The organism is Streptomyces sp. NPDC096324, assembly GCF_044763015.1.
Classification (GTDB): Bacteria; Actinomycetota; Actinomycetes; order Streptomycetales; family Streptomycetaceae; genus Streptomyces.
The window spans coordinates 1-55210 of record NZ_JBIWFK010000021.1; the positions used below are offsets into that span (position 1 = coordinate 1).

Consider the following 55210-nt stretch of genomic DNA (forward strand, 5'->3'; position numbering starts at 1 on the left):
ACAGCTCCCACAAACCGTCCGGCACCATCCGCTCAACAAGCGAAGCAGTCACCACCCCAGACTGCCGCAAGATCACGCCAAACGAAATGGCGTCTTATGCCACGCGTCCTGCCGGGCGTCGAACCGGGCGTCCTCAAGGGCCGCCGCGGCGGCGCCGGCGTCCCACCTTCTTCGCCCGGCGCCGTCGATCCGGCGGCTGCTGCGGGCCGGGTCGACCGGCCCGCGGCTCAGCAGACTCGCTCGACGGCGTTCCCGGTCGCCGCCTACTGCCCGGGGCGGCGCGCGGAGGGATGCCTCAGCGCTGGAAGACCGCTGTCGCCACGGGCACCGCCAGCAGCAGGCTGAGCCCGATCAGGAGCAGGCGGTCCAGCCACAGGACGGCGGCGAACTCGCGCAGGGTCGCGGAGAGCCAGTACGCGGGCGACGTCGGCGCGCCCACGACGTGGACGGGAACGTCGGCGCGACGGGCCAGCAGGGTCGTGCGGTAGACGTGGAAGCCGCTGGTGACCACCGTGGCACGGTGCCCGGAGGCGGTGCGGTCCATGAGGGCGGCGCTGAAGCGGAGGTTCTGCCTGGTGTTCACGGAGCGGTCCTCCCGCACGATCCGGTCGGCGGCCACCCCGTGTGCGCGCAGGTAGTCGGCCATGGCGTCCGCCTCGGAGCGCACCTCGTCGTCGCCCTGGCCGCCCGAGACGACGAACACCACACCGTCTGCGTCCGGTGCGCCGGCGGCGTCGACCGTGAGGGCCCGCTCCAGCCTGCGGCGCAGCAGCGGGCCGGGCCGGCCGCCATTGAGCCCGGCGCCCAGGACGACGACATGGGTGGTCCCCGGCGGCGGGGTGCTGCGGCCCCGGACGAACACGTAGACGGTGAAGATGAGGAAGAGCAGGCTGAGGTATCCGGCGGCCGCGTTCACCGCCGCGATGAGGGCACCCGCCACCTCGCCCCCGGCCGTCTGGACGACCGCGTCGAGGCCGAGCACCGCCAGCAGGGCGCAGCCGGCGGCGCCGGTCGCCAGCAGGGCCGCCTGCGGTCCGTAGCGCCGGACCAGGACGATGCCGTCGACCAGCAGGAGCAGGCCCAGCGCGAGCGTCACGAGCAGGGCGGCAACGGCGAGCACGGTCACGACGGTGGGGTGGGTCTGCGCACTGCGGGCGGCCGCGCCGAGCCCGGCCGACGTCACCGCGAGGCAGAACAGGACAGCGGTGGAGAACCGGTGCGGCGCCAGCACGGCATGGACGATGCCGCCCACGGCGAACACCGCCGCGGCAAGGTACTCCGGCACGTCCCCCACCACTCCGCTCTCCCGCCCACCGGGGCCGACCCCGTCCACCTGTCGCCGCCTGCGCATTCCCCGGCCCGCGCAGCGCTGCGGGGCCTGGTGCGGACGGCTGCCGGACATCCTCGCAGCCCCGTCCGGGCTCACCGTACGCAGGCGGACCCCGACGCGCTCAGTCGGGACCGGCGTACGCCCGTCGCCCGGGTCAGACGCGCCAGGGGCGCAGGACATCGACGACGGCGTGGATGCGCAGCCGGGTGTCGCGGACCTTCCTGACGAGGTCGGGCAGGGCGCCGTACGGCGGGTCGATGTCCTCGCCGGACCGGTCCATGTACTGGGCGGCCACGAAGGCGGTGAACAGGCTGTTGCGGCGGAGAAGCGGCTCCAGGCGGACGATCGTGTGCGGGAGCGCGGCCGCGCGCCAGGCGGTGTCCGGGTCGGACGCCTCCAGCGTCGGCATCCGCGTCTTGTGCCGCGCGACGGCCGCGACCAGCGCGGAGATTGCTCAACCGTGTACGGGCGAATGTGCTCAACCGGTGGACCGTGCGTTGCCGATCCAGCCACCGTGATTGGGCGCTCCTCGGCGACGACGTGAGCGACCACATCGGCGCCTGTGTGGACGCGGCCCCCGAGCCGGAGCCCGGCCCCTGGATCGACGCCCTTCGCCGGATCTTCTCCATCCCGGGCGGCGCGGTCCCGAAAGGTTGGCGATGCGTCGCGGAACCCGCCGCGCGGGAACTCTTCGCTCAAGTTGCCCTCCCTGCTGAGGACATCTGTGAAAGTCTGGTCCGCCAGAGACTCTCTGCCCAGTCCGGGGCAGCGACCCGGGGGTGATGGACGTGTCTGAGGTTCCCCGGTGACCGCTGCCTTGGCAGCTCTGGCAGCGGCAGCAACCTCGGTCGTCGTGACGATGTGCTCAATCTTCCTGAGTGAACGGCAGCAGCGACGCAGGGAAATACACGGACAGCGTCAGGAATTGAATGCAAAGTACCTGAACCCGCTCCGGTTACACCTGGTGGAGAACCACTTCAGGCTGTCGAGAATCCGAAACAGCATCTCGGCCCGTGGAGCAGACACTGGATTGCTGGTCATCGAGGACCCGGCGGAGGTGTCCGCGAAGGACGCCGCTTGGTTCACCGGACCCGGTTGTGCGTTGATGTCGTCGGTTTACCTGACATCCTGCCTGTTCGCCCAGCTCAAGAAGGTTCGGGAGGATTTTCCCTACCTTCGCCTGTCCGCGACCGACGACACCCGCCTCGCCGCGCTGCTGCTGCGCGTACAGCGAGGCTTCCTCGTCAACGGCGGTGTCTACTACGTGACACAGCCAAGCATCGGCGAGTCGGTGTGGATCCGCGGCGACGAGCGCCTCATGACCTACCGCGAGTTCTGCGAGAAACTCCAGGACCCAGCCTGGCGAATCTGGGTCGACCGGCTGATCGTGTTCTACCTGGACACCGCGCGCGGGGACAGGACACAGCGCACGGAACGCCTGCTCGCGGCACTTGCACAACTCTCCGAGTTCCTCGACGAGTGCGTCGGCGGCGGTAAGTCGATCGAAAGCAGAGTGCAGGCTGAGAGCAACTCCCCGCTCTAGTACTCCAGCTGTAGATCGTGATCTTCATGTTTGGGATGCGGCTTGTCGCAGGTAATGGCTGGTGCGTGATTGCTGCTGATGGCGGCGTCGCCAGTCGGACCAGCCGAGTCGGTGAACGATGTCGTGGCGGGGCTGGACGACGAGCGTGATCTACAGTCGCTGGATCTCGTTGCAGGACAGCGGGACCAGCCCGTCCGGGGCGGGGTTGCAGGCGAGTTCGTCGGCGCGGACGACAGCCAGGAAGGCGTGGGCGAGCATCACGAGCGTGACCCAGCGGGTCCAGGAGGGGTAGCGGCGGACTTGGTGCTCATCAAGTCCGGCCAGCCCTTTCCCGGTCTGGAAGGTCTCTTCCACACGCCATCTGGATCCGGCGACCCGCACCAGCTCGGTCAGCGGCACCGGCTGAGGTGAGATGCAGTGGTAGTAGGCGAGTTCGCCGGTCGTGCGGTTGCGGCGGAGCAGGAGCTGGCGCCTGCCCGGCGCTGCCTCGGTGAGATCGATGACGGCCCAGTCATAGAACCGCTGTCCCTTCGCACCGTGTCCAGCCGAGAGCTTCTGCCAGGCCCGCTTCGGCACCTTCTTCGCCAGGGTATCGGCGCGGAAGTGCCCGCTCCGGTGGTCACTTCGGCCGAACAGGCCGCCGCGAGGACATAGCCGATGCCGCGTTCCTCCAGAGCCGTGCGCAGTTTCGGGTTGCCGCCGTAGACCTCGTCACCGGTGACCCAGCCCACGTGGTGTCCGGCGTCCAGGAAGCGTTCGATCATCGTGCGGCCAGTTCCGGCTTGGTCGCGAAGACGGTGTCCTCGCCGAGCCCCGCTGCCCGGCAGCGATCCGGGTCGCATGTCCAGGAGCGCGGGACGTACAGCTCCCGGTCCACCGCCGCGTGTCCCCGGGCGCCGGCGTAGACGAGGTAGACGGCGACCTGAGAGTTCTCGATCCGCCCGGCCGTTCCGGTGTACTGGCGCTGGACCCCGACCGTGTGGGTGCCCTTCTTCACATCGCCGGTCTCGTCGACTACCAGCACCGCTGCCTCGTCGTGAAGGTGCTTGACGACGTATTCGCGCACGTCATCGCGGACGCCCTCGGCATCCCAGGAAGCTCGGCACAGCAGATGCTGCATGCCGTGCGGGCTGGCCTCCCCAGCCCACTCCGCGATCGTCCAGCAGTTTTTGCGCGGCAGGTCCGACAGCATGCCGAGCACCAACCGCCCGGCCCGCAAGCGGGGTTCGTAGCGGCTGAACCGGCCCGCGATCCGGCTCATGGCCACCTCGAACGCCTCCCGCCATCGGGCGGGATCTATTCTGTGGCCTGCGGCCACCGTCTCATCGTTAGTCCAGACAACTCCCGATGATCAACGGTGGCCGCACCCCTGCGGTGTCTCCTGTCAGTCCCGGACGAGACAGAACGGGTGACCTGCCGGATCCGCAAAGATGCGCCAACTCCGCTTCCTGTCCCCCTCGTCGAGCAATGTGGCGCCGCGCTTGAGGACGTCTTCCTGGGCTCGTTCCAGGTCCTTGACCCCCAGGTCGAGGTGGAACTGCTGGGGCCGAGCGGGATCCGGCCACCTTGGTGGTTGATGGTCTTCGACTCGCTGGAAGGCCAGCACGAGCCCACCGTCGATGTGGAGCGTCGCCCAGCCGTCGCCGAGCGACCACCGCGGATCCGGCTGGTTCACTACGCCGCCGAGAAGCGACTGGTAGAACCGGGACAGCTCAACGACATCGGCACAGTCCAACACCACACACTGCAGCTTCGCGATCACGAAGGGCAGCGTCTCACGACGCCGGATCACGATCTACAGCTGGAGTACTAGAACCCGAGTGATGTTGCGATCAATCGAGTACCTGCACAGGGTCATTGGTCCAGATCATCGAGGAGCGAAGGCGGCATCGCGGTGGCCACTCCCGAAACGCCCACTGCTCCGCCCTTAGGGATCTACAGCTCGAACTCCAGGTGCTCGACGTCCGTGAACCGGACCACTTCCAGGCTTCCGGCGCGGCTCCGCCGTCCTGGAAGTACACCTCCCTGAGCGCTTCGCCCGCGATCTCCTGAAGCCCGGTGTCGCGGGCGCCGGGCTCTTGGGCGTCGGACGGGTGAACGTCTCGTGCACCGCGGCGTCCAGGCCGTCTCCGCTCGGCAGCCCGACGCGCGGCAGATGCACCGCCGCCCGCCCTGGCTCGCCCCCTGCTGTCTCCACAGCGGCGACAGCGGCAGCGATGGTTCCGGCGACCGGTGCCGGCCAGCAGGTTTGATGCTCCGTCAGGTGGCGAGGCCGAGGGCCGCGCCGAGGCGGCGTGCCTCGTGGTCGAAGAAGGCGCGGGGGTCGGCGACGATCGCGCTGCGGTGGCCGAAGAGCTCGAAGGAGATGGCGCCGAAGAGGTAGGTCCAGGCCATCAGACTGCTCATGACCAGGTCGGCCGGGGTGTCCGGCGGGAGTCCGGCGAGCAGCGGCGCCAGTGACTGCCGGGCGTCGTCGGGCATCGTGGGCGGGGTGTCGCCGGGGTGGTGGCCGTCCTGGCCGGGAGAGTCGGTGAAGAGGGTGCCGATCAGGTAGGGGACCCGGGTGGCCTGCGCCACGGTGTCCTGGGGGGCGGCGTAGCCGGGCACCGGCGAGCCGTAGATCAGCGCGTACTCGTGCGAATGCGCCAGCGCCCAGTCCCGCACCGCGTGGCAGACGCCGACCCAGTGCTCCAACGCGTCCGCCGGCTCCCCGTCCGCCCCGTCCAGCGCAGTGTAGGCGGCTTCGGCCGCGGCGCCCAAGGATGTGTAGGCGTCCAGGATGAGCGCGGTGAGAAGGGCGTCGCGGCCGGGGAAGTAGCGGTAGAGCGCGGATGCGGAGGCCAGGCCGAGCTCCCTGGCGACGGCGCGCAGTGAGAGCGCGGCGGCGCCGCTCTCGGCGAGCTGTCTGCGGGCCACCGCCTTGATCTCCGCGGTGAACTCGATCCGGGCCCGTTCCCGTGCGGTGAGGGGCTTCTGCGGGGAGGACATGGGTCCATCCTGGCACGGGACGGCGAAAACGAGAACACTGAACGCAAGCGAGAACACCGTTCTTGACAATCTTCCGGCGCTGCGCCAGTCTCTCGGTGTCGGCCAAAGCGAGAACACTGTTCTCTCGCGCTTCGGAGGAAACCGTGAGTAAGCACCTAATCGTCGGCATGGGTCCCATCGGCTCGGCCACCGCGCGGCTGCTCGCCGCCCGCGGCGAGGAGGTCGTCCTGGTCAGCCGCTCCGGTGCCGTGCCCGCCACAGCCGGCCTCGACGACCTGCCGGGCGTACGGTTCGTGCGGCTGGACGCCACCGACGCCGTCGCGCTCGGCGAGCTGGCCGCCGGGGCGGCGGTGCTCTACAACTGCGCCAACCCTGCCTACCACCGCTGGGCCATGGACTGGCCCCCGCTCGCCACCGCCCTGCTCGCCGCCGCCGAGCGCTCCGACGCCGTTCTGGCCACGGTGAGCAACCTCTACGGCTACGGCGCTGTCGCCGCCCCGATGACCGAGGACACCCCGTTCGACCCCAACTCCGCGAAGGGCCGGGTACGTGCCCTGATGTGGGAGGACGCGCTCGCCCTGCACCGGGCCGGACGCGTCAGGGCCACCGAGATCCGCGGCTCCGACTACATCGGCCCGCACGCCGAGAGCCCCCTCGGAGCCCGGGTCGTACCGCGACTGCTGGCCGGCCGCGGAGTCCAGGTGCTGCGCAGCGCCGACACCGCCCACAGCTGGACCTACACCGAGGACGCCGCCCGGCTGCTGGTCACCGTCGGCGGCGAGGAACGGGCCTGGGGCAGGCCCTGGCACGTCCCCAGCAACCCGCCCCGCACCCAGCGCGAGGCCATCGCCGACCTCGCCGAGGCCGCGGGGGTCGCGCCGGTCCGCGTCGGCGAGATCCCGGCCGCCATGCTCGCTGCGCTGGGCCTGGTCAACCCGACCGTGCGGGCCCTGCGCGAGGTCGCCTACCAGCTCGAACGGCCCTTTGTGATGGACTCGGGCGCGGCCACCGCCACCTTCAGCCTCAAGCCCACCCCCTGGACCGAGATACTCAGCGCCACCGCGGACTCCTACCGGCGCTGGTGAACCGGTAGTTCAACCGCCAGCGGACCTACCGCCCGGGAAGCAGCCGAACTGCGGGCGGCCTGCGCGGCCGAGGCGGCAACCCGAAGAGCGTCTTCATGCGAGCGAGCGCTCGGAGCCGATCACCTTCGTCCCGCAGGCTGACACCGATCTGGCGAAGGCCCTTCTGGCTCGAACGCGGCTCGGAACCATCACGCTCGGACATCTGGACGAAGTGGGCAGACTCGGAGGGCACCTGAGGCAACAAAAAGCCGACCGGCGCCGCGTTCCTGCGGGCAGCGGCCTCCTCGCCAGACCGCTTCATCCATGACATCTTGATCCACTGCACCGTGATGTCCACCGCACCTGCCTTTCGCCGAGAGCCTACGGTCAACATTTGTTTGACGTCACCCAGGTTCCGACGCAACTGCCTCCTGCCAGTTCTCAGCAACATTCCAGATGGCTAGAAACGCCTTCGACCGGCGGCGACACCGTCCCAGCCAGGTGAATGTTCGCTCTACCACCAACGACGTGGGACGACTGCGAAGAGGGGGACTGCCGGAGGCGGTTGTTCCGTCCAGGCCCAGGTCGAGCGGAATCCTCCGTCGCGGCGCTGAAGGTGTCCAGGACGTTTTGCGTGAAATTAGCCGCCAGAAACGTACTCTGACCTCCTGCTATGGCGTATCAGGACCTCGGAGGATCCCCAGGCTGCTCGCCGCTCTCTACCCCGGCGTCCTGCCCGTACTGACCATCGCGGAGGCGGTATTCATGGCCCTGGCCCTCTTCCTGAAGCTGTGACCGCCCAGCTGGCAGTCCGCCGGGGGGCCGGCCAGCGTCGCTCCACGCCGGATCCGGCTATACGGCACGACCGTCATCATCACGGCCCAATGGCCGGAGCTCGCCGAGACGCAGGGGGCCCAAGGCAGTGAGGACCAGGCGGCGGTGCGCGGCGTACAGGGCGTGCGTTGGCGAGGCGTGCAAAGCCGCCGTGCAGGCGCCGGGTACCGACGGCGTAGCCGAGCTCATTGAGCTTGGTGAGGAAGTCGGCGATGGCGGCTTGGGCAGTTCTCACGCCAGACGGCGTACGGCCGCCCGCGCCCGGTGGGCGGAAGGCTCTGTTTTGGAGGCGGTCCTCGAACAGCGCTACGAGCGGGCGCCGATGGAGGAGTCCTTCGGCATCAACAACGTGGCACTGGTGGACGGCCGCCGCTCACCTGGCCATGCGCTTCATCCGCTCCAACGACAACTGGCGCAGGCCAAGGAGCGGCTCATCGAGCGCTCTCGCTGTTATGCGGGGACCCGGGACGGAGTCCGAGGCGCTGCGCGTTGGGCCCCGGGCCAACGCGCTACTGGGGTGGGCTGCGTCTGAGAAGCGGAGATTCACTCAACGGGTGTCGGCCTCATGCCGGCCGGCCTGCGGCTGCACGGCCCCGCGGCGGGCGCTGTCCAGAACATGCCGCCACGAGAGGACATCCGGTCTGCGACGCAACAGTGCTCTGCGCTCCCGTTCGGTCATACCGCCCCACACACCGAACTCGATGCGCTGGTCGAGCGCCTCGGCCAGACACTCAGTGCGGACCAAGCACCCCGAACAGACCGCCTTGGCCCGCTTCTGCCGGGCGCTTTGCCCGAACAACTCCTCCGGGTCGATGCTGTGACAGGCCGCCCTGTCGCTCCAGTTGTCCCTCACACCCGTCATGTGTCCCCCTCCCCCGACGCCTACGCCGGCTGGTGCGAGCCTGTTGCGCAGGTCAACACCACTGCGATGCGGGTCATGCCGGGCTTTCGGCTCACGAAAACCGTGAGCCCGAGGATGCTCGTGCGGGTGGTGTTCGTACAGGACAGCAACTGCCACGCCACTCAGGTGAGTAGCATCCTGCGCGACAACACCCGACAGAATCCAGGAGTGTGAGCACGTTGCCCGAGCCCGCCGACCTCCCCATCCAAGACAGGTACGCGCAGCAGCTCGCCACCGACCTCGAGGCCAACCGCGCACAACAAGCCTTGCTCGCCGAACGCCTGCAGCACCTCAGGGCCGACGAGGCGTTCCTGGTCGGGCTGCAGAGCTCGGTACCCGCCCGGCAGGACACACCGGATGTCACCGACACGGCGGCCCCCGTTCCGCCTGCCGCGCAGGACGCAACAGCTGTGCCGAGCCCGCGGATCGCGGCAGCCTCCGCCTCGGACCAGTCGGCGAAGAAGGCAGTACCCAGGCGCGCAGCGAAGAAGACCGCGGTGAAGAAGACCGCCGAAAAGGTGCCGAAGAAGACCGCCGAGAAGGCGCCCCAGCCGACCTCAGGTCAGCCGCCGCTGGGGGCACTTCTGCAGCAGATCCTCGCCGACCAGAGCGAACCGCGTACCGCTGCGGAACTGGTGATCGCGCTGGAACAGGAGCACCCCGAGCGGGTCCGTGACGTCAACACGGTGCGCAACACCGTGGAGCGCCTCGTCGCCAAGAGCTTCGCCGAGCGCTCGAAGCAGGGAAGCACGGTGTACTACACCAGCACGCAAAACGCCGGACGTGGCGCTGCGGAGACAGATGCCGCGCCTTCCTCCGACTCGGAGGGAGCCGACGCGAGCGAGAAGGTCCCGGCGCCGGTGTAACCCGGGCCGTCGAACCGTCTCCCCCAAGCTGGAAAGGCTTGAGGCAGCGACGGGTCTTCACGCCCGTCGCTCTCCCGGCCCCTTATCGCTGCATCGGTGGCGTCACAGGGTGGCCGACCACCGGCCGCGGGAGAGGGTGGTCTCGCCGTCGAAGATGAGCGTGACCGCGGCTCCGTGGACGGGCAGTTCGCCCACCGTGTTGAGACGGTCGCGGATCTCTTCCAGCAGGTTCCACAGGCGGCGCGGTCCACCCTGGTGGCCGTCGGCGATGTTGCGGGGGCCGTCCGCATCTGCGCGCGCCCAGGACCCGTCGGGGTGCCCCATCCACACGGTGCGGCCTGCGCTGTCACTGCGCTGGACGCCGTGCTCGATCCCGGGGGCCGCCAGTTCCAGCATCAAGCGCACCGCCCAGGAGTCCGGTACGCACAGCAGCGGGTACCGGCTGGTGGACACGTCCTCGCCCGTGCCGTCCGCCGCCGCCCACACTGAGGCTTGCGGTGCGGGGTCATCGTAGTCGCCGCCGTGGCGGGTGCTCATGAAGGAGGCCCCGTCGTAGGCGATGTGTCCGCGGGTGCCGCCGTCGGGTGTCTTGTCGGCGATGAGGATCAGTCCGGTGATGGTGGTGACCAGCCAGCCGCCGGGACGCAAGCCGTTCAACCAGGCGGCGGGGACTGGGCGGACCGACACGGCGGAGATGATGCGGTCGAGCTTTCCGGGGAGGGGCTGGCGGGTGAGGTCACAGACGGCGGCCAGTCGGCCGGCCGCGGCCTGCACGAGGTAGGGGTCGACGTCCACGCTCGTCACCAGCTGGGCACCGAGCCGGTGGCAGGCCAGGGCGGTTCCGTATCCGGTGCCGGTCGTCACCAGTGTGCGTGAGCCGTCGGCGAGCAGCGCGTGCCGGGAGATGGTCACCATGAGGGTGGGCAGGGTCGAGGACGAGGTCGGCCTGCGCGAGGCGATCGCGCCCGGTGCGGCGTGGTCGGCGTGCGTGGAGCCGCTCCGGCCCGGCGCGGGACACGCGCGGTCGCCTGCCTCCACCGGTCGCTGGAAAGGACCGTCGCGAGGCTCGTGTCCTGGACGCTGCCCGCGCGAGCTACGACCGCTCGTCCGCATCGCTGGTTGTGCGGCCTCCTGAAACTGGTTCGCTGGTACGACATTTGTCTGGAAGTCTGGCCATCTCTGGCGATCAACACAGCGGTGGGGCGGGGAGCTGGTGAAGAAACTGGGGCGGGGCAGGCGTTGGCGAGCCCGTGAGGAAGTGTCAGGGGTGCGGGATGAGGCCTGGGGCGAGTACCTGCGGCAGTCGCCGCAGGGAACGGAGTTGCTCGCTTGGTGGCAGCAGGCGCGGGACGGAATGAGCCGTACCGACCGGGACGCTTACGGGCAACGGCTGGCATCCCTGCTGTCTGCCGCGTCCGCGCGCGACTGTGCGGCGGCCGGGTTCGGGTGCACACGGCGCATCGATCGTGTCTGCCGCGAACCGTCGGTGTGCCGACTGGACCCTGTTGTGCCAACTCCCGCCGGGGAGGCGCCACGTGGCGAGCGCGAGGGCCCGGTCCAGGGTGCCTGCGGCGGATTCCACAGCTTCCGCGGTGACTTCACGGTCCATGTGTGGTTCAGCGGTGGCAGAGACCGCCATCGTGCGGTGTTCTGGCACGACATGGAGGCGTCGACCGTGCGATTGTGGGTGGACGGCATCCCGGTGGGCACCGGGGCCGACTTGAACCCCTACGGGCACTGGCTCGACGGCAGACTCCTGGTGGTACAGGCAGAGGGGCCGGACGATCACCCCCTGCAGTCGTACGGCCCCGGACTGCCGGTCACCGGGATCGTCTCCGTGCTGATCCACGACACGGCTTACGGCTCCACACAGATACTGATCCCCGGGCCCCACGAGACCTGGACCGAACCGCGAGTCGTCCAAGCCGGTGAGACCCTGCGGGTGTACGCGACCCCAGAAGCCCAGACCGCCGACGTACCCGACCGGATCCTGTCACTCCGGTCGGCGCCGGAGTGATGGCGGGAACTCTCCGCGTCGCCGGCACCTGATACCGACCCTCCAACAGCGAAAGCACGGCGCTCATGACTCACGAACTGCGCCCCGGCCAGGCCGAAATGGTCAGGCTAACCACCACACTACGTATAGATGGCGAGCCGACGTCCGTGGTCTCGATGCAGAGCGGCCACAAACGGCAAGGCATATGGCTCGGATCGGATCCGGCGGGGAGCCGCGATCCTCGACTCCAGGTCGACTTCAGTAGCGGATCGGCCCGGCTGTACGCCGACAAGCCACAGAAGCAGCAGGTGGGCGAGCGCTCGGGGAACACCGTGACACTCTGGTCTCAGGAATACCGCATCCACCGGCAATGGCTCTGGCCCAAACTGATCTTCACGGTTACCGTCGGCGAGCGCACCATTCTGCGAGTGCGTGAACGGTTCAGACGTAGCAGCGGCGCCCGCGTCTTCGATACCCACAGCGACGCCGCACTCGATCCAGTCGTCACCCTCGCTCTGCTCCTGCTGGAGGGGCGCCCCGACAAGATCCGTTTCAGCCGGGACGACTCCACCAGGTTGTGAGCCGCAGTCCCGCTGAACCCCGGCTGGTTTCCCTCCCCAATCCGCAGGCGTCTCGATCAGTTCGGCCACTCGCTGCTGGGGCCAGGCTCGCACGCGATCACCCTGGAGTCCCCCGCCCGCGTCCACGTCTCCGAAGCCCGTGGCCTGACGCCGGGAGCCCAGGAACTGACGCGACGGAGCAGGACTTCCAGCTGATGTGGTGGCCGATCAGGGACGCGCTCCGCCGCGTGCACGAGGGACGTTTCCTCCCGCCCGCCGGGGGTCAGTGCTGTGAAGACACCGATGTGGTGGTGTCGCCGGGTACGCGGCCCGGGGTGGTGCGCCGGGCCACGATCCGGGTCGAGTTGCGGGTGCCGGTGGGAGCGAGAGTAATGAGCGGAAGGAGGGTGAGGGCGGCGGAGACGGTGTCGACCAGGCGCGGTCCGGTCAAGCCGAGGGAAGAGTTCAGGGCCGCTGCGGCGAGGGCGGAGCCGGTGGCGATGCCGGTGTTGTAGGCGGAGGTGGTCAGCGCCGAGGTCAGGGTGGAGGCGTCACCGGCGAAGCGGACGGCCAGGGCGGTGACGACGGGGTTGACGGTGAACCCGGCCAGGGCCATGAGGAAGACCAGAGCGACGGCCGTGATCGGGCCGGTCGACAGCGGGATTAGCAGGAACAGGGCCAGGGCGGTCACGGCGGCAGCGGTGATGGTGGTGGCCATCGGGTCGGACGGTCGGCCGCCAAGCCCACAGGCCTGGACGGTCTCGCCGTCTGCAACCTCGGCCTCGACGCGCCCGGGGCCCCGACATCCGGGACCGGGGCCACGGGCCAGAACCCTGGCGGCACCCAGGACAAAGAAGGTGAAGCCGGACAGCAAGGCAACGGCTCAGAGGCCGCAGGGCAGAGCAATGACGGTCCCTCCACAGCCGACTTCGTGGACATCACCAAGGTGGCCCCGAACGTGCGTCAGGTCCGCAGGCGGGCCGGCGCCTCGACCGGAGTCTTCACCTCCCGATGCGGAGTCAACAAACAGGGACAGCACAACTCGGACAACGACATCGTCGCTCCCGGTGTCAGCAACGGTGCCCACCACGTCCACGACTACGTGGGCAGCAGGAAGGTGGACTTCAATTCGACCAACGAGTCCCTCAGCGCCCAGGGCACCTCCTGCACCAACGGCGACCAGTCCGCGTACTACTGGCCCGTCCTGCGGGACACCACCCGCCAGGGCCCCGACGTCAACGCCCTCGGCGGCGGCGCCGAGGGCAACAAGGGTGCCATCCTGGTACCCACGAACGTCACGATCACCTACCAGGGCAGCCCCACCGGCAAGGTCGTGGCGATGCCACGCTTCCTGCGGATCATCACCGGTGACGCCAAAGCGTTCACCAACGGCACCAAGAACGCCAACGCCCACTGGAGCTGCACCGGCTTCGAGAACGAGGTCCAGCTCACCGACAAGTACCCGATCTGCCCCAACGGCAGCAAGGTGGTGCGCAGTTTCGCCTTCCAGAGCTGTTGGGACGGCAAGAACGTCGACAGCGCCGACCACCGGAGCCACGTCGCCTTCGCCGACGCCAACGGCACATGCGCAAGCGGCTTCAAGGCCATCCCGCGGCTGACGATACGACTCGCCTACAAGGCGCCTGCGGCACCGAACTTCGCCGTCGACGGCTTCCAGGGACAGCAGCACAACGCCATCACCGACCACAACGACTTCATCAACGTGATGACCACCCGGCTCATGAACCATGCGGTCTCCTGCATCAACTCCGGGCGCCGCTGCGGCTGATCCGACCCATGGGGCCGCGACTCCCCCGGCCCCATCGCCTCAAGCAATCGACTGGAGACTCAGTCCCTCACGTGTCTCATGATGGACCTCTGTTCTCGCCTCGCCCCAAGACGGGCGAGGCCAGTGCCGCTTCGGAGGGGGCGCCCCAACAGGGGGCGTCCCAGTGTTTTCCGGCTCCACGCAGAATCTTACGAAGCCCTTACGCCGCCACCTCAAACGACGCAACGCACCTACGATCACGGCGTGTTGACCATTCAAAAGATCACCCTCGTAACCATCGCACCTCTCGTGCTGGCCGCGGCAGGCGTCGCGCACCCGCACGGTCTGTCCAGGGCGACGGCCGCGGACTGGGCGCAGTTGCACATCGCGCTACTGCCAGTCTTCCCGCTGCTCACGCTCGGCCTCCTCGTCCCTCTGTGGCACCGCCCCCGACCAGACCTCACAGGCTTCGCCACGGTAGTGGCCTGGACGAGTGCCTTCGCCTACGCAGCCTTCTACACCGGTCTCGACGCCGTAGCCGGTATAGCGGCGGGAACCGCGGTTGAGCACGCCTCCGGGACAGCGAACATAGGGTTGATCAAGTATCCGCTCTACGACACGGGTGAGTCGCTCGGACAGGTCGGCGCTTACGCCCTCCTCGTCGGGGTGCTGGCGACAGCCGTCGCGCTCTTCCCGGAACACGGCACGCGAGTTCTCCCCGGCACGGTGGTTCTCCTGGTGGCCGGCTGGTCCTTCACCGACAGCCACATCTTCTGGCCCCGCGGCGTGTGGACCATGCTCGGATTCGCACTGGGCTTCGCTTTGCTCGCCGCTGGCACCCGTACAGGCACCGGCACTGGCACTGGCACTGGCACTGGCAGAAGCGAGTCAGTTCCGCGCCTTGGCTGACTGGGCCAGCGGGTCACAGCTGGGGGCCTGCCATGGCTTGGATGTCCGGGCAGGTCCTGGGCTCTGGCCGCGCCCTTCGTGCATCCCCAGGTCGGCGAAGTGAGCGCACGCCGCCGTGCCACGTGGGCTCGGGCACCGTCCACGCTAGGCCGCGAGCGCGGCAGGCTCACCGAGGTGCGCGGCCGCGGTCCTCCACGCGGTGGTCACCGCGGTGCGAGCCCGGGCCGTGCAGACGGCGCTGTCACCGGCCAGAACAATCGGGGTGCCCACGTGGACGTGCAGGTCGGGTCGGCGCAACGGCGCTGTGGCGAGGCCCGCGACCTGCTTGATCACGCGGCCTGAGGTGACACGGCGGGCGCCGGCCTGGCCGACCGGCACGACAGGGGCACCGGTGCGTTCGGCGAGGCGGGCCAGGCCGGTACGGAAGTCGCCGGGGGCCGCCTCCGCGACGTCCTTGCGGCGCGGCAGGCCGCCTTCGGCGTAGATGAGCACCAGCCGTCCCTGCTGCAGGGCCTGTGCCGCCAGGTCGAGCGCGCCGGCGGCCCGCCTGTCGCGCCGGTGGACAGGGATGTGCCCCTCGCGGGTGAGGGATCGACCGAGCAGCGGGATGTGCCACAGCCCCGCGGTGGCCATGATGACCGGTGTGACGCCGAGTCGATGCAAGGCAGCGACTACGACGGCGGGGTCCGCCAGAGAAGTGTGGTTCGCCGCGATGATGCTCCCCGGCGCGAGCTCCGCGCCGGGGTCGCGCGTCACGGACAGCCGTCCAACGGCAGATACCAGGGTGTTGGCGGTACGGCCGAGCATGAACTGGCTCCCGTCATCGACAATGCTGATCTCCATCGTCGATGACGGTCACCGCCCGGGGCATGAGCTGTCCTACTCAACTTCCCAGACGTCCTGCTCCCAGTACTCATACCGCCGCGGCATCACCGGCCCGCGCGAACACGGGCGAGGCGCCGTCCGACCCTCGACCGGCCCTCGGCATCATCTGATCCGATCGGCGGATCGCTTGAACGACGCTGCTCTTGATTGGCACGATCTGGCCATGGGAAACATCTACGACTATTACGCGGCCACCGACGACACACAGGCCCTCGTCCTGTTCGAAGGCGACCGCATGGCCGACCCCTTCGGCACGCTCGGCCTCAAAGGGGCAGACCCCTACCTGATCCTCGGACCCGTCGAAGCCCACCTGACAGGAATGTCCGAGCAGCAGGTGGAAACCGACCCGCGCTTCTGCGAACTGCTCAACGACTCCGATACCGAAGGACCTTGGCTCGTCTCGCTCACGGACTCCCTCCGTGATGCCCTCGCGGCGGCCTCCCCGGAGCGTCTTCTTGAAGCAGCCACCGCATGGACCCACACCGAGGACGGTCGCGGGCAGGACCCGGGACTCATGGCCGACTTCCTCGAACGCCTCGGCGAACTCGCCCGCGACGCCGCACCGGGACGACGTCTGTACTGCGGCATGTCCCTGTAGGGACAGCCACGACGTACGCCGGCCTGAAGCCCACACGTCATCACCATGACGCTCCCCGAGAGCCAAGATCGATTGTCAGTGGTGGGTGAGACAGTGGGGTATCGAGTCGGAACGAGGGGGAGCTGCCGTGGCCGCAAGCCAGAACTACATCAATCACGTTGCTCTTGTGCTGGACGCCAGTTCGTCCATGTCGCACCTGAGCCACAAGGTCGTCGAGGTCGCCGACCAGCAGATTGCGTATCTTGCCCGCCGGTCGCGAGAGTTGGACCAGGAGACCCGTGTCACGGTGTACGTCTTCGCGGACAAGGTGGAGTGCGTCATCTATGACAAGGACGTGCTGCGCATGCCGTCGCTGAAGCAGTTGTACCGGGTCGGAGGAATGACGGCTCTGCTGGCCGCCTCGTTGAAGTCACAGCGAGAGCTGGCGCAGACGGCCCAACTGTACGGCGACCACAGCTTCCTGACGTTCGTGCTGACGGACGGGCAGGAGAACGCAAGCCATCGTTGCCCGGATGCTCCTGTCAAAGATCCGCGTGAACTGATCAAGGCCGTGTCCGACATGATCGCGACGCAGGAGGACAACTGGACGCTGGCCGTCCTCGTGCCGGACCAGATGGGCAAGCGCGAGGCCACGCAGTGCGGATTCCCGAGGGACAACATCGCCATCTGGGACGCCACGAGCACACGTGGTCTTGAGGAGGCCGGGCAGGTCATTCGGGAGGCCACCGAGAAGTTCATGGTCGGCCGCACCCAGGGCATCCGGGGATCGCGGGCGGTGTTCTCCGTGGGCGCGGAGGCGGTCAACAAGGACACCATCAAGGCGGCCGGGCTCGCCGCGGTGGATCCGTCGGGGTACCGGTTGATCCCGGTGACCCGTGACGCGGCGATACGGGACTGGGTCGTCGAATGCGGGCACACCTACCGCACCGGCGGCGCTTTCTACCAGTTGAGCAAGTCCGAGAAGATCCAGGCGCAGAAGCAGATCGCCGTGCTGGAGAAGAAGACGGACCGGATCTACTCGGGACCTCAGGCCCGAGCCCTGCTCGGCCTTCCGAGTACGGAGGTACGCGTCAAGCCCGACCACAACGACGACTTCACGATATTCGTGCAGAGCACCAGCGTGAACCGGAAGCTCGTGTCCAACACGCGACTGCTGCTTATGCTCTGACACGTTGAGGGCTCGGCGGGTCCGGAAGCCTCTTGTGATCTGGGCCCGTCCCACGGCGATCTTCGAGAACAATTCCGCTGCCGTCCACACGGACGGCCTCGACGGCAACGTCGAGTGGCACGGCACGGTCAACGGCGCTCTACGGAACCGCGTACGTCGCTCAGGCGACCATCAGGGCGCCATCCCCGGAGATGTGAGCGATCTTCGCGCCTACGATGCGGACCGTCTGACCCGAGGGGGACGGAGCAGGGCTGAGGACGGTTGCTCGCACCCTGTCACTTCGCGACATTTCCTCGCCCGGACGGGGGAACAGGCCGCTTGACCGTGTACGCCGCCGATGCGGCAGACCATGCCATGAGTGGTGGTCACCGTACGATACGCGCTGCTCCACCCTGGGACGATGAGCTGTCTCTTCACAGCCGATGGTTGAACGGTGCGGCACTGCAGAGAGTCCGCCGCCGATTGCGACCACGCCAATGCGCAGCCATATGGATGGCATTCCTTGTGTGCCCTGCACGCCGTGGCTGTGTGCGCCTTTCGGTGCGTCATTCTTCCGTGTTGCGACAAGCATGAGGCCGTCTGGCAACGCTCGCGAGCGCACGAACTCGTTTCTCCACCGCCATGCCCAGTGGAGACCCGGACTGTGCGGCGGCCGATCCCAACTCTCTGCACCAGGAGTAACACCATGACCGTCCGCAAGGCCCGCCTCGCAGGTGTCGGCGTCGCCACGGCCGCGGCGGCCGCGTTGTTCGCCGCTCCGGCAGCGACCGCGTCCTCCCCCTCCGCTCCGCACAGCCCGGCACACCCCCAGGGTGGAGTGGTGTTCGTCCAGAGCGACAACACCACCGCGAACACCGTCGTCGCCTACCACCGCGCCGCCGACGGCACGCTCCACCGGCGTGGTGTGTTCCCGACAGGGGGACGTGGTGGCGTGCTGGACGGCTCGGTGGTGGACCACCTGGCCTCCCAGGGCTCCCTCGCCTACGACCGCAAGGCAGGGCTGCTCTACGCCGTCAACGCCGGGAGCGACACCCTCACCCTCTTCGCGGTGCACGGCGACCGTCTCGAGCGCCTCCAGGTCCTCCCCACCGGCGGTGACTTCCCGGTCAGTGTCACCTTCCACGGCAACCGGGTCTGGGTGCTCAACGCCCTCGACGGCGGCTCCATCCAGGGCTTCGTCCGCACCGGCCACCGGCTGACGGGCGTCGACTCCTGGCACCGGGGCCTCGGCCTGGACCCCAACGCCACCCCGCAGTTCACCCACACCCCCGGGCAGATCTCCTTCACACCCGACGGCTCGAAGCTGGTCGTCACCACCAAGGCCGGCGCCAACTCCATCGACGTCTTCCGGCTGAACCGCCGCGGCACACCCGCGGCCCGGCCTGTGGTCACCTCCACCCCCGGCGCCGTGCCGTTCGGCTTCACCTTCGACTCCGCCGGCCGCCTCCAGGTCACTGAGGCCGGACCCAACGCCGTCGAGACCTTCGTCCTCCACCGCGACGGCACTCTCACCTCGGTCGGCCAGGTCCTCACCGGCGAGGCCGCCACCTGCTGGATCGTCGCCACCGACCACAAGCTCTACGCCTCCAACGCCGGCAGCGGTACGTTGTCCGGCTACCGCGTTCGCAGCAACGGCACCCTGGCCGCCCTCGGCAACACCGCGACCGACCCCGGCACGGTCGACGCCGCCGTTTCCTCCGACGGTCGCAACCTGTACGTGCAGACGGGCGCGCAGGGCCATGTGAACGAGTTCCGCGTCAACCGCGACGGCTCCCTCACACGCATCGGATCGGTCACCGTACCCGGCGCCGTCGGCGGCGAGGGCATCGTCGCCGACTGACCCGAACGCCGTCCCGGCCACACCCACCGGCCCGCGCGTCAACCCGCCCCCGCCCCCTTCGCCCAGAGGCGCGGGGGCGGATTGGTTCAGGCCCCCCGGATCGCACATGCTCAACTTGCCCACGACGACCAGGAGGTCCGCCTCACGAGGTCCATCACGTACGCCGGGAAAGGGGTACTGATTCCACTCGAGACCAGCTCGTCACGGCCACAGCATCGGCGGCGCGACGGGCAGGGACGAGCGCGAGGCAGCACTCGTACAGCCGGCCCTTTTGATGAACCAGGCCAGGGGCTTTGACGCCGATTCCTGGGGCGTGGGCTCCGCGGACTGACTTCAGGTGTCTTACGAGTAGCCGCACGATAGTGACGCGGTCTTGATCGTCCAGGAGCCTGCAACTTGATTGCTGGCATTTGGCGTTGCTGGCCTGGCAGGATCGGCCCGTGATCAATAGCTCGGTGACTGTGCGCGATCTCGCTGTCGGTGACTGCCACGATGTACACGCCTTCGCCAGCCTGCCGGAGGCTTGCCGCTACCAGGCGTGGGGGCCGAATACCGAGGAACAGACGCGAGACTTCGTCCAAGGCGCCGTAGATGCCCGGTTGCAGTCCCCACGGGCAAGATTCGTGTATGCGGCCTGCCTCGACGGTGAACTCGTCGGTATTGGCGAGCTGAAGGTTCGTAGCCTGGCCCACCGCCAGGGCGAGATCTCCTATCTCGTGCATCCTCGGGTGTGGGGACGAGGCGTGGGTACAGCCATTGGCGGGGAACTCCTCAGCAGAGGATTCGGGCTGATGGGACTGCACCGGATCTATGCGACCTGCGATCCTCGCAATGTCGCATCGGCCCGAGTACTGGGCAAGCTCGGCATGACCCACGAGGGCCGGCACCGGCACACCGCGCTGCTCCGGAACGGCTGGCGTGACTCTGAAGTCTTCAGCATCCTCGACCACGAATTGGCGCACCGGGCCCGGTCCTGAATGATCGATGTATCGGCGGTCAAGCTCCGGCAGCCGCCCTGGTGCCAGAAGGCGAACAGCCGGACGGGATTATCTGGAGCGTGAAGTCAAGTTGGGCCCGCGCGGCCTGCTCTGATGCTGCGCTGTTCAGAGTCTCGCCTTCCACTATCGGCCGGGCGGTCGGCGAGGTGCGCCCGTTGCTGGCCGCTTGCGGTTTCGCGGTCCCGGACCGGCCCGGGATCAGGCCCAGGACCCTCGCGGACGTGTTCGCTTATGCCCAGGCGGAGGGGATCACGCTGCGGATCGACGGTACCGAGGTGCAGGTACGCCGCCCGAAGGTGGGGTGGTCAGACCGTAAGGCGTTCGTGTCGGGCAAGAAGAGGCAGAACACCGAGAAGGCCACGATGATCAGCGACGAGCAGGGTCGGGAGCTGGGGTTTGGGGGCGATACGCCCAGGCCGGATGCACGATGCCACCGCAGTACGCACCGCGGGCATCGAGGAGCAGTTGCGGCTGCACCCGAACGTGAGAGCCGAAGTCGATTCCGGCTATGCCGGTCTGGCCCGCGACTTCCCCGGCCAGGTCAGCGCCCCGCCGAAGAAACCGCCAGCGGACGCCGGGCCGTCCGAGCGCAACTTCTACGACTATGCGCGCCGCCACCAATCCCCACGGCGGATCATGGTCGAGCACGCCAACGCAGAGGTCAAGCAGTGGCGGTCGCTGCAACGCCGGACCGGCGAGCGCGCCGACCTGCCCGAGGTACTTGCCACGATCGGCGCCCTGGTCTCCGACCGCAGCGCCAAGCGTCCCACTCGCAGCAGGCCAAGCATGGAACTCGACCTCGTCCGCGCGACGGCCTGCTGATACGCCCTGAGCCGAACCGCTAAGCCAGCACATCCCAAGCCCTATCGTGCGGCTACTCGTTAGGTGCCAGGCCGGGCCCGGCCATCGAGTGAAGGACGGTCCCAGGTCGTATGGCCACGGCCCGATTCCCTCTACAGCGCCGCGGCCCGCAGATCACTCTCGTCCAAATGCCCCTCCGCCGTCGGATCCAGCCGTAGGACCTCCGACGCCGACGGCAGGAGGCACGGCAGGCCCTCTCTTGCCTGATCAGCAGCCTCATTTCCCGCGCCGTCCGGTCGCCGTTCGGCTTGCCCCGGCGGCGTCAGTGTGTCCATCGGACGTTCGGACCCGACCGGGGGTGCGGCGGGCACCCCGACCTCGTCGTACCGCGGCCCTACCCAGTGGCGTTGGGCCGCTCTGGCCGCCAGTCGGGGGCGGGGTCGTCGGCGAGCAGCGGCCGAAGCGCGCCGAGCACCGCGCCGACGCAGACGTCACGCAACTGGGTGCGGGTGCAGGTCTCGTGGGTGAGCCAGTCGACGCAGAGGACCTGGACGAAGACCAGCCAGCTCTTCAGGACGCCGGACACGGCCTCACGGGCATTCCCGTCCGCGAGTGGAAGTACGGCCAGTAGCCGCGTACGAAGTGCGTCCAGCTCGTTGGCCATGATCGTCTGGATCACGGGATCGCCCGCGAGGACACGATTCGCGGCGAGGACGGCATGGCGGTTCGCCACGAAGTAGTCGAGATGGACCTCCATGCCCTGGATGAGCTGCTCCGCCAAGGAGTCCGCGGGGTCGAGCCGGGTTTCGACGAGCAGCTGGTCCGCAGCCTGCTGGTAGACGGCCGCGAAGAGGGCGTGCTTGCTGGAGAAGTGACGGTAGAGCAGAGCTCGGGAGACGCCGGCCTCTTCGGCGACCTCCTCCATCAGGACGTCGTCGTACTGACGTGCGGCGAAGAGCCGCGCTCCGACCGTGAGGAGCTGGGCGCGGCGGTCGGCGGGGGTGAGTCGTTGGCGGGAAGGCACGCGTGAAGGCTACTTGACATGTGTCCACTAGCACCTCCACCCTAGTAGACGCGTGTCAACTAAGCTCCACCGGGACAGCTCGGAGGAATCATGGCAAGGGCTCTGCGCACACTCACACAGTTGATGGGCTGGTCCAGCGTGGCGATCGGCCTGTACCACGTGATCCTCGGCAACGCGGCGATCCCCGGGGCCGGTTCCGCCGGTACGACGGTCGACAGCTGGGGCCGGTTCATGGGGGCTGCCTTCGTCGGCTATGGGCTGGCGTGGCTATGGATCGGGCAACAGCGGCCGATCCCGGCTCAGGCGGTGCGGTGGCTGGCGGGTGTCTTCCTGCTGGGCGGCACGGGCCGACTTCTCTCCCTCGCCGTGCACGGCTGGCCGCAATGGTTCCAGATCGTGCTGGCGGTGATCGAACTCGGCTTGCCCCCGGTCTTGTTCTGGTTGGCCGACGCGGAAGAACGCGCCACGCGCAGCGATGCGGAGGTCGCGGCCGCGGGGCTATGAGCGCGCCTCGAGCCGACGAGCCGGGGCGCGGCTTCCCGCCGTCCGAACCTGCCGAGCACCGGGGGCGGGAAGCCGATGCCGCTCGCGGGGAATTACGTGACCGGCGACAGCAGCCGATACCGTCGCCACTGCCGCCGGCGATGTCCTGAGACCTCCCTGCAGCGGTCAGGCCCGAACTGCTCCACCTGGCCCCTTACTTGAGTGCCGGCCGCCTCCGCGCGCGGACCACGTACCGCCGAACAATCAGATGTGGGTCACATCGAGAGTTTCGGTGTCACACCCTGGGCGCTCGCCGCCGTCTGAGGGTGAAAACCGTAGCCCCACGGCAGGAGGCAGTGATGGGTTCCGACACCTGGCCCGGCGCACCCTGAAAGTCCCGGCCGGACGGCATGGATGGCGACACGGCCCCGGCGTCCCGGGCAACGGCAGTCACGCTCCGACGCAACGCCCGCGGGATGGTCCGAAGTGACAGCAGGGCGCTGCCGCACAAAGCCGCAACCGGTAGCCCGATGTCCGACAGGACCTCGGCCGACCCAACCCAGCCCCACAGCACACGCCACGGGGATCCTCAGGCCCGAGAGGCCGACGAGAAGGGAAAGATCATGACCAGGTATCGGAAGACGGGGCGCGCGCTGACCGCCGTCGCGGCTCTGCTGGGCGCGCTGGCGTTATCGGGGCCGGCACAGGCCGCCGACCGCACCTCCGTCGTCGCCTACGGCGCTCACATCCGCGCGAACGCCCTGTCCTACGGCGCGAACGGCGCCGTCAGGGTCTGCGACGCCTATCCGGACGGCTACGGGGTCGCCGTCCGCTACTACCGCAAGGTCGGAAGCCTTCAGACGCTGTATGACTCCAGGGGCAACGGCCTCTGCACCGAAACCCCCGACATCCAGAGCAATCCGATCATCCTCTTCACCGCGTGCGTGGTCATTGACAGCGTCGACTACTGCGCCTCTCCGTACCAGGACACCGGCCGGTAGCCCGCGCGCTCCCCGGGGTGCCGCACCGGCGTGACACTCCGGACAGCAGCCGCGGATTCAGGCGGGCGCCGGCCTCGCACGGCGCCCGCCGCCACGGGCCGGCGCCCGCCTGTCATTCGACCGGCTCCTCGACCGGCGACCGTCTCGCCATCTGCGCCACCGCCAGGGCCCCACGGCCGCGCGACAGGGCGGTGGGGCCATGGTTCGTGCCGAGGTCCCGCCGCACGGGACTGAGGGGCGTCAGCGGGATGCCCCGAAGCCCGGGCAGCTGTTCTTCACCTCGTCGACGAGCCGGGCGGAGAGACTGCGCGCCAGGCGCCGATTCAGACCACGAGGTCGTAGATGCTCCGTCCCATCAGCCACAGGCCGACGATCAGGGAGAGCGTGACGATCAACTGCTCCTGGTGCTGGTCCATCCAGTCGCGCAGGGCGTCCAAACGGGCGTTGGCCGTTGTCGGCGCCCAGATGGTGAACATCTCCATGACGATGAGGCTGAGCGTGGCGAGCAGGCAATAGCCGCTCAGCGCGAGCCAGTCGCTCAGGGTGGAGAGGTCCGCGTCCACAGCGGTGGCGGCGCCGGCTCCGACCAGCGCCCAAGGCTGCAGTACCCAGGCCAGCCCTGCTGCTGTGACGGTGGAGGCGTCGTCGATACGGGCCCTCCAGCGCGGCGGTCCGTGCGGACGCGGCGGCCGACGGCGCCGGTAGCCGCCATAGAGCACGAGCGCCAGGCCGATGCCCAGCTTCGCGGCGACCGCGGCGGTCGAGGGCGGACTGTGATGGGCCGGGGGCTGACCGCCGGTCAGCAGCACCACACAGGCGATGACCGCGATCAGGTTGGCCAGCCACGACAGGAGGAACGCCAGGCCCTGGCGAACGCCGCGCCGTGAGGAGAGCAGCAGGATGAAGGCGCTGTTGTGCAAAGGCCCCAGGGTGATGGCCGTACCGATCACGAGGAGGTCGAGGACCATCGGATCAGTCGCTCCTGGAGGTCGGGACCGGCTGCGCCCGTGCCGGGCCGGCAGTTCGGCGGAATCAGGCGGCGCTGACGCGGTGCCGCATGCCGACTCTGCAGGGGACCGTACGGCAGGTCAAGGAAGCTGCGTCCGTGTCCCCGTACCGCCGGGTCGCGCCTGTGATCGAAGTCGGGCTTCCGATGCCCGCGAGCCCGCAACCGGTGCGAACGACCTCTTCCCTTCGCGTCCGCAGCCCGGGCTCGTCGTTTGGGCCCGCGTCCGTTGACCCGACCATGCGCCCGTGTTCCAGGCTGTGGAGACCAGGCCCGCCCTGCGACGGCGCCCGGCCGTCGCAGGGTGGCACACGACTCGGGTCGGTCGCGGTCTAGCAGGTCTTGCGTACGTAGCCGCTGCTGCCCGCCGGTTTGACGTCCACGTCGCGCTGGACGATGCTCAGCTTGCTGCCCCATCCATTGCAGGCCTTCGACCTGCCGGAGTTGGTGTACTCGATCACTATGACGTTGTTTCCGAAGGCGCTGGTGTAGTCGCCGCACTCGTCGTACTGGCCGCATTCCTCGGCCACGGCGAAGTCCAGACCGTTGGCGGTGTGGTTGCCCGCCAGTTCGGGAGTGTTCTTCTGGGCGATGGCCAGGCCGTCCGCGTGGGCGCGGGCGGAGAGCAGCTTGATGAACGCCTGCGCGTTGCCGACCGTCAGGCGGTTCCCGGACCGGGTGTAGCTGTCGTAGTTGTCGGGCTCGATCGCCTGGAAGCCCTTGGTCTTGCAGCGGTCGATCAGGCTTCCGATCTTGCCTGCGATCCGCTGCCGCTTGCCGTCGGTGCCGATGTCGAGGAAGGCCTCGCCCCAGTCCTCGTCGTAGACGACCTTGCCGGACGCGTCGCGCAGCAGCAGGTCGGAGTCCCACTCGCTCTCGGCACCCGGCTGCGCCTGGAAGGCGTTGACGTAGCAGATGTTGTACAGGCCTGCCGCCGGGGAGGCGGCGTTGTCCCGGGTGACGACCTTCACCCCGGCCGGCGGGGTGTAGGCACCGCCGATCTGATAGTCGAAGCCGACGTGTGTGGGCGGCAGGGGCACGGATGCGGCCTGCGCGAAGGTCACCGGTGCGACCAGGGCACCGACCAGCGCTGCCGCGCCGATGACGGTGCCCAGGAGGTTGCGGGAAGTGCGGCTGAAGTGGCTCATGTGGATGAGCTCCCAGGGGGAAGAGGGCACGTCCCCGCCTCGGACACGTCAATGACGTCCTGGCGACTTGGGCCGGGCTCGTGGCGCGAGGCCTGCATACCGGCTGGGCGTGTCTCTGAACACGGAGCACGGCTCCGGTGCTGTCCGGGAGTAAAGCGACTGCCCGTGGAGATGTCAACGCCTGAGGTCCTGGTCCACGACTTCCAGTCGCTCGGCGCTCGCGGCGGACCGGCCTGAACCAGACCCGCCGCCGCCCGCGAAGCGGGACGAGGCCGCCGAGTGGTCGTGACCGCCAAAATCACTCGCTCTGTCATGTCCTCGCAGCGAAGCTAGGGGCATGGAGTTCCTCTGCTACCACCGCGACCGGCCCGGCTCCGGGCCGCTGCGCGACGAACTGCTGGAAAGGCATTGGTCCTACATGGACCAGTACGCGAAGGAGATGATCGCCCGGGGCCCGACCCTCGCCGACGACGGCGACACAGCCACCGGAAGCGTGCACATCCTCGACCTGCCCGATCACGCCACCGCCCGCGCGTTCGTCTTCGACGAGCCCAACTACCAGGCCGGTGTCTTCCGGGACGTGCTGTTGAGACGGTGGCGCAACATGCTGGGGCGCACCATGTGGGACTTCCCCGGCGGCCGGACCGGCGGCAACCGGTATCTGGTGATCGGCCTCGGCACGGGGAAGGCCACCGACCTCGCGGTACCGCGCGAGCGGGACGAACTGATCGCCTACGGGCCGTTGTTGTCCGACGACGGCACCACCTGGCTGGGCACGGCGGTGTTGCTCCGGGCGCCGGACCCGGAGAGGGCACGTGCCGTCCTCACCGCGGACCGGTACGCCGACATCGAGGTGCACAACTGGCAGTTCGGTGGGCGGCCCTCCTGACCGAGGACGTTCGGAGCAACTCCGCCTCACCGAACCGCGAGAAGACCCGCACCGACACGACCGGGACCACACACCGGACCGCCGACCACTGAACGGCCGCACGGCACCGGCCACTTCACCCGGCCGTCAACCGGGTACAGGTCGAAGAACGCCGGCTCGGCCGCCATTGCCCTGGCGGCCGAGCGCTCAGACCGCGTCGAGGCCGGCTGTGCTCCGGGCGATTCCCCTGCCCTGGAGCAGACCGGACAGGGACAGGGCGCCGGGTCCGAAGAAGACCAGGAGTAGGAACCCCCAGCAGAACAGCGCGGGTGACAGGCCACCGTTCTGCAAGGGGAAGAGGCCGTTCTTCTGGTGCTCGGTGAAGTAGGCGAACGCCATGGCACCCGAGCTGAGGAACGCGGCGCCGCGCGTAGCGGTACCCAGGAGTACGAGAACACCGCAGACCAGTTCGATGACACCGGCGTACCAGAAGGGCCAGTCGCCGACGGGGCTGCTCTGCCGCCCCAGTATCCCGAAGAGAGTGGCAGCGCCCTCGCTCGCGAAGAGCAGGCCAAGGACGATGCGGAACAGGCCGAGGACGAGCGGCTGGTGGCTCGACAGCCGGTCGCTCAGGCGGGCGGTGCTCATGGGTGCGTACTCCTTGAATCGGTCGGGTGCGTACCCGGGTGGCATGAGAGACCGGGTCTTGTGAGAGACCCCGTCCCCTTTCCCTTTACGTGCGCGTGGGATCTTCGGTTCAGCGCATCATCCTGCCGTTTGCCGCCCCGCAACAGTCGTCCCTCGAAGTCTGTCCCGTCCCGCGGTGCGGGGTGGGGTCGCTCGCCCCCGTCGAACGGCTGGGTGTCTGTTTCGTGTCACTTCGACCGGATCAACTGCGCCTGTACGCCGTAGTGGTCAGACAGGTGGGCCCGGCGGCCGTCGCCCAGTGTCACCTCGTCCTGGAACACGAAGTCGGCGCCGCCGGTCAGGCTCTCCCCGGCTGCCGCGCGGACCAGCACGTGGTCCAGAGCCGGTGGCGAGGGCCATCGCGGGGTGGGTCGGTAGGTCGGACGCATGTCGCCGGCGAGGACGTCGCGCAGCCCCGTTGCGGCGACGAAGTCCGCGAGTACCGCCGAGTCGCGCGGGACGTTCAGGTCACCGACCACCGCGACGGGCACGGACGGGCCGACGTCCTCGATCAGCATGGCCACCAGGGCCAGTTCAGCCTCGGCGATCGCCGTGTACCGGTTCGTCGGGGACCAGTCGTCGTCGCGGTTGGCCGACAGGTGGGTGTTCACGACCACCATCTCACCGTCCGGGGTGGCGACGGACACCACCTGGGCACCCTTGCGCATGACGAACTCGCCGCGCACCGGGCCGGTCATCGGGTACCGCGCGAACCGCCACCGGCTGATCGGCCACCGGGACAGCAGCACCAGGCCGCCCTTGAGCAGGACCGTGCCCGAGCAGGCGAAGTGCCGGTATGCGGGAGCGGCACGGCGGATCAGCCGGGCGTTGCGGCGGTACATGACTTCCTGCAGGCAGACGATGTCGTAGTCGGACTCCGCGAGCGCCGCGCCGAGGGCTCGCAGCCGAGCCGGGACATCGCCGGTGAAGAGGGTGTTCATGGTCAGCAGTCGCAGGGCTTTCACGAACCTGTCACCTTCCGTCCGGTGGCCTGCCGGGCCGTGCGGGGAGCCACGCACGGTGTTGATCGTATGGTCATTCATACGTTCGAAGGGCCCGAAGCCGTGGATGGACACTGCCGGGAGAGGGACGGGCGCCCCGGTGACCTACGGTCCTGGGCGCGCGGGGACAGGTCCCAGTCGCCGCGACCCTCGTCTTCACCGCGCGGGACAAGGCCGACGTGCTGGTGGTGACGGAAGACATCCGTCTGTGCGGCCTCCTGATCCAGGACGAGGCCCACTTGTACATCGCTGGACGGCAGACCGGTATCGAGCTTGTCTTTTATCTTCTGGCGCTACCGAAGTGGTACGGCCAAGGTGGGTGGCATGACAAACACTTCCGACCCTGCTCCATCGGATTCGGCCGACCGCCAGGCGATGGAGCGTATCCTCGGCCGTCCGTTGAGTCGGACATGGCCGACGGGTGCGTTGGCACCCGGCAGTCGGGTCCGGGTGGTTCGCGCCTCGGACTGGGACGGTCCTTGGCAGGTCGAGTTCTCCGGAACGATCGATGCCATGGGTGCGCCCGAGCCCGGCGAACATGTCCAGTCGCACAGTGGCGAGTTGCTGTACTGGGTCACCTTTGACACGCCGCAGTACGACAGCGATGAGTGCGGCCCCTACCGCAAGGCCCAGATCTGGAGCCGGTACTTGAGGGCCGAGTCCGATCTCGCGTCGTAGAGGTGCCACAGGTCACATTGCCACGCTCGCTTCGCGCCCTCCTGGCCAATGCCAGTTGACCGTGCCGCACCGAAGCCGTCGCCTTCCGCACACGCCGGGCCTTCGCGAAAGACGGACAAGAGCGCTACGCCTCGTGGGGGGGGGCGACACAACCCAGAGGCAAAATGTGCGCCCCTCAGCGCGGTTCCGTACCGAGAGGGCTGATACCTACGACGCATGGCAGGGGCCGGGCTCGCCGCGTCCGATCGGATGACCGGTCGGTGTGGCGTGCGAGGTGGCATCGAGTACGGGCCTAGCCTCTCCGGCGTCCGGGCTCCTCCGTTCTGTCCGGGTCTATCGCACTGGTCAGGAAGGAGTGTGGGGTGGCGTCTTCGTCCGGCAACCGTGGCCTCCTGCGGGTTCTGCTCGCTCTCTCCCTGTCGGCGGCTCTGCTGGCCGGCTGCGGTGGCGGAGGGGGCGGGACGGTGACGCTCAACTGGTACAACTTCCCCGATGACTCCGGTGCGCTGGCCAGTGCGGCCAAGGCCTGCTCCAAACAGTCCGGCGGGCGCTACGGGATCAGTTACAACAAACTGCCCCGCACCGCTGACGGGCAGCGTCAGCAACTGGTGCGCCGGCTGGCCGCCAAGGACGACACGGTCGACATCATCGGACTGGACGTCACCTGGCCCGCCGAGTTCGCGGAAGCCAAGTGGATCCTGCCGTGGACCGGGGGCAACCGCGCCGCGGCCGTCCGGGACACCCTGGAGGTGCCGCTGCGGACGGCCACGTGGAAGGGACGGCTGTACGCCGTCCCGTACAACACGAACACCCAACTGCTCTGGTACCGCAAGGACTTGGTCCCCACACCGCCCGAGACATGGGCCGAGATGCTCCTGATGGCCGGCCGCCTGGCGAAGCAGGGCAAGCCCCACTACGTCGAGATCCAGGGCGCGCAGTACGAGGGACTCACGGTCTGGTTCAACTCGCTGGTGGAGAGCGCCGGCGGCTCCATCCTCAACGCGACCGCCACGGCACCCAAGCTGGGCCCGCCCGCCGTGCGCGCGGCCTCCATCATGAAGACCCTGGCCACCTCCGCCGCGGCCGACCCGTCCCTGTCCAATCAGATGGAGGACCAGAACCGGCTGGCCATGGAGTCAGGCAGCGCGGCTTTCGAGATCAACTACCCCTTCGTGTATCCCTCGATGAAGGCCAACAACCCCAAGCTCTTCAAGCAGTTCCGATGGGCGCCCTACCCGGCGGTCGAACGGGGCCGGCCCGCCAAGCCCACCATCGGTGGCATCGACCTGGCCATCGGCGCCTACTCCCGTCACTCCGCGTTCGCCTTCGAGGCGGCGCTGTGCCTTCGGAACCGGCAGAACCAGTTGACCGCGGCGCTCGAGGGCGGCCTGCCGCCCACGCTCCGCCCGCTCTACTCGGACCCCGCGCTGGTCAAGAACTACCCCTTCGCCTCCACCGTTCTCGCGGCCCTGGAGAATGCCAGCATCCGGCCCAAGACCCCCGCCTACCAAAACGTGTCCATCGCGATCTCGCACACCCTGTCGCCGCCGAACGGGATCCAGCCGAGACCGGACGTGCAGAAGATCAGTGGCCAGATCAAGGACGCCCTCAACTCGAAGGGGCTGATCCCGTGACCCAGTCGGCTCCGACCGCCCCTGAGCACGCACCGGTGCCCAAAGACGGCCGCGCTCTGTCCGAAGGGGCCCGGCAGGAGCGCCGGTTGGGCTGGATGCTCTGCGCGCCCGCCGTGATCGTCATGCTCGCCGTCACCGCCTACCCCATCGTCTACGCGATCTATCTCTCGCTCCAGCGATACGATCTGCGCTTCCCGCAGCAGGCGCACTTCGTCGGCTTCAGCAACTACGGTGCCGTCCTGTCATCCGAGTTCTGGTGGCAGGCCCTGTGGGTGACGGTGTTCATCACGACGGTCTCCGTGGCCGTGGAACTCGTCCTCGGATTCGCCCTCGCGATGGTCATGCATCGCACCATCTTCGGCCGCGGCACGGTTCGTACCGCCATCCTGATCCCTTACGGCATCGTCACCGTGGTCGCCGCCTACTCCTGGCAGTACGCCTGGACCCCTGAGACGGGCTACCTGGCCGATCTGCTGCCCTCCGGTGACGCGCCGCTGACCGAACAGTGGCCGGCCATCGGTCTGATCATCCTGGCCGAGGTGTGGAAGACCACCCCCTTCATGGCCCTGCTGCTGCTCGCCGGTCTCGCCCTCGTGCCGGAGGAGACGCTGCGCGCGGCCCAGGTGGACGGCGCCGGAGCCTGGCAGCGCTTCTTCCTGGTGACCGTCCCCCTGATGAAGCCGGCCATCCTGGTCGCCCTGCTCTTCCGGACCCTGGACGCCTTCCGGATCTTCGACAACATCTACATCCTCACGTCCGGCGCGCACAACACCGGCTCGGTGTCCATCCTGGGCTACGACAACCTCTTCACCGCGCTCAACCTCGGCATCGGGTCGGCCATCTCCGTCCTGATCTTCCTGTGCGTGGGGTTGATCGCCTTCGCCTTCATCAAACTGTTCGGGGCGGCCGCCCCCGGCGCCCAGGAAGGGGGACGCTGATGTCCGCCGCCGGACGACGACGGAGGTCGGGGTGGGCCGTCGTCAACATCCTCGTGATCGTCTACGCGCTCTTCCCGGTCTGGTGGATCATCGCGCTGTCCTTCAAGGACCCCAGCACCCTCACCGACGGCAGCTTCATCCCGACCAAGTGGACCTGGGAGAACTACCGCGGGATCTTCCAGACGTCCGAGTTCACCCGGGCGCTGATCAATTCCATCGGCATCGCCCTCATCTCCACGGTGATCGCGGTCGTGCTGGGCACCATGGCCGCCTACGCCGTCGCCCGGCTCCGGTTTCCCGGCAAGAGTCTGCTGATCGGGATGTCGCTGCTGATCGCGATGTTCCCGCCCATCTCGTTGGTCTCTCCGTTGTTCAACATCGAGCGGATCATCGGCATCTTCGACACCTGGACCGGGTTGATCATCCCGTACATGACCTTCTCCCTGCCGCTCGCCATCTACACCCTGTCGGCCTTCTTCCGAGAGATCCCCTGGGACCTGGAGAAGGCGGCCAAGGTGGACGGCGCCACCCCGGCGCAGGCCTTCCGGCTGGTGATCGCTCCGCTCGCGGCGCCGGGAGTGTTCACCACGGCGATCCTGGTGTTCATCTTCTGCTGGAACGACTTCCTCTTCGCGATCTCGCTGACCTCGACCTCGGCGGCCCGGACCGTGCCGGCGGCCATCGCCTTCTTCACCGGGAGCAGCCAGTTCGCCCAGCCCACCGGTTCGATCGCCGCCGCCGCGGTGGTGATCACCATCCCCATCATCGTCTTCGTGCTGCTCTTCCAGCGGCGCATCGTGGCCGGGCTCACCTCCGGAGCCGTCAAGGGCTGACCGGCGACAGCCGTTCGTCAGGACAAGAAGGACCGACCGTGGCAGAGATCGTTCTCGAAGGCATCACCAAGCGCTACCCCGATGGTGCGGTGGCGGTGAAGGACGTCAACCTCCGTGTCGGGGACGGTGAGTTCGTCATCCTCGTCGGTCCCTCCGGCTGCGGTAAGTCCACCACCCTCAACATGATCGCCGGGCTGGAGGACATCACCGAAGGCCGGCTCCTGATCGACGGAGAGGTCGTCAACGACAGGACTCCCAAGGACCGTGACATCGCCATGGTCTTCCAGAGCTACGCCCTGTACCCGCACATGAGTGTGCGCGACAACATGGGCTTCGCACTCCGGCTGGCGAAGGTGGACAAGGCGACCATCCGCGAGAAGGTCGAAGAGGCGGCCCGCATCCTGGACCTGACGGACCATCTGGAGCGCAAGCCCGCCAACCTCTCCGGAGGCCAGCGCCAACGCGTGGCCATGGGACGGGCCATCGTGCGTGACCCGAAGGCGTTCCTGATGGACGAGCCGCTCTCCAATCTGGACGCGAAGCTCCGCGTCCAGATGCGCACCCAGATCTCCCGCCTCCAGCAGCGCCTGGGCAGCACCACGGTCTACGTCACCCACGACCAGACCGAGGCCATGACACTCGGCGACCGGGTGGTGGTGATGCGCGGCGGAATCGTGCAGCAGATCGGAACGCCTCAACGCCTCTACGAGCAGCCGAAGAACCTCTTCGTCGCCGGGTTCATCGGTTCGCCCGCGATGAACTTCCTGCACGCCACCGCGGAGGGCGGCCGCCTGCGCACATCGGTCGGCGACCTCGACCTCGGCGACCGGCTGCGCCGCACGCTCGAGCAGCACAACGCCCCCAGGGACCTGATCGTGGGGCTGCGCCCGGAAGCCTTCGAGGACGCCACTCTCGTGGACCGGGCCAGGGCCGAATCGGGTACGACGTTCAGCGTGGACATCGACGTGGTCGAATCCCTCGGATCGGACGTGTACGCGTACTTCACCGAGGACGAGTGGCAGCCCACCGCCACCTCCGAACTCGCCGAACTCGCGGCCGACTCGGGGACGACCGACACGGGGGCCGGCGGGCACCAGATCGTCACCCGCCTCGACGCGTCCACGCGCGTACGCGAGGGCGGCCGGGCCGAACTCTGGGTGGACACCACCAAGATGCACGTCTTCGACCCGGCTTCCGGGGCCAACCTGACGCTGACCGACGACGAACCCGGCACGTGACCTGATCAAGCCTCCCCGCTGAGAAGGCTCATCGCGTGCGGAACCGTTGCCCGAAGTTCCCTCACCAGTGCGCGTACGACGGCGGTTCCGGCCAGTTCGGAGGTGGTGACGTATCCGACCTGGCGGGTGGGGCGTTCGAGGCCGAGATCAGTGATCCCGACGGTGTTCGCCGCTCCGGCCAGGGAGAGCGCCGGCATGATCGCCATGCCATGACCCGCGCTCACCAGGGAGAGCACCGCTCCGTCGTCCTCGGCCTCGACGGTCACCTTCGGGACCCAGTCCTGTGCCGCCCACCAGTCGCGGGTGTAGGAGCCGCAGTTCTCGGCCCAGTCGACCAGCGGCAGCGAGCGCGGAGCGGTGTGGCCCGTCGGGTGTACGAGGGCGTACGGCTCTTCGAGGAGTCGGTTCGCGACCAGGCCCGGCGGAAGCGGCACGGAGCCGCCCAGTGTGGCGATGGCCAAGTCGGCTTTCCCGTCGGCCACTTCGCCGGCCGTTCCGCGTCCCACCTCGCGTACGATCCGCACCCGTGGTTCGATCCCGGGATGCCGGGCCCGCAGCCGCTGGAGAACGGGCGGCAGCAGGTGGAGAGCCGCGCTGCGAAAGGCCACGATCCCTAGCGGCCCCTCCACCGTGTCGGACCGGGCAGCACCGCGCGCCTCGGCGGTCAGGACGTCCAGCAGGCGCAGGACGCGGCGGGCATGGGCAACGGCCTTGTCCCCGGCGGGCGTGGGGCGGGCGCCGGTGCGGCCGCGGTCGAAGAGCACGGCACCGATCTTGCGCTCGCTGCCGCGTACCGAGTGGGAGACCGCGGACTGCGTCAGAGCGAGTGCCCCGGCGGCGGCCGAGAAGGCTCCGGCGTCCGCGACCGCCACCAGGACACGCAGTTCCTGCGGGGTGAGATCGGCGTGGGTCGTGCGGGCCACAGGGCGCTCCGCCCACTTGACGACTCCGACCCGAGCGGAAGCCCAGTGAGCTGAACGAACGCTGTGGGGACGCCTCCGGTCGGTAGGAAGATCGTGTCCTGAGATTCAGTGCTGTGCGGCGAACATGGCTTCGATCGCCTTGAGCACGACGTCGGGACGTTCCGTCGGCACCTCGTGGGAGGCGCCCTTGACGGTGACGAGCGCTCGGTTGGGCGCCTCCTGGGCGAATGAAGCGGCAGCGTCACGCCAGCGCTGGGCGTCCTCGGGAGACCCGTCGAACGGGGTCTTCCCAGAAACCATGACCGTTGCCGGGACCGAGTCCGGCCACGTCACCTTGTGGAATGCCCGGTGCGCCGGGGCGAAGCCCTCCGCAGTGGAGATGAGCTGGCGGTTCGCCGGCTTCTCCGGATCCTTCTTCGCCGCGTCGATCGCCGGCTGGGTCGCGGCTACGAGGCGGGGAATCTCCTCGTCCGTGAAGAACTGGGGGAGGTTGGCGTCGACCAGGACCGCACCCGAGAGCACCTTCGGATTGCCCTTGGCCAGGTAGTTCGCGATCTCGCCGGCCTGGGAGTGGGCCACCAGCGTCACGTCGTTGGTGACGCCGAGTTGCCTCAGCCCGGCCTCGAGGTCACTGACAGCGCTCTCGACCTTCCACGGGCCGGGCACCACGTCGCTCTTGCCGAGGCCGGCCCGGTCATAGGTGATGACGGTGGCGCCGGTGGCCGCGTGAAGCTTGGGGGCGATGTCCTTCCATTGCGAGGAGTACTCGCCGCCGCCCGAGTCCAGGACGATGGTGGAACCGAATCCGGGAGACCCTGTCAGACGCGGAAGTACAGGGTGCGTTTGAGGAGGCCGAGCGACGACTGCGCCCAGGCGAGGACGTTCAAGGTGGAGTCCAGGTTGCCGGGAGGCTGGTTGACCAGGGTGTCGCGGCGGATGAGCCGGTCGAAGTCGACCGTGACCGGGGCCGTCCGCACGCTGCCGTCGGAGTGGCGGAACCGCACCCCGGCAGTGAGCATGACGTTGATCAGTTCCTGGGCGACGATCCCGTAGGCGACGGTGGTGGGGTGAATGCCGTCGAGCGAGAACAGGCCGCCGTCGGTGCGTTGTGTGCCGTCGCTGGTGATGAAGTGGGAGTTCGGTTCCGGAGCAAGGGCCTTGAGTTGCGGCGGCAGCTGGTAGGGCCGCCACCACGTTGGCTGGGCCGTCATGTCTTTCATGTACCGGCGGGAGGCGAGTCGGTCGAGCAGGCCGGCCGTGTCCATGAGAAGCCAGTCCGCCCCCGCCGTCCGCGCAGCTCTCACGTGGTCGGTGATGGCCTCGTTGTAGAGGTCGATGGCCCGGTCGATGTCCTCCGCCTGCTGCCCCGTCAGGTGAGGGTGAAGGACGGGGCTGAAGGTGTCGTCGTCGATCCAGGGCCGCGTGTAGTAGGGGAAGTACCTGGACCCTGGAGCGCTCTTGGCGCCGATTCCACGGGCGAGCGGGGCGATGGTGACGTGCGGGACGGTGCACCAGATGACGTGGCGAGCCGCGATCTGCCGTACTTGGGCGGCGACTTGCCTCAGCTCGTCCTTGAAGTGGGTGGGATCCCAGACCGTGTACGCCTTCTTGCGTTCGAGGTCGTCGTATCCCTCACCGCTCCACTCCACTTTGAGCTGGGTCACTGTCTGCAAGGCGTTGTTGGCGCCGAGGAAGACGATCAGGGTCTCGATTCCGTGGCCCTCCCCGGTGGGCCGGTCCTCACCGAGGCGGCGGGCGGCCGCCAGCAGCGTCATGGTTCCGCCTCGGTCGACGCTGCCGGAGGGCAGGACCCGTAGTGCCGCGCGGTCACCGTTGTTCTCCACGGTCTGCCGCAGCAGGTTGTCGGTGGGCGTCGCGATGGCGTCCTGGCAGATCTTGGCGCTCTTTTCGAGGACGTCGCGCAGGTCCCAGCCGTACACGGAGAGGTTGTGGTGTGACGGCGTTGATCTGCGGGACGACGCTTCCCGGCCCGCGCTCCCAGTAGTCCTCGACCTCGTCCAGGAACCTGCGGGCGTGGAAGAGGGCCAGGGGGACCTCCCACCAGTCCAGGTCCTTGCCGAAGCGCTCTTGAAGCTCCCTCAGCAGCAGTTCGATGTTGAGGGGCAGCCCTCCGTACCCCGGGTACACGGGGAATCGGAAGTCGGTGCCGGATCCCATTTCGTGAGCGATGATCGCCGGGTAGGACAGGTCGGTGTTGAAGACCGCTCCGCTCTGGAACCCGTGTGTGAGTGAGTCGCCGATCGTCACGAGCCGGTGGCGTGGCTCCTGGCCCTGTTCCGGGTGATCGATCGGGAGGCCCAGCGTGGGGTCCGTGACCGGTTCGCGTGGTGGTTGTCCCCTGCCCGCCAGGACCTCGGACGGGATGGGAGCGTGCGTATGGTCGGCCATGGTGTTCTCCTCGGCCTGATGGAGCTGCGTTCCTGCGTGTGTCAGTGCTCCACTGTGTGTTTTTCGAGCCAGCCGAGCAGAGCGGCGAACGCCGGGGACATGGCGGCTTCGGACTGGGTCAGAGTGGTCGAGCGGCCACCGTCCTCCACCGTGATCGTGTGGCTCATCGCGTCCCTGGCCCGGCTCGGCCGTTCGCGCCCGGCCTCGGGGGCGGCTGCCGACACGAGCCGGTCCAGCTCGCCCGCCGCGCTCTCGGTCAGGGCATCGGTGTCCAGCACCTTGGGCGGGAGGCCCAGGCGGATCGCGGCCGCCTGGCCTCCCTGTGCTTCCCAGGTCACCCTCATCGGGCACACCTTCCCGGCCGACCGACCGGCGCCTCGCCGTTGGAGGCCGCCGGCGTCAACCGCCGTCGGTCACTTGCCCTTCAGCGCGGTCACGTCCCTGGCCAGCCCCGTCACCTGGGCGGCCAGTGCGCCGATCTGTTGGCTCACGGTTGCCATTCCCCTGTCCCCGCCCGCGCCACCGTTCCGGTTGGCGGCAAGGCTCCGCGAGCGGGCGACGCCTGCCAGGATGCCGCTGATCTGGATTCCGACATCCTGCCAGGCGGCCAGTACGGCGAGCTGTTCGGCGCTGTCGTCGCCGAACAATTCCGCGGCCTTCCGGTACGTGGTGTTCGCGAACTCCTGGAACTGCGTCTCGGCGTTGGAAGCCTTGAGTGATTCGTACCAGATGAGGCCGGGAGCCTCCCAGGCGAATCCGCCGATGCGCGACGCCGTCAGGAAGAACGCCTTGTTCGGGATGCCGGAGTTGACGTGCACCCCGCCGAGGTCGCCCTTCTCGGTGTCCGGCAGTCGAACGAAGTGCTCCATGTGGTCGGGTTGGGGGTCCCTGCCGAACAGGGCGTTGTCGTACGCGTGCCCCGGTGCCTTCATCGACCGCAGGGCGTCGGCGTCGATTCCCGGGGTGAAGATGTCAGGCCCGATCAGCCAGTCCGCCTCATCGGCCGACTGCTTCAGCGACCACTGTTTGACCAGCGACCCGAAGACGTCCGACATGGATTCGTTCAGAGCCCCGGACTGGTTGTGATACTTGAGTCCCGCGGTGAGCTCGGTGACTCCGTGCGTCAGCTCATGGCCGATCACGTCGACGGATCCGGTGAAGTCGGAGAACATCCTTCCGTCCCCGTCGCCGAAGACCATCTGTTGGCCGTCCCAGAAGGCGTTGTTGAAGCGTTCACCGAAGTGGGCGAACGCGTCCAGTCGCATCCCCCGGCCGTCGATCGAATTGCGGTTGAACACCGCCTTGTAGAAATCGCGTGTCGTTCCGAGTCCGCCGAATGCCCGGTTGACGGAATCGTCCGGGGACTCCGGGCCGTCCTCCGACCGGGCGAGAACGGCCGAGGGGAGGAAAGTGCCGTTCTGGCAGTCGAAGACGGTCCGCCGGCCGTTGCCCGGGGCGGCAGCGAAGCCGGCGAAGGACGCCCGGATCCCTCGCTCACCCCGCAACCGAGCCGTGGTCAGCATGGTGTTCAGCGCCACCTGGCGCACTTCGCTGTCGTCACTGCTCAGAAGCTTCTCGAGCAGGTGTGGGGGGATGATGCAATGCAGGTGGGAGGTCCTGGTCATGGGACACCTCGCGTACATGGGGAGAGGCGGGGAAACCTCACTCATCGGATGTGGTTCCGTGGTTGTTCGCCGCGTTCGGAACAATCACGCCGATCCCGACTGGAGCTCGCCCTCGTCGATCGTCTGCGCCGGAGGCGGCGCATCGACGGTGTCGATCGCCAGGCGGACGGTTTACTGTGGCCGGACAATCGCGTCTGACGCGCCGGGCCCCACCTGCTCCGCACCTCTGTACGGCGAGGTGAATTCCGGGATGCCGGCTCAGCCGTGTAGCGAGCGGTCTCACTCTCTCTGCTTCGTGCGCATGACCGAAGAGGTGAGAACCGTGTCTACTTCGAGTATCCGCTCGGTGCCATCGGCGCGCACCCCGGGCGAGGCCCCGTTTCCCTGGATTGCGCGGACCGGCCCGGCTGCTTTCCTCAGGCAACAACTTCCGCGCACGCTCGGTTACTTCAGGCGTGAGTTCGGTGTTCACGCCATGCCGCTCACGCCTGTCCAGTGCCCTGCGCCAGCAGTTGATCGTCAGAAGTTCCGTGGCTTCTGACGATCAACCACTGACGGAGGACACTAGGGCAGCGGGAAGGCTGTGCACGTCGGACTGTCCAGGCACGCCTGCATCTCATCCTGCTTCGCCTGGTTCCGCGTCTGCAGTGCCTCTATGTACATCCCGGCCTGACCTGGCAGACCTCCGCATTCTGCGGGTTTGGCGTCCTGGTAGGGGTCGGAGTTGAGCAAAGCGTCGGTGTCGGCGTTCCATCTGTCGATGGCCTTGGACCACGCTTCGACGCACGCTGCCCGCTTCTGTTTGGCGCTGAGTTCGGGTGTCTTCGTTGCGGTGACGGTGGCTTTCGGTTCACTGCCAGCGTTGGAACAACTGGCCAGCGTGAGAGCGGCGATGGTGGCGAGGATGGCGCCAGCGGTGCGGTTCATGGTCCCCCCATGGTTGTGCGGTGTCGGGATACTAGTGCCCTGCGCCAGAGGTCGATCGTTGGACGTTGCGTGACCTCTGGATCGACAAGGAGGTGCCCGCGCACCTGCAAGTCCACCCGATCGTCGACAACTACGGCACCTGCAGGACCTCTGCGATCAAGGCGTGGCCGGCGCACACCCGCGGTTCGGGCTGCACTTCACTCCGATCAGCTCCCGAGTCCGGTTGGAGTCGCTCGGGGTGCCGGGGTGGGAGCGCGGAAACGATCGTCGTGGATGAGAGGGGTTTCCGCTTCCTCCACCGGTCCCCGCAAGTCGACCGTGAATCCGGCCTGTTCGAGTGCCGTGGTACCTGCCGTGCTGGCCATGGCCGGCACGAGCCGGGTGGACGTGATGTGCAGGGGCACGACTTCGGTCCGGTTCGCGACGGTCTCCAGAGCGGTCAGCTCCTGGCCGTCGGACAGTTCGATCCGCACTCGGAAGACGGGCCGGTTCTCCACCGCGGCGCGGGTGAACACGGGGTGAACCGCGGTACGCAGCCCGGCTTCCCTCGCGAACGCGCGCTCCTGGGGATCCTCGCCCACGAAGACGCAGTCGTCGGCCGCCGCGGGCGGTGAGTCCTCCCCCGCCGTGCCGGCGACCGCGTCGTCGAAGATCTCCCGGTTGTCCTTGGAACCCCAGTGCACGAGCGTGCTGTCCGCGAAGCGGCCGGGGAACGCCTCCTGCAGAGCCGAGAGGGCGCGCTCCACGGCACCTTCACCAGGGCCGGGGTTGGAAATGACACCCTTGCGTACGTCGCGGAATTCATCGAGCACGGCGAGGACACGCGGTCGGGGCAGCAGCGTCAGCGAACCGTCCCCCTCCACGCGGGCGTCGGCCAGGGTCGCTCCTATGTCAAAGAAGAGCACGGGCATCTGGACGCCTCCGCGAGGTGAACCCGGACCCGGAGTCGGCACGCGCCCAAGCGAAACGGTCATACCAGGAAAGGCTGTTCAGGAGCGAAGGGGGCCGCAGGGGCCGGTGTCGCCCACAACGAAAATCCTGAGGCCCGTGCCGTCCACCGGCGGCCGCACAGGCGCTCCGAGCACGGACTCCCGGCTCCTCCATCGTCCTCCTTCGGTTGCGCCTTCGCATCCTGAGATGTATGAGAATGCCGTTCAACTTGGGACAGTTGAAGGAGACACGGAGTGCGAGGACGTCATCGGCTGGGCGGGCGCCCACCCCGATGCCCGAAGGTGAACACGTCGGAACCTCCTCGGAACGAGGCATCCCCCAGGCGGAAAGCCGCCTTGGCAATACTCCGCGGGAGGAGGAGCATTTCGCCCTCGGTGACCGTCGGGGGGAGCGGCATGCGAGGTCGAGGGGTGGCTGCTGAGGCTGAGGCTGAGCCCGGCATACCGTACCGGGAGCGTTTGTCCACGGCTGCCGCCTATGGCGTCGCCTGCCTGCTGCATATCCTGACGGCGAGTTCGCTGATCGGCGGTCTGCTGCTGATCGTTCTGCGCCTCAAGACGGTGGTGCAGCCGCTGATCGGACTGGTGCTGGTCCTGTGCGCCACCCTCTTGCGGCCGCGCTTCGACAGACTCGACCCGGACCTGCCCACGTTGTCGCGGGAGGAAGCGCCTGCCCTTTACGCCCTGTTGGACGACGTTGCGGATGCGCTGGGCGTACGGCGCCTCGATGTCGTCCAGCTCAGCACGGACTTCTCCGTACGGGCCACCACCTACGGCATACGACGCCGACGGCGACTGGTGCTCGGCTATCCCCTCTGGCTGGCCTTCGCGCCCCAGCAGAGAGTCGCCGCTCTCGCACATGAGTTGGGGCACTTCGCATCTCGCGATGTCCGGCGTGGGGCGCTGGTCGGCAGCGCGCTGGCCGCCTTGGCCGGCGGGGTGGAACAGATGGAACACCGGGCCACCACGGCGGACGCGGCCTTCGACACCTCCCCGCTCTCCCGGTATGCCGATGAGATGGCCGTGGCGGCCGTGCGGTTCAAGGCCCATGGCCGCACAGCGGATTGGGCGCTGTGGATCCCAGGTCTGCTGATGAAAGGCGCCGTTCGGCTGCTGGTCCGGCTCACACGGCCAAGTGCCCGGCGCGCGGAGTTCGAGGCGGACGCCGCGGCTGCTCGTATCGCTTCCACCCGAGCGGCCCTCTCAGCCTTGCATGACCGACGACTGGCCGACGGCGTCACCATCGAGGTACACCGACTGGCCGTCGCAGCGCAGACGTTCGGCTGGACCGGCAGTGCCCAGAACGTGGACGAAGACTTTTGGACGAAGGTCGGCGCACACGTGGTATCACTGCGTGACGGCGCCCGAAGCAAGGGCGATGACATCAACCCAGGCAACGGGGTCCCGGCAGAAGATCCCGCCCCGCCGAGCGGACAGGGCAAGGATTCCGCTCTCCCAGCCAGCGGCCCGCGCATGGCGCGACTGTCTCTGGGGACGACGCACCCGGCCACCGTCACGCTCGATACGGCCCAGGCCGCCGCCATCGAGGACGAACTCCGCGAACAGAAGCGCCTACTGGCTCGTAAGACCGTTCAAGACTGCGTCCAGGACTGAAGTTGTCGACGTGCCGGCCATCGCGAACCAGCGCGATGCAGTCGGCTGCTACGTTCCGAGCCATGAACGACAGCGTGTACGTGGGCAACGCGGGCAAGGACGCGGCACTGGACCGGGGGTGGCTGCTGGGGCATTTCAAGGACGTCTCCGACCCCCGACACAGTGAGGCCCTGGAGATCAAATGGGGCGTCCATCCGCAGGGCGACGAGCGGGCGCAGTGGGTGACGGGTGAGGAACGCACCGCCCTGCTGGTCCTGATCAGTGGACGTTTCCGGGTGGAACTGCCGGGACGCAGCGTGCTCCTGGCCGAGCAGGGGGACTACGTCGTGTGGGGCCGGGGCGTCGATCACTCCTGGTTCGCGGAGGAGGAGTCCGTGGTTCTGACAGTCCGCTGGCCCTCGGTCCCCGGGTACAAGGCGACCGAGTAGGACGATGCGACGTTTGCCCTGGCCGCTCATTACCCGCGTGGCTACCGGCGCCGTCGTCCCTGTGTGCCCTGCCGCCGCGGCCGGGGCGGGGGCCCGCGGCCGCGGCGAAGGCGGCGGTTCCGATGCCGGCAGGACCGGACCCGGCAGTGGCTGCCGGCAGCCCGATGCCAGGCCGTGCCCGCGACGTCGCGCCTGCCCGGCGACGCCTGGCAGGTTCTAGCGATTGACGGATCGCATACCGGCCTCGTCGTAGCGTTCTCCCGCCGCCTCAGGCAGCTCCGCGTCGATGCGGGCCAGGTCGTCCTTGGTCAGCTCGATGTCGACCGCGGCGGCGTTCTGCTCCAGGTAGCTGCGACGCTTGGTGCCGGGGATCGGCACCAGGTGCTCACCCTGGGCGAGTACCCAGGCGATGGCGAGCTGGCCCGGGGACACGTCCTTCTCGGCGGCGATCTCCTTCACCTTGGCCGCGAGCCGCATGTTCGCCTCGATGTTGGCGTCCTGGAAGCGCGGGTTCTGGCGGCGCCAGTCGTTCGCGTCCAGCTCGTCCGGCGAGGTGAACCGGCCCGCGAGGAAGCCACGGCCGAGCGGCGAGTACGGCACGAAGCCGATGCCCAGCTCACGGCAGGCGGGCAGCACCTCGGCCTCCACGTCCCGGGACCACAGCGAGTACTCGCTCTGCACCGCGGTGATCGGGTGCACGGCGTTGGCGCGCCGGATGGTCTCCGCGCTCGCCTCACTCAGGCCGATGGCGCGCACCTTGCCCTCGGCGACCAGTTCGCCCAGCGCGCCGACGGTCTCCTCGATGGGTACGTTCGGGTCGACCCGGTGCTGGTAGTACAGGTCGATGTAGTCGGTCCCCAGACGCTGAAGGGAGCCTTCGACCGAGCTTCGGGCGTGCCCGGCCGAGCCGTCCTGCGGTCCGACCGTGCTGATGTCGCCGGGTACGGCGTCGTCCATCCGGTAGTTGAACTTCGTCGCGATCACGTACTCCTCGCGGCGCCCCCGGATCGCCTCGCCCAGGAGCGACTCGTTGGTGAGCGGCCCGTACATCTGCGCGGTGTCGAGGAAGTTCACCCCGAGGTCGAGGGCGTGCCGGATGGTCGCGACCGCCTCCTCCTGATCCGTGGATCCGTAGAAGGCGGACATGCCCATGCATCCCAAGCCGATGGCCGATACCTGAAGGTCCCGCAGGCTGCGCTTCTGCATGCCGTCTCCCAGTTTTCTGTGCACACGCGTCATGTCGTTCATCGGGCGACGAAGCCCTTCATCCATCCAGCGACGATTTCCACGGCCGGGCATCCCGTGAGGGGCCGGGGCCGCAGGTTTCGTGCGCCGTGGTGTCTGCGACGCTACGACCTGGAGCGCACTCCAGCGCAAGTCGGCTCTCACGCCGAGATCACCTCGACGAGGACGTACCGGCGCGGCCCCGGATACGTCCTTGCCCCGACTTCACCCTGTCCGGCGGGCCGCACACGCGGTCAGCGGCCGACGGGTGCCAGATCCTTCCGGGGTGTGCTGTCGGATCCGGTGCGCAGGGTCCCGGCGGCAACGGCGGTGGTCACGCACAGCAGGGTCAGCAGGATGAAGGCGTGGTTGAGGGCGACCAGGTGGGTCAGCCAGCCGATGACGGCGGGACCGGCGAGCATGCCGACGTAGCCGAGTCCGGCGACGCGGGAGACGTTGGCGCCGGCGGCCGCGGGATCGGCGTGCCCGGCCGCGCTGAACAGTTGGGGGACGGTGCCCGACAGGCCCAGGCCGAACAGTGCCCAGCCCGCGAACGCGGCCCACATCCACGGGCCGAGAGCCACGAGCGTGATGCCGACGGCCGCCATGGCCGCGCCGTGGCGCAGGACCGCCATGGAGCCGAACCGGGCCACGAGGCGGTCGGCGAGCAGCCGGCCGATGGTCATGGCCGCGGCGAACGTGCCATAGGCGAAGGCGGCCGTGCTGGCCGGCGCGCCGAGGACGTCCTTGAGGTGCAGGGCGCTCCAGTCGTTGGCGGCGCCCTCGCACAGCATGACCATCAGCGCCAGGACGGCGAGGAGCCAGACGCGGCGCTTACCGCCGCGGGGCGTGCCCGCCGGTGATGCCTCGGCCGCGTCCGCGGAGCGGGAGCCCGAGTCCGGGTCGGATTCCGGGTCCGGGGCGGCGGCGACGGTTGCCGGGGCCATCGGCAACAGGGCGCGCGCCGACGCGAGGGCGATCACGATGCCCACGGCTCCCAGCGCGGCCATGCTCGGGACCGGGCTCACGCCCGCACGCGCGGCTCCGGCCGCGACGAGGGCGGCGATGACACCGCCGACGGAGAACGTGGCGTGGAAGCCCGACATGACGGGCCGGCCGTACGCCTTCTCCACGTGGACGGCGTGGGCGTTCATGCTCACGTCCAGGCAGCCGTTGCAGAACCCGAAGGCCAGCAGCGCTCCCGCCAGCGCCCAGGGGGTCTCGGCGAGACCGGGCAGAATCAGGGCCGCGCCACAGAGCACTCCGCCGGCCGGGACCACGACGCGTGCGCCGAGGCGGTCGGTCAGGGGGCCCGCCACCTGCATCCCGGCGAAGGCCCCGAGCCCGAGCAGGACCAGCAGGCCGCCCAGCGTCGCGTGGCTGACGCCCACGCGCTCCTCCGCGGCGGGAATGTGCACCACCCAGGCGCCCATGAGGGTGCCGCACAGGACGAAGTAGACATAGGTCGCCACGCGGGCGGCTCTGAGCGAAGGTTGCATGCCGCACACCGTAACGAACGATTTCGATGTTCGAAAGTGCGAGTCTTGAACACATTGCATGTTCATTGTGCCGTGGTGTTCAATCCCGGTATGAGCAACGCAGAGCGGCACGGGCTGATCGCGAAGGCCGTCAGGGACTCCGGCGGCGCGACGGTCCAGCAACTCGCGGAGCTGACCGGCGCCTCGGAGATGACCATCAGGCGCGACCTCGACACCCTGGCCGGCCAGGGTGTCCTCGAACGCGTCCGTGGCGGCGCGCGCACGCTGCTCCTCAGGGGCGAGGAGCCCCCGTTCGCACTGCGCACCAACGAGTCGGTCGACGCCAAGCGCCGGATCGCCGCCGAGGTCTCCGCGCTGATCGCCGACGGCGAGAGCGTCCTGCTGGACAGCGGCACCACCTGCCTGGAGGTCGCCCGCCTCCTGCGCGAGCGCCCCGTCACCGTGATGCCGCTGTCCCTGCAAGCCATCCACCTGCTCGGTGAGACACCCGGCACGGCAACGCTGGTGGTGCCCGGCGGACAGCCCCGCGCCGCCGAGGGAGCCCTCACCGGCCCGCTCACTCTCGCTTCCCTGGCAGCCCTGCGTTTCGACACCGCGGTCATGGGCTGCTGCGGACTGAGCGCGGCCGACGGCCTGACCGCCTACGACCTCGACGAGGCCGCGGTGAAGAAGGCGGGCATCACCTCGTCGCGTCGCCTCGTCCTCGCCACCGACGGCAGCAAGTTCGGCCGCACCGCCTACGCCTACGTCGGCCCGTCCACGCTTGTGCACACCCTCGTCACCGACACCACCGCACCCACCGAGGAACTGGCCGCGCTCGAAAGCGGCGGCACCATCGTCAAAACCGTCTGACCACCCCTCCGCGCGGCCCAGGCATCCACCGGGGTCGTCGTGGCCGCCGGGGTCACCAAAGCCCTACGAGCAGGAAGGGCCGGATGTCGGCACCGACATCGCAGCGGCCGGAACGGGTCGACCCACCCTCGCGAGGGTGGGCCCGATGACCGTCAGTAGGGTGGTGACATGCACATACGGGGGCGCAGGCTCAGATTCACCGCGGTGTCGGCACTGGTCGTGCTGGCCCTGACCGGATTCTCGTCGGGCCGTCACGGGAGCCGTGGCCATCACAGCGGGGGCGGTTGCAGCAGTTCCAGCCAGGACCACGACAGTTCGTCCACGTCGGGCAGCAGCGGCTCGTCCGGTGGCAGCGACGACTACGGGACGAGTACGGGTGACAGCGGCGGACCCACGTACCGTTCCCGTCCCACCCACCGTGCGACCACCGCCACTCCCTCCCCCAGCCGTACCGCCCAACCCCTGAAGGCCGGCACCGCCGTGCTCGTCCACTGCGCGAGCACGGACGACCCGTATGCGACCGTCGAGATCAGGAATCCGAACGGACGCGACGGCGTCTTCGCCCTGAAGGTCAGCTTCAAGGACCGGAACGGCGGCACCGTCATCGAGAGTGGCGATCAGGTCTCGGTGCCCGCGAAGGACAGGACGACCTACCGGGTGCCCGTCGCCGGCGCCGGGGGCGGCGTGGACCGGATCGATCACTGCGAGGTCGATCCACGGGCCACTGCCGTCCGGTAACACCCTCCGGAACTCACCACGTCCGGGAACCGGTTGGGCAACGCGCGGTCGCCGAGACGACCGCGACATCGCGGCCGTTCGTTCATTTCCGGAATGAATGAAGCAAGCCGTGCCGCAACTCTTGTCAGGTTCTGAACAATCTCCTACGTTCCGGAGGAGAGCGTGGGACCGCTCCCACGCGTCGTCTCACCCATCGAGCAACGGAGCTCCGATGACGACAACTTTCGTACGGCCCAGGTGGTTCGCAGGCCTCGTACGGCCCAAGTGGTTCCTGGGCGCCGTGTTCGCCGCGTGCGTGATGCTCATCGCGGCGCAGCAACCCGCGCACGCCGCCTCCTGGGGCACGCCGCAGACCGTCAACTCCTGAAACCTCATCAGCGGCAGGTGGACGGCCAACAACGAGTTGGAGACGTACACGCCGGACTGTGTCTGGTACGACGGCGGCACCCTGATGATCAAGACGTACAACGCGGGTGGCGGGGTCTACTACTCCGGCCGTGTGGAGTCGAAGGCCCTGTACGGCTACGGCACGTACAGCTTCACCGCGAACATGCCCAATGGGCAGGGACTGCTTCCGGCGGTATGGGCGGCCTATCTGAACCCCTGGCTCCCCGAGTTCGACGCGGCCGAGATCGTCGGGTCCCGTCCCAACACCGTTTACCAGACCTTCCACGACACCAGTAACGCGCAGACCCAGTGGGCCGTGAACAACTCGGCGGGCTGGACCAACAGCTTCCACGTCTACGCGTTCAGCTGGTGGCCCGACCGCATCGACTTCTGGGTGGACGGCGTCTTCCAGGGGACCAAGTGGTACACCACCGCTCCGGGCGTCGGCATGCACTTCATCGTCAACACGGCGGTGGGCGGTGACTGGCCGGGCAACCCGGACTCCTCGACCTGGGCCACCGCGGACGGTGCCCGCTACCTCAAGGTCTCCGCGATCACGTACACCCCGTACTACCCCTGAGCCGCCCCCTCCCGGCTGTTACCGTCGCGCCATGTCCAAGACCGAGATAGACGCCCTGACCACCGAGTTCTTCGGTGCCTTCGACAACCGGGGCGGCCTGGCCGCCGACGTGGACCGGATCAGGCGACTCGTTCTCCCCGGCGGGGTGATCGTCAAGACCGGCCCCGAATTCACCGTCTACACGGTGGACGAGTTCATCGAGCCACGCCGGCACCTGCTGACCGAGGGCCGCCTGGTCGAGTTCTCCGAGTGGGAGACCTCCGAACGGACGGAGATCGCGGGCGATATCGCGTCCCGGTTCAGCGAATACCGCAAGTCCGGGACCTTGGACGGCCGGAGGTTCGAGGGAGACGGCACCAAGACCATCCAGTTCGTACGCACTTCACAGGGCTGGCGGATCGCGGCGGTCGCCTGGTACGACCGGCCCTGACCGCACACGAGTCGCACAACGACCCAACGACACACTCTCACCTGAAGCCCCATCAGAACGTTTACACACAGCCCCCTTTGTCGCAGCGCACCGAGGGTGGCAGGCTCGTCACCAAGCGCGCTTCCGCTGACTCCCGGGCGGGACCGGCGGAAGCGCGCTCCTCATGGCACACTGCGGCCATGCCTGACGGCCACGCCTCCGCGACGCCCCGACTCCGGCCGGATCCGCCCCGCGTGGCTTGGCGCAAGGAGATGCGCGAGCGGGTCATCATCGAGGCCCGGTCGCTCGCCGCCGAAAGCGGCTGGGACCGCGTCCGGGTGGCCGACCTCGCCCTGCGGGCCGACGTGTCGCGCCCTTCGATCTACAAGGAATTCGGGGACCGCGCCGGGATCGGCCGCGCCCTGGTGGAGCGCGAGACGGACGAGTTCCTCATCGGCCTCGCCGCAGTTCTGGACGGCCACCGCGGCCGTCCCGCCTCCGCGCTGGAGGCGGCCGTGGCCCACGCCCTGGAGCAGGCGGAGGTCAACCCGTTCGTCGGTGCCGTACTGAACGCCACGCGCGGGGGCACCGACGCCCTGCTGCCCTTTCTGACCAGCAGACCTGAGCCCGTCTTCTCCAGCACGCGAGGACTGCTCTGCGCGTGGCTCGGCGAAGAAGTCCCGCAAGCCGCCGAGGACCGTCGTGCGACCGCCGCGGATCTGGCCGTACGCCTCACCGTCAGTCACATGCTGCTGCCCGCCCACGACCCAGGGTCGACTCCGCTCCACGTCGCACGGACCGTGTGCACGATCCTCGGGGTGCCGGAGCAGGACTGACCGGCACGCGGCCGTCCATCGGGCCGGACGCCGACCAGAAGCCTCCCCCAATTCGTCCCGCGTGGCGCACCGCGGCGATGCCCCGGTCTCGGCGCGCGAGGTCGTCGCGTGTCTGAGCGGGGCCGGCCGGGACCGGCGGGTGCCGGGTGAGAAGACGATCACTCTTCGGGAAGGACGCGCCGGACGGACGGAACGACGCTCGGACACCGAGGACTGACGGGCCGACCCCGCCACTCACCATGTTGCTGCATATATCTCGCTGTTGCAAGTTGTTCGCAATAAAGGCATAGGGTGTCCCGGGACGATCACTCACCCGGAAAGGGGACCTGCCCGATGGGCACCTACGCGCTTCCCGACCTGCCCTACGACTACGCCGCGCTGGAGCCGGCCATCACCGGAGAGATCCTGGAGCTTCACCACGCCAGGCACCACGCCGCCTACGTCAAGGGAGCCAACGACACCCTGGAGCAGATCGCCGAGATCCGCGACAAGGACCGGATGACGCCCGCCTCGCTGGTCGGGCTGGAGAAGACCTTCGCCTTCAACCTCTCCGGCCACGTCCTGCACTCGATCTTCTGGCAGAACCTCTCCCCCGACGGCGGCGACCGACCGGAAGGCGCCCTCGCCGACGCCATCGACGAACACCTGGGCGGCTTCGAGCAGTTCAAGAAGCAGCTCACCATCGCCACCAGCAGCGTCCAGGGTTCCGGCTGGGGTGTCCTCGCCTGGGAACCCCTCGGCAGGCGCCTGATCGTGGAGCAGGTCTACGACCACCACGGCAACGTCGGCCAGGGGAGCACCCCGTTGCTCGTCTTCGACGCCTGGGAACACGCGTACTACCTCCAGTACAAGAACGTCCGCCCCGACTACGTCACCAAGCTGTGGGACCTGGTCAACTGGGAGGACGTGACGGCCCGGTTCACCAGGGCAAGCGACAACTGACCCACACCACCGGCGAAACCACCACCGGCACCACCGGGCCGGGCGGCCCCCCGCGCCTCCCGGCCCGATCCGGTTCGCGTCGTAGATCGACCGCCGTGGAATCGGGTTGCGCCCCGGCCCGGCCACCAGTCCGCGGTGTGCCAGGCGATCGCCTCCCAGCCGACCACTTCCTTGATGTGGGGCGGGATCACCCCGAGTTCACGGACCTCCTGGGTCAAGGCAGCTTTCAGTGGGAGATCACCGAACTGGTGGAGGTCACGTCCGCGCGAATGCAGCAAGACGCCTGGCGGGACTGGCTGTTGTGGGCTCGGGCCGGGGCCGGACACCATCCGGACGGCCGGAGCGCGAACCAGCCCCTCATCGACATGCCGACAAGGGACGGCGGGGAGTTGGTCTCCTTCGCCCTGGTGACAGCACGTAAGAACTGAGGGGCTCCCCATTCCGACGGGTGAGGGAGCCGGGCCATCCGAGCCCCGGGATTTCGGCCCGGGGCTTCGGCCGGTCGGCCGGGGGCGGGTCAGGCAGTCGCCTCAGCGCGGGCCGGGTCCTGGGCCTCCTGTCGTACGACCCGACGGCGCCGTGACGGCAGGCCCACCGTCGGGTTGGCGACGCCCCAGGCCGCGCCCTTGCAGATCAGCTCCTTGTAGAGAGCGGCCGTGCGGCCCGTCAGCGCGCGCTCGACCGCCTGGTCGTCGGCCGTGACGAACTGGATCAGGCCCTCCTTCCGGCCGAGGGAGACGCACTGCTGGAAGTAGCGGATCGAGACGTGCGGGATCTTGATGCCTGCGAGCCGGGCGGCGATGGCGTCGGCGGCCTGCCAGGCCATGGGGACGCCCGAGGCGCAGGACATGCGCAGGGGCTTGTCCTCGGGTCCGATGGCCATCGCGGCGTCGCCCACGGCGTAGACATCCGGGTGGGAGACCGAGCGCATGGTGCCGTCGACCACGATCTGGCCGCGCTCGGTGACCTCCAGGGCGGTGGCCCGGGCGATCGGGTGGACGGCGAAGCCGGTGGTCCAGACGGTGACCGTGGCGGGGAGGGTCCGGCCGTCGGCGGTCGTCACACCGTCCGCCGTCACGGCGGTGACCGTCGCATGCTCGTGGACCTCGATGCCGAGCCGGTCGGTCACCTTCCGCAGGTGGGCACGGCCCTTCGCCGAGAGCCAGTCGCCGAGGGCGCCGTGGGAGGCCAGGGAGACACTGAGGTCCGGGCGGGCCTCGGCGATCTCGGTCGCGGCCTCCACACCGGTCAGGCCGCCGCCCACGACGACCACGGGCTTGCCCGCGTCAAGGGCGTCAAGACGTTCGCGGAGACGGTGGGCGCCCGGGCGGCTCGCCACCTGGTCGGCGTGTTCGGCCACGCCGGGGACGTCTCCGTCGTTCCAGCCGCTGCCGAGGGCGTAGACCAGGGTGTCGTACGCGAGCTCGGCCGGGCCGTCGGCACCGGTGAGGGAGACCGTCCTGCGGTCCACGTCCACGGCGGTGACGCTCGCGAGCCTCAGCTCCACGCCCGTACCGGCGAACATCTCGCCGAACGGCCGGGCCTTGAGGTCCTGGCCCGTGGCGAGCTGATGCATCCGGACGCGCTCGACGAAGTCGGGCTCGGGGTTGACCAGGGTGATGGTGACGTCCTCGCGGTGCAGCCTCTTGGCGAGGCGGCCGGCGGCGACGGCTCCGGTGTATCCGGCTCCGAGGACGACGATGCGGTGCAGCATGTCCGTGCTCCTGTCTGGGCGGGTCCGCCGTTGTCCGGCGTGGTCTCGCCCCTTGAACCGGGTAGCCCGGCGATTCCTGACAGGATCGAAATGTGACCTGCGCCACATCGTGTCAGAGGGTGTAGAGCGGGCCCTCCCCGTGGTCCATGGAGCCCCACTGCCTGGTCGCGCGGACGAGCTTGTCGGGGTTGACCTGGCTCAGGACCGCCACGATGCCGTCCGCGGTGACCTCCAGGCAGGTGATGCCGACAACCCTGCCGTCCACGACGGCGACGATCGCGGGCCCGCCGTTGGCGGTTGTGGCGTACATGTCGGGCGCGCCGCCGATGTACTTGCGCTTGGCGTCGCTGGGCTTGAACAGACCGCGCAGGAAGGTGGCGACCGCGTGGGCGCCCTCGAACGCCTTCGCGCGAGCCGGGATCTTGCCTCCGCCGTCGCCGACCGAGATGGCGTCCTGGGTGAGCAGGCGGACGAGGGGTTCGGTGCGGCCGCTGGTCGCCGCCGCGAGGAACTCCTCCACGATCTGCCGGGCGGCGGCCTCGTCGACCTCGGTACGCGCCTTGCCCTCGGCGACGTGCTTCTTGGCCCGGTGGTAGACCTGCTGGCCGGCCGCCTCGGTGATGTCCAGGATCTCGGCGATCTCCCGGTGCGGGTAGTCGAAGGCCTCCCGCAGCACGTACACCGCCCGTTCCTTGGGAGACAGGCGCTCCAGCAGGACGAGGACGGCGTACGAGACGGACTCGCGCTGCTCGGCGGTGTCGGCGGGGCCGAGCATCGCGTCCCCCGTGAGCAGCGGCTCGGGGAGCCACCGTCCCACGTACGTCTCGCGGCGCGCGCGGGCCGAAGTGAGCTGGTTGAGGCAGAAGTTGGTGAGGACCTTGGTCAGCCAGGCCTCCGGCACCTCGATGCGGCCGATGTCGGCCGCCTGCCAGCGCAGGAACGTCTCCTGCACGGCGTCCTCGGCCTCGCTCGCCGAGCCGAGCAGCCGGTAGGCGATGGCCTCCAGCCGGGGCCTGGCCGCCTCGAACCGGTCCACGTCACTCATGCTCAGGGCCATGCCGCGATCTTAGGCGCCCTCGCGCCGGAACGGCAGGCGGCCCGGCCCTCCGTCCGGCAAGGAGCACGTCCTACGAGCGCGTTGGCGGAACGAGCCCTACGCCGAGCGGACGGACGGGCACGGGGACCGGGACCGGGACCGGGAAGGGCAGCGGCAGCGGCAGCGGCAGCGGCAGCGATGGACGCTAGTCAGTCAGGGTGACCGAACGAAGGTCGGCGTCCAGCATGCGCATCAGTTCACCGACCCGTCCACCGCGCTCCGGTGCCGCCGGGAACCGTTTGAGTACCTCCACGACGCCCGGGGTCGCACGACGCACCGCCCGCCGGACGTGTTCCGCACCCGTGCCCGGCTCCGTGCCCGGCTCGTCGCCGGCGGCCAGTTCGGCCGCCCTGGCGGCGTGAGCGGCCGCTCCGAGAATGTGCTTGACCTGGGTCGCCTTGGCCAGCGGATGCAGGTAGGCGGCACCCGCCGCGGCCATCGCCGCCCGGGCGGCCTCGCGCGCGGCCTCGGTGTCCGCGCAACCCGCCGCCTTGAGGGCCGCCCACGCGGTGTCGCGCAGAGATTTCCCCCGCTCGCCGCCCCGAGCGAAGTCCCACGCGGCGCCGACGGCGTCCCGAGGCCGGGAGTCGTCGGGCTGGTCGGTCTCGAACACCTCCAACACCACGTCCGCGCACGCCGCGGCGAAGGCGGTGACCTCACGAAGGTCCTGCTTGTTCAGAGCGATCTCGCCCTCGTCCCCTGACACCCCTCCATCCTCGCCCATCGCGCCGGACTGCCGGGAACCGGAACGGCCGGCCTCGGACCGGCGTGGCGGTCGGAGGCGTTCACCCGGAGGGGCATGAGAGGTGCCCGTTCATGGGTGCCGCGCGGCAGGGGGTAGTCAGGGCTGAACGGGCGGCCAGGGGTCAGTGCGTGACGTGAAACTCGTTCCCGCCCGCGTCGAGGAACTCGCCGGGTTCCCCTTCGCGTTCGGTGACCTCCAGGCGCAGCCTGTTCCGCCCCGCCTTCGGCGCCGCGGGCGGCCCCATCACCAGCGAGACCGTGCTGGAGGGCTTGTGGCGCAGCCGGATGCCCCAATCATGGTGCTCGACCACGTGCCAGTCCGCCCGGGACCGCCAGAAGGCCGACTGAGCGTGGCGGTCGTTCTCGCCGACGTCGAGGCAGATCGCGACGAGGCCGGAGTCGGCGAGCACCCCGGGGTGTCCTGGCCGCAGCACGCAGAATTCGTTTCCCTCCGGATCGGCCAGCACGTCCCACGGGACGTCCCCCTGGCCGATGTCGATCCGCTGCGCACCGAGTGCGACCAGGCGTTCCACCTCGGCTTCCCAGTCAGGGCCCCCGGCCAGATCGAGGTGGAGCCGATTCTTGTGCGACGCGGGCTTCGGCTTCGAGGTCGGCACGAAGCGCAGCTCCAGACCACCCGTGCGACCCTTCACCGCGTCAAGCCAGAAGCGCTCCATGCGGGCGACGTCGAGCGCATCGATCACGATCCCCGTCAGCATCCGTTCCCCCAACCCTTCGACCCGGTCAGCCCGTCACTGTCTCCGCCATTGTCGGCCGTCACGCCGCGCCTGTTGGCGCACCGTGGTTCGGTGCCTTGCAGGTGGGCACCGCGCTGATCCGCACAAGCCAGGCTCGCGTCCTGAGGCCAGCCCACGAGCCTGACGGGTGATCTTCATGCGGGTCGGTGCCGGCGTCGCCGTCCACGTGGCGGGCCCGGCCGATACTCCGGCCATGAAATCTGCCCGGTCCCAGACGCGGTCGCGTCTCGTCGTCGCCGCCGCACTCACCGCTCTCGTCGCCCTGAGCACACCGGCCGTGGCCGCCGGCAGCGCGGCGGGCGGCGGTGGCCACCGCCGGCCCTGCACCGGTTCCCGGATTCCCGACCATGGTCGGGCGCGCGACATCCTGCGGGTCGCGGAGCAGGCCAAGAAGGAAATGGGCCTCAAGTCGGTGACCTTGCGGGTCACCCTCGACGGCCGGGAGATCGCCACCACCGCGCTCGGTGAGTCGATGACCGGGGTCCCGGCCGACCCCGCCCTGCACTTCCGCAACGGCAACGTGGCGATCAGCTACATGGGTACCGCGCTCCTGCGGCTGGTCGATCAGGGGAAGGTCGGCCTCGACGACCCCGTCGCGCGCTGGCTGCCCGGCCTCGCGGACGGCAGGCACATCACCCTGCGGATGCTCGGCGCCTCCACCACGGGTCTCGTCGACTACGTCACCGCGCCCGGTTTCGGCGAGACGGTGTACGCGAACCCGTTCCGCCAGTGGACGGCGAAGGAGCTGGTGGCCATCTCCACGGGCCTGCCGCGCTGGTACGCGCCGGGCACCAACTGGAGCTATTCGCACGCCAACTTCGTTCTCCTGGGTGCCGCCCTGGAGAAGATCACCGGGACACGGCTGGACGTCCTGCTCCAGCGAGAGGTGCTGGACCCGCTCGGACTGCACGAGACCCGCAACAGCTTCACGCCCGACATTCCCTCGCCCGTCCTGCACGCCTTCACC

At 68.8% G+C, this 55210-nt stretch carries 57 protein-coding genes and 3 pseudogenes (1 of these 60 cut by a window edge); 31 read left to right on the top strand and 29 right to left on the bottom strand.

All coding sequences use genetic code 11. The features are described 5' to 3' along the window. Positions 1–295: 295 nt before the first annotated feature. Together ACIQ7M_RS37060 and ACIQ7M_RS37065 are read right to left on the bottom strand one after the other, a co-directional pair. The gene (locus tag ACIQ7M_RS37060; protein WP_403652528.1) at positions 296–1285 is read right to left on the bottom strand and encodes a YdcF family protein; all 990 of its coding nucleotides are present in this window, start codon (positions 1283–1285) and stop codon (positions 296–298) included. A gap of 199 nt (positions 1286–1484) precedes the next feature. Next, positions 1485–1778: pseudogene (locus ACIQ7M_RS37065) on the bottom strand (toxin Doc); the annotation flags it as partial. A gap of 357 nt (positions 1779–2135) precedes the next feature. Here ACIQ7M_RS37065 and ACIQ7M_RS37070 point away from each other — a divergent pair. Continuing rightward, entirely contained in the window at positions 2136–2873 is a 738-nt protein-coding gene (locus ACIQ7M_RS37070; protein WP_403652531.1) for a hypothetical protein, read from the top strand. 24 nt (positions 2874–2897) lie between these two features. Here ACIQ7M_RS37070 and ACIQ7M_RS37075 read toward each other — a convergent pair. The 4 genes and pseudogenes from ACIQ7M_RS37075 to ACIQ7M_RS37090 all read right to left on the bottom strand — a co-directional run bounded on the left by ACIQ7M_RS37075 (position 2898) and on the right by ACIQ7M_RS37090 (position 5861). After that, positions 2898–4134, bottom strand: a pseudogene (locus ACIQ7M_RS37075) (IS701 family transposase). Between the two features lie 123 nt (positions 4135–4257). Further along, complete coding sequence (locus tag ACIQ7M_RS37080; RefSeq protein WP_403652534.1) at positions 4258–4635, bottom strand: VOC family protein; 378 nt, start codon at positions 4633–4635, stop codon at positions 4258–4260. Between the two features lie 173 nt (positions 4636–4808). Continuing rightward, positions 4809–4960 (bottom strand): annotated as a pseudogene (locus ACIQ7M_RS37085) (XRE family transcriptional regulator); the annotation flags it as partial. 172 nt (positions 4961–5132) lie between these two features. Next, positions 5133–5861, bottom strand: a complete 729-nt coding sequence (locus tag ACIQ7M_RS37090) for a TetR/AcrR family transcriptional regulator (RefSeq protein WP_403652537.1) — start codon at positions 5859–5861, stop codon at positions 5133–5135. Positions 5862–6004: 143 nt separating this feature from the next. Here ACIQ7M_RS37090 and ACIQ7M_RS37095 point away from each other — a divergent pair, with 143 nt between their 5' ends. Next, positions 6005–6946, top strand: a complete 942-nt coding sequence (locus tag ACIQ7M_RS37095) for an NAD-dependent epimerase/dehydratase family protein (protein ID WP_403652541.1) — start codon at positions 6005–6007, stop codon at positions 6944–6946. Between the two features lie 609 nt (positions 6947–7555). After that, the gene (locus ACIQ7M_RS37100; protein ID WP_403652543.1) at positions 7556–7720 is read left to right on the top strand and encodes a hypothetical protein; all 165 of its coding nucleotides are present in this window, start codon (positions 7556–7558) and stop codon (positions 7718–7720) included. Positions 7721–8306: 586 nt separating this feature from the next. Here the strand turns inward: ACIQ7M_RS37100 and ACIQ7M_RS37105 are convergent. Next, entirely contained in the window at positions 8307–8621 is a 315-nt protein-coding gene (locus ACIQ7M_RS37105) for a WhiB family transcriptional regulator (protein ID WP_403652546.1), read from the bottom strand. Between the two features lie 218 nt (positions 8622–8839). Between ACIQ7M_RS37105 and ACIQ7M_RS37110 the strand changes: the two genes are divergently transcribed. Further along, positions 8840–9526: a hypothetical protein gene (locus ACIQ7M_RS37110; RefSeq protein WP_403652549.1), complete on the top strand. Its 687-nt coding sequence runs from the start codon at positions 8840–8842 to the stop codon at positions 9524–9526. 102 nt (positions 9527–9628) lie between these two features. Here ACIQ7M_RS37110 and ACIQ7M_RS37115 read toward each other — a convergent pair whose 3' ends face one another. Beyond that, positions 9629–10564 carry a protein-L-isoaspartate(D-aspartate) O-methyltransferase gene (locus ACIQ7M_RS37115; RefSeq protein ID WP_403652552.1) on the bottom strand — a complete coding sequence of 312 codons (936 nt, stop codon included), beginning with the start codon at positions 10562–10564 and terminating at the stop codon, positions 9629–9631. 469 nt (positions 10565–11033) lie between these two features. On the opposite strand from ACIQ7M_RS37115, the gene ACIQ7M_RS37120 reads away from it, so the two are divergent. Together ACIQ7M_RS37120 and ACIQ7M_RS37125 are read left to right on the top strand one after the other, a co-directional pair. Then, positions 11034–11543: a hypothetical protein gene (locus ACIQ7M_RS37120; protein WP_403652555.1), complete on the top strand. Its 510-nt coding sequence runs from the start codon at positions 11034–11036 to the stop codon at positions 11541–11543. 65 nt (positions 11544–11608) lie between these two features. Beyond that, the gene (locus ACIQ7M_RS37125) at positions 11609–12103 is read left to right on the top strand and encodes a hypothetical protein (protein WP_403652558.1); all 495 of its coding nucleotides are present in this window, start codon (positions 11609–11611) and stop codon (positions 12101–12103) included. Between the two features lie 262 nt (positions 12104–12365). Here ACIQ7M_RS37125 and ACIQ7M_RS37130 read toward each other — a convergent pair whose 3' ends face one another. Then, a complete protein-coding gene (locus ACIQ7M_RS37130) occupies positions 12366–12800 on the bottom strand; it encodes a hypothetical protein (protein ID WP_403652561.1) in 435 nt (144 codons plus the stop codon). Between the two features lie 213 nt (positions 12801–13013). Between ACIQ7M_RS37130 and ACIQ7M_RS37135 the strand changes: the two genes are divergently transcribed. After that, on the top strand, positions 13014–13871 hold the full coding sequence (locus ACIQ7M_RS37135; RefSeq protein WP_403652564.1) for a DUF1996 domain-containing protein: 858 nt from the start codon (positions 13014–13016) through the stop codon (positions 13869–13871). A gap of 243 nt (positions 13872–14114) precedes the next feature. Then, positions 14115–14759 carry a hypothetical protein gene (locus ACIQ7M_RS37140; RefSeq protein ID WP_403652567.1) on the top strand — a complete coding sequence of 215 codons (645 nt, stop codon included), beginning with the start codon at positions 14115–14117 and terminating at the stop codon, positions 14757–14759. A 144-nt stretch (positions 14760–14903) separates the two neighbouring features. Here ACIQ7M_RS37140 and ACIQ7M_RS37145 read toward each other — a convergent pair whose 3' ends face one another. Then, a complete protein-coding gene (locus tag ACIQ7M_RS37145) occupies positions 14904–15566 on the bottom strand; it encodes a lysophospholipid acyltransferase family protein (protein ID WP_403652782.1) in 663 nt (220 codons plus the stop codon). 241 nt (positions 15567–15807) lie between these two features. Between ACIQ7M_RS37145 and ACIQ7M_RS37150 the strand changes: the two genes are divergently transcribed. From ACIQ7M_RS37150 to ACIQ7M_RS37170, 5 genes are all read left to right on the top strand, one after another. Then, positions 15808–16242 (top strand): hypothetical protein, encoded by a 435-nt coding sequence (locus tag ACIQ7M_RS37150; RefSeq protein ID WP_403652570.1) that lies wholly within the window; start codon positions 15808–15810, stop codon positions 16240–16242. 127 nt (positions 16243–16369) lie between these two features. Further along, positions 16370–17410 (top strand): vWA domain-containing protein, encoded by a 1041-nt coding sequence (locus ACIQ7M_RS37155; RefSeq protein WP_403652573.1) that lies wholly within the window; start codon positions 16370–16372, stop codon positions 17408–17410. A 685-nt stretch (positions 17411–18095) separates the two neighbouring features. Continuing rightward, the gene (locus ACIQ7M_RS37160; protein ID WP_403652576.1) at positions 18096–19250 is read left to right on the top strand and encodes a lactonase family protein; all 1155 of its coding nucleotides are present in this window, start codon (positions 18096–18098) and stop codon (positions 19248–19250) included. 440 nt (positions 19251–19690) lie between these two features. Further along, complete coding sequence (locus tag ACIQ7M_RS37165) at positions 19691–20227, top strand: GNAT family N-acetyltransferase (RefSeq protein ID WP_403652579.1); 537 nt, start codon at positions 19691–19693, stop codon at positions 20225–20227. Between the two features lie 441 nt (positions 20228–20668). Further along, a complete protein-coding gene (locus ACIQ7M_RS37170) occupies positions 20669–21070 on the top strand; it encodes a transposase (protein WP_403652582.1) in 402 nt (133 codons plus the stop codon). Between the two features lie 373 nt (positions 21071–21443). On the opposite strand, the gene ACIQ7M_RS37175 is transcribed toward ACIQ7M_RS37170, so the two are convergent. Next, positions 21444–22073, bottom strand: coding sequence for a TetR/AcrR family transcriptional regulator (locus tag ACIQ7M_RS37175; RefSeq protein WP_403652586.1), 630 nt, complete (start codon positions 22071–22073; stop codon positions 21444–21446). Positions 22074–22163: 90 nt separating this feature from the next. Here ACIQ7M_RS37175 and ACIQ7M_RS37180 point away from each other — a divergent pair, with 90 nt between their 5' ends. Next, positions 22164–22577 (top strand): DUF4345 domain-containing protein, encoded by a 414-nt coding sequence (locus ACIQ7M_RS37180; protein ID WP_403652589.1) that lies wholly within the window; start codon positions 22164–22166, stop codon positions 22575–22577. Positions 22578–23179: 602 nt separating this feature from the next. Further along, entirely contained in the window at positions 23180–23557 is a 378-nt protein-coding gene (locus tag ACIQ7M_RS37185) for a hypothetical protein (RefSeq protein WP_403652592.1), read from the top strand. Positions 23558–23880: 323 nt separating this feature from the next. Here ACIQ7M_RS37185 and ACIQ7M_RS37190 read toward each other — a convergent pair whose 3' ends face one another. Continuing rightward, positions 23881–24525, bottom strand: a complete 645-nt coding sequence (locus ACIQ7M_RS37190; protein ID WP_403652595.1) for a GAP family protein — start codon at positions 24523–24525, stop codon at positions 23881–23883. Positions 24526–24895: 370 nt separating this feature from the next. Further along, complete coding sequence (locus ACIQ7M_RS37195) at positions 24896–25711, bottom strand: endo alpha-1,4 polygalactosaminidase (RefSeq protein ID WP_403652598.1); 816 nt, start codon at positions 25709–25711, stop codon at positions 24896–24898. A 337-nt stretch (positions 25712–26048) separates the two neighbouring features. On the opposite strand from ACIQ7M_RS37195, the gene ACIQ7M_RS37200 reads away from it, so the two are divergent. Next, entirely contained in the window at positions 26049–26600 is a 552-nt protein-coding gene (locus ACIQ7M_RS37200; RefSeq protein WP_403652601.1) for a YciI family protein, read from the top strand. 186 nt (positions 26601–26786) lie between these two features. Here ACIQ7M_RS37200 and ACIQ7M_RS37205 read toward each other — a convergent pair whose 3' ends face one another. Together ACIQ7M_RS37205 and ACIQ7M_RS37210 are read right to left on the bottom strand one after the other, a co-directional pair. Next, a complete protein-coding gene (locus ACIQ7M_RS37205; protein ID WP_403652604.1) occupies positions 26787–27227 on the bottom strand; it encodes a DoxX family protein in 441 nt (146 codons plus the stop codon). Between the two features lie 227 nt (positions 27228–27454). After that, the gene (locus ACIQ7M_RS37210; protein WP_403652607.1) at positions 27455–28231 is read right to left on the bottom strand and encodes an endonuclease/exonuclease/phosphatase family protein; all 777 of its coding nucleotides are present in this window, start codon (positions 28229–28231) and stop codon (positions 27455–27457) included. A gap of 360 nt (positions 28232–28591) precedes the next feature. On the opposite strand from ACIQ7M_RS37210, the gene ACIQ7M_RS37215 reads away from it, so the two are divergent. From ACIQ7M_RS37215 to ACIQ7M_RS37235, 5 genes are all read left to right on the top strand, one after another. Beyond that, positions 28592–28945 carry a ferrous iron transport protein A gene (locus ACIQ7M_RS37215; RefSeq protein WP_403652610.1) on the top strand — a complete coding sequence of 118 codons (354 nt, stop codon included), beginning with the start codon at positions 28592–28594 and terminating at the stop codon, positions 28943–28945. Positions 28946–29307: 362 nt separating this feature from the next. Then, positions 29308–30579 carry an ABC transporter substrate-binding protein gene (locus tag ACIQ7M_RS37220; RefSeq protein WP_403652613.1) on the top strand — a complete coding sequence of 424 codons (1272 nt, stop codon included), beginning with the start codon at positions 29308–29310 and terminating at the stop codon, positions 30577–30579. A gap of 95 nt (positions 30580–30674) precedes the next feature. Beyond that, positions 30675–31517 (top strand): sugar ABC transporter permease, encoded by an 843-nt coding sequence (locus ACIQ7M_RS37225; RefSeq protein ID WP_355773508.1) that lies wholly within the window; start codon positions 30675–30677, stop codon positions 31515–31517. Then, positions 31517–32350 carry a carbohydrate ABC transporter permease gene (locus ACIQ7M_RS37230; RefSeq protein WP_355773503.1) on the top strand — a complete coding sequence of 278 codons (834 nt, stop codon included), beginning with the start codon at positions 31517–31519 and terminating at the stop codon, positions 32348–32350. Before ACIQ7M_RS37225 ends, ACIQ7M_RS37230 begins: the two co-directional genes overlap by 1 nt. A 38-nt stretch (positions 32351–32388) precedes the next feature. After that, a complete protein-coding gene (locus tag ACIQ7M_RS37235) occupies positions 32389–33588 on the top strand; it encodes an ABC transporter ATP-binding protein (protein WP_403652617.1) in 1200 nt (399 codons plus the stop codon). 5 nt (positions 33589–33593) lie between these two features. Here ACIQ7M_RS37235 and ACIQ7M_RS37240 read toward each other — a convergent pair whose 3' ends face one another. From ACIQ7M_RS37240 to ACIQ7M_RS37275, 8 genes are all read right to left on the bottom strand, one after another. Further along, complete coding sequence (locus tag ACIQ7M_RS37240; RefSeq protein WP_403652620.1) at positions 33594–34511, bottom strand: LysR family transcriptional regulator; 918 nt, start codon at positions 34509–34511, stop codon at positions 33594–33596. A gap of 105 nt (positions 34512–34616) precedes the next feature. After that, entirely contained in the window at positions 34617–35384 is a 768-nt protein-coding gene (locus ACIQ7M_RS37245; protein WP_403652786.1) for an alpha/beta fold hydrolase, read from the bottom strand. Beyond that, positions 35330–36451, bottom strand: a complete 1122-nt coding sequence (locus ACIQ7M_RS37250; RefSeq protein WP_403652622.1) for a hypothetical protein — start codon at positions 36449–36451, stop codon at positions 35330–35332. The genes ACIQ7M_RS37245 and ACIQ7M_RS37250 overlap by 55 nt, the downstream gene beginning before the upstream one ends. After that, complete coding sequence (locus tag ACIQ7M_RS37255; protein ID WP_403652625.1) at positions 36339–36920, bottom strand: hypothetical protein; 582 nt, start codon at positions 36918–36920, stop codon at positions 36339–36341. The genes ACIQ7M_RS37250 and ACIQ7M_RS37255 overlap by 113 nt, the downstream gene beginning before the upstream one ends. Positions 36921–36961: 41 nt before the next feature. After that, complete coding sequence (locus tag ACIQ7M_RS37260) at positions 36962–37264, bottom strand: protealysin inhibitor emfourin (protein WP_403652628.1); 303 nt, start codon at positions 37262–37264, stop codon at positions 36962–36964. A 69-nt stretch (positions 37265–37333) separates the two neighbouring features. After that, positions 37334–38545: a M4 family metallopeptidase gene (locus tag ACIQ7M_RS37265; protein ID WP_403652631.1), complete on the bottom strand. Its 1212-nt coding sequence runs from the start codon at positions 38543–38545 to the stop codon at positions 37334–37336. A gap of 564 nt (positions 38546–39109) precedes the next feature. After that, the gene (locus ACIQ7M_RS37270; protein WP_403652634.1) at positions 39110–39472 is read right to left on the bottom strand and encodes a hypothetical protein; all 363 of its coding nucleotides are present in this window, start codon (positions 39470–39472) and stop codon (positions 39110–39112) included. A gap of 206 nt (positions 39473–39678) precedes the next feature. Further along, entirely contained in the window at positions 39679–40383 is a 705-nt protein-coding gene (locus ACIQ7M_RS37275) for an HAD family hydrolase (protein WP_403652637.1), read from the bottom strand. A 498-nt stretch (positions 40384–40881) separates the two neighbouring features. Between ACIQ7M_RS37275 and ACIQ7M_RS37280 the strand changes: the two genes are divergently transcribed. Both ACIQ7M_RS37280 and ACIQ7M_RS37285 read left to right on the top strand, forming a co-directional pair. After that, entirely contained in the window at positions 40882–42036 is a 1155-nt protein-coding gene (locus ACIQ7M_RS37280) for a M48 family metallopeptidase (protein ID WP_403652640.1), read from the top strand. Between the two features lie 62 nt (positions 42037–42098). Beyond that, positions 42099–42464: a signal peptidase I gene (locus ACIQ7M_RS37285; RefSeq protein ID WP_403652643.1), complete on the top strand. Its 366-nt coding sequence runs from the start codon at positions 42099–42101 to the stop codon at positions 42462–42464. 216 nt (positions 42465–42680) lie between these two features. On the opposite strand, the gene ACIQ7M_RS37290 is transcribed toward ACIQ7M_RS37285, so the two are convergent. Together ACIQ7M_RS37290 and ACIQ7M_RS37295 are read right to left on the bottom strand one after the other, a co-directional pair. Then, on the bottom strand, positions 42681–43670 hold the full coding sequence (locus ACIQ7M_RS37290) for an aldo/keto reductase (protein ID WP_386977720.1): 990 nt from the start codon (positions 43668–43670) through the stop codon (positions 42681–42683). A 272-nt stretch (positions 43671–43942) separates the two neighbouring features. Then, complete coding sequence (locus ACIQ7M_RS37295; protein WP_403652647.1) at positions 43943–45187, bottom strand: MFS transporter; 1245 nt, start codon at positions 45185–45187, stop codon at positions 43943–43945. Between the two features lie 90 nt (positions 45188–45277). Between ACIQ7M_RS37295 and ACIQ7M_RS37300 the strand changes: the two genes are divergently transcribed. The 7 genes from ACIQ7M_RS37300 (at position 45278) to ACIQ7M_RS37330 (ending at position 49931) form a co-directional block, all read left to right on the top strand. Further along, positions 45278–46039, top strand: a complete 762-nt coding sequence (locus ACIQ7M_RS37300; RefSeq protein ID WP_403652650.1) for a DeoR/GlpR family DNA-binding transcription regulator — start codon at positions 45278–45280, stop codon at positions 46037–46039. A gap of 168 nt (positions 46040–46207) precedes the next feature. Continuing rightward, entirely contained in the window at positions 46208–46777 is a 570-nt protein-coding gene (locus ACIQ7M_RS37305) for a hypothetical protein (protein WP_403652653.1), read from the top strand. Between the two features lie 211 nt (positions 46778–46988). Then, positions 46989–47144, top strand: coding sequence for a hypothetical protein (locus tag ACIQ7M_RS37310; protein ID WP_403652656.1), 156 nt, complete (start codon positions 46989–46991; stop codon positions 47142–47144). Positions 47145–47180: 36 nt separating this feature from the next. Beyond that, the gene (locus ACIQ7M_RS37315) at positions 47181–47744 is read left to right on the top strand and encodes a family 16 glycosylhydrolase (protein ID WP_403652659.1); all 564 of its coding nucleotides are present in this window, start codon (positions 47181–47183) and stop codon (positions 47742–47744) included. A 31-nt stretch (positions 47745–47775) separates the two neighbouring features. Beyond that, positions 47776–48174, top strand: a complete 399-nt coding sequence (locus ACIQ7M_RS37320; protein WP_403652662.1) for a DUF4440 domain-containing protein — start codon at positions 47776–47778, stop codon at positions 48172–48174. Between the two features lie 179 nt (positions 48175–48353). Continuing rightward, positions 48354–48989 carry a TetR family transcriptional regulator gene (locus tag ACIQ7M_RS37325; protein ID WP_403652666.1) on the top strand — a complete coding sequence of 212 codons (636 nt, stop codon included), beginning with the start codon at positions 48354–48356 and terminating at the stop codon, positions 48987–48989. 333 nt (positions 48990–49322) lie between these two features. Further along, positions 49323–49931, top strand: a complete 609-nt coding sequence (locus ACIQ7M_RS37330; protein WP_403652669.1) for a superoxide dismutase — start codon at positions 49323–49325, stop codon at positions 49929–49931. Positions 49932–50448: 517 nt separating this feature from the next. On the opposite strand, the gene ACIQ7M_RS37335 is transcribed toward ACIQ7M_RS37330, so the two are convergent. From ACIQ7M_RS37335 to ACIQ7M_RS37350, 4 genes are all read right to left on the bottom strand, one after another. Further along, positions 50449–51645, bottom strand: coding sequence for an NAD(P)/FAD-dependent oxidoreductase (locus tag ACIQ7M_RS37335; RefSeq protein WP_403652672.1), 1197 nt, complete (start codon positions 51643–51645; stop codon positions 50449–50451). Between the two features lie 112 nt (positions 51646–51757). Further along, positions 51758–52702 carry an RNA polymerase sigma-70 factor gene (locus ACIQ7M_RS37340; RefSeq protein WP_403652675.1) on the bottom strand — a complete coding sequence of 315 codons (945 nt, stop codon included), beginning with the start codon at positions 52700–52702 and terminating at the stop codon, positions 51758–51760. A gap of 184 nt (positions 52703–52886) precedes the next feature. Further along, a complete protein-coding gene (locus ACIQ7M_RS37345) occupies positions 52887–53447 on the bottom strand; it encodes a putative immunity protein (RefSeq protein WP_403652678.1) in 561 nt (186 codons plus the stop codon). Between the two features lie 160 nt (positions 53448–53607). Continuing rightward, the gene (locus ACIQ7M_RS37350; RefSeq protein ID WP_403652681.1) at positions 53608–54204 is read right to left on the bottom strand and encodes a VOC family protein; all 597 of its coding nucleotides are present in this window, start codon (positions 54202–54204) and stop codon (positions 53608–53610) included. Between the two features lie 232 nt (positions 54205–54436). On the opposite strand from ACIQ7M_RS37350, the gene ACIQ7M_RS37355 reads away from it, so the two are divergent. Beyond that, positions 54437–55210: the 5' portion of a serine hydrolase domain-containing protein gene (locus tag ACIQ7M_RS37355; protein ID WP_403652684.1), read on the top strand. 459 nt of this gene lie beyond the right edge of the window; 774 of the gene's 1233 nt are visible here — the first part of the coding sequence; its start codon is at positions 54437–54439; its stop codon lies off the right edge, out of view.

What these genes read in the sequence shown, in the direction of transcription:
- ACIQ7M_RS37090 (WP_403652537.1), bottom strand. Translation starts at nt 5,861, where the DNA reads ATGTCCTCCCCGCAGAAGCCCCTCACCGCACGGGAACGGGCCCGGATC.
- ACIQ7M_RS37105 (WP_403652546.1), bottom strand. Translation starts at nt 8,621, where the DNA reads ATGACGGGTGTGAGGGACAACTGGAGCGACAGGGCGGCCTGTCACAGC.
- ACIQ7M_RS37125 (WP_403652558.1), top strand. Translation starts at nt 11,609, where the DNA reads ATGACTCACGAACTGCGCCCCGGCCAGGCCGAAATGGTCAGGCTAACC.
- ACIQ7M_RS37130 (WP_403652561.1), bottom strand. Translation starts at nt 12,800, where the DNA reads ATGGCCACCACCATCACCGCTGCCGCCGTGACCGCCCTGGCCCTGTTC.
- ACIQ7M_RS37145 (WP_403652782.1), bottom strand. Translation starts at nt 15,566, where the DNA reads ATGCTCGGCCGTACCGCCAACACCCTGGTATCTGCCGTTGGACGGCTG.
- ACIQ7M_RS37150 (WP_403652570.1), top strand. Translation starts at nt 15,808, where the DNA reads ATGGGAAACATCTACGACTATTACGCGGCCACCGACGACACACAGGCC.
- ACIQ7M_RS37160 (WP_403652576.1), top strand. Translation starts at nt 18,096, where the DNA reads ATGACCGTCCGCAAGGCCCGCCTCGCAGGTGTCGGCGTCGCCACGGCC.
- ACIQ7M_RS37170 (WP_403652582.1), top strand. Translation starts at nt 20,669, where the DNA reads ATGCACGATGCCACCGCAGTACGCACCGCGGGCATCGAGGAGCAGTTG.
- ACIQ7M_RS37180 (WP_403652589.1), top strand. Translation starts at nt 22,164, where the DNA reads ATGGCAAGGGCTCTGCGCACACTCACACAGTTGATGGGCTGGTCCAGC.
- ACIQ7M_RS37185 (WP_403652592.1), top strand. Translation starts at nt 23,180, where the DNA reads ATGACCAGGTATCGGAAGACGGGGCGCGCGCTGACCGCCGTCGCGGCT.
- ACIQ7M_RS37190 (WP_403652595.1), bottom strand. Translation starts at nt 24,525, where the DNA reads ATGGTCCTCGACCTCCTCGTGATCGGTACGGCCATCACCCTGGGGCCT.
- ACIQ7M_RS37195 (WP_403652598.1), bottom strand. Translation starts at nt 25,711, where the DNA reads ATGAGCCACTTCAGCCGCACTTCCCGCAACCTCCTGGGCACCGTCATC.
- ACIQ7M_RS37200 (WP_403652601.1), top strand. Translation starts at nt 26,049, where the DNA reads ATGGAGTTCCTCTGCTACCACCGCGACCGGCCCGGCTCCGGGCCGCTG.
- ACIQ7M_RS37205 (WP_403652604.1), bottom strand. Translation starts at nt 27,227, where the DNA reads ATGAGCACCGCCCGCCTGAGCGACCGGCTGTCGAGCCACCAGCCGCTC.
- ACIQ7M_RS37215 (WP_403652610.1), top strand. Translation starts at nt 28,592, where the DNA reads ATGACAAACACTTCCGACCCTGCTCCATCGGATTCGGCCGACCGCCAG.
- ACIQ7M_RS37225 (WP_355773508.1), top strand. Translation starts at nt 30,675, where the DNA reads ATGCTCTGCGCGCCCGCCGTGATCGTCATGCTCGCCGTCACCGCCTAC.
- ACIQ7M_RS37230 (WP_355773503.1), top strand. Translation starts at nt 31,517, where the DNA reads ATGTCCGCCGCCGGACGACGACGGAGGTCGGGGTGGGCCGTCGTCAAC.
- ACIQ7M_RS37255 (WP_403652625.1), bottom strand. Translation starts at nt 36,920, where the DNA reads ATGGCCGACCATACGCACGCTCCCATCCCGTCCGAGGTCCTGGCGGGC.
- ACIQ7M_RS37260 (WP_403652628.1), bottom strand. Translation starts at nt 37,264, where the DNA reads ATGAGGGTGACCTGGGAAGCACAGGGAGGCCAGGCGGCCGCGATCCGC.
- ACIQ7M_RS37265 (WP_403652631.1), bottom strand. Translation starts at nt 38,545, where the DNA reads ATGACCAGGACCTCCCACCTGCATTGCATCATCCCCCCACACCTGCTC.
- ACIQ7M_RS37270 (WP_403652634.1), bottom strand. Translation starts at nt 39,472, where the DNA reads ATGAACCGCACCGCTGGCGCCATCCTCGCCACCATCGCCGCTCTCACG.
- ACIQ7M_RS37275 (WP_403652637.1), bottom strand. Translation starts at nt 40,383, where the DNA reads ATGCCCGTGCTCTTCTTTGACATAGGAGCGACCCTGGCCGACGCCCGC.
- ACIQ7M_RS37285 (WP_403652643.1), top strand. Translation starts at nt 42,099, where the DNA reads ATGAACGACAGCGTGTACGTGGGCAACGCGGGCAAGGACGCGGCACTG.
- ACIQ7M_RS37290 (WP_386977720.1), bottom strand. Translation starts at nt 43,670, where the DNA reads ATGCAGAAGCGCAGCCTGCGGGACCTTCAGGTATCGGCCATCGGCTTG.
- ACIQ7M_RS37295 (WP_403652647.1), bottom strand. Translation starts at nt 45,187, where the DNA reads ATGCAACCTTCGCTCAGAGCCGCCCGCGTGGCGACCTATGTCTACTTC.
- ACIQ7M_RS37300 (WP_403652650.1), top strand. Translation starts at nt 45,278, where the DNA reads ATGAGCAACGCAGAGCGGCACGGGCTGATCGCGAAGGCCGTCAGGGAC.
- ACIQ7M_RS37305 (WP_403652653.1), top strand. Translation starts at nt 46,208, where the DNA reads ATGCACATACGGGGGCGCAGGCTCAGATTCACCGCGGTGTCGGCACTG.
- ACIQ7M_RS37310 (WP_403652656.1), top strand. Translation starts at nt 46,989, where the DNA reads ATGACGACAACTTTCGTACGGCCCAGGTGGTTCGCAGGCCTCGTACGG.
- ACIQ7M_RS37320 (WP_403652662.1), top strand. Translation starts at nt 47,776, where the DNA reads ATGTCCAAGACCGAGATAGACGCCCTGACCACCGAGTTCTTCGGTGCC.
- ACIQ7M_RS37325 (WP_403652666.1), top strand. Translation starts at nt 48,354, where the DNA reads ATGCCTGACGGCCACGCCTCCGCGACGCCCCGACTCCGGCCGGATCCG.
- ACIQ7M_RS37330 (WP_403652669.1), top strand. Translation starts at nt 49,323, where the DNA reads ATGGGCACCTACGCGCTTCCCGACCTGCCCTACGACTACGCCGCGCTG.
- ACIQ7M_RS37335 (WP_403652672.1), bottom strand. Translation starts at nt 51,645, where the DNA reads ATGCTGCACCGCATCGTCGTCCTCGGAGCCGGATACACCGGAGCCGTC.
- ACIQ7M_RS37340 (WP_403652675.1), bottom strand. Translation starts at nt 52,702, where the DNA reads ATGGCCCTGAGCATGAGTGACGTGGACCGGTTCGAGGCGGCCAGGCCC.
- ACIQ7M_RS37350 (WP_403652681.1), bottom strand. Translation starts at nt 54,204, where the DNA reads ATGCTGACGGGGATCGTGATCGATGCGCTCGACGTCGCCCGCATGGAG.